General features: G+C 54.1%; 50 protein-coding genes, 3 tRNA genes and 3 rRNA genes (1 of these 56 only partly in view). 27 read left to right on the forward strand and 29 right to left on the reverse strand.

The genetic code is table 11. The features are described from left to right. The 6 genes from ilvA to ilvL all read right to left on the reverse strand — a co-directional run. Positions 1 to 354, reverse strand: partial view of a threonine ammonia-lyase, biosynthetic gene (gene ilvA / locus HVX72_RS21800; protein ID WP_181823311.1) — the 5' portion only. The gene continues 1191 nt to the left of window position 1, outside the view; only the first 354 of its 1545 coding nucleotides appear in the window; its start codon is at positions 352 to 354; the stop codon falls past the left edge of the window. A gap of 2 nt (positions 355 to 356) precedes the next feature. Further along, positions 357 to 2207 carry a dihydroxy-acid dehydratase gene (ilvD, locus tag HVX72_RS21805; RefSeq protein ID WP_042292842.1) on the reverse strand — a complete coding sequence of 617 codons (1851 nt, stop codon included), beginning with the start codon at positions 2205 to 2207 and terminating at the stop codon, positions 357 to 359. 62 nt (positions 2208 to 2269) lie between these two features. Then, the gene (ilvE, locus tag HVX72_RS21810; protein ID WP_042292843.1) at positions 2270 to 3199 is read right to left on the reverse strand and encodes a branched-chain-amino-acid transaminase; all 930 of its coding nucleotides are present in this window, start codon (positions 3197 to 3199) and stop codon (positions 2270 to 2272) included. Positions 3200 to 3218: 19 nt separating this feature from the next. Beyond that, the gene (ilvM, locus tag HVX72_RS21815; protein ID WP_042292846.1) at positions 3219 to 3482 is read right to left on the reverse strand and encodes an acetolactate synthase 2 small subunit; all 264 of its coding nucleotides are present in this window, start codon (positions 3480 to 3482) and stop codon (positions 3219 to 3221) included. Beyond that, a complete protein-coding gene (gene ilvG / locus HVX72_RS21820; RefSeq protein WP_181822275.1) occupies positions 3479 to 5125 on the reverse strand; it encodes an acetolactate synthase 2 catalytic subunit in 1647 nt (548 codons plus the stop codon). Before ilvG ends, ilvM begins: the two co-directional genes overlap by 4 nt. 139 nt (positions 5126 to 5264) lie before the next feature. Then, positions 5265 to 5363 (reverse strand): ilv operon leader peptide, encoded by a 99-nt coding sequence (gene ilvL / locus HVX72_RS21825; protein WP_001311244.1) that lies wholly within the window; start codon positions 5361 to 5363, stop codon positions 5265 to 5267. A 351-nt stretch (positions 5364 to 5714) separates the two neighbouring features. On the opposite strand from ilvL, the gene HVX72_RS21830 reads away from it, so the two are divergent. Next, a complete protein-coding gene (locus tag HVX72_RS21830; protein ID WP_181822276.1) occupies positions 5715 to 7235 on the forward strand; it encodes a YifB family Mg chelatase-like AAA ATPase in 1521 nt (506 codons plus the stop codon). A 25-nt stretch (positions 7236 to 7260) separates the two neighbouring features. Here HVX72_RS21830 and maoP read toward each other — a convergent pair whose 3' ends face one another. Continuing rightward, positions 7261 to 7599 (reverse strand): macrodomain Ori organization protein MaoP, encoded by a 339-nt coding sequence (gene maoP, locus HVX72_RS21835; RefSeq protein WP_042292859.1) that lies wholly within the window; start codon positions 7597 to 7599, stop codon positions 7261 to 7263. A gap of 118 nt (positions 7600 to 7717) precedes the next feature. Here maoP and hdfR point away from each other — a divergent pair, with 118 nt between their 5' ends. Beyond that, a complete protein-coding gene (gene hdfR / locus HVX72_RS21840; RefSeq protein WP_060569256.1) occupies positions 7718 to 8551 on the forward strand; it encodes an HTH-type transcriptional regulator HdfR in 834 nt (277 codons plus the stop codon). 95 nt (positions 8552 to 8646) lie between these two features. Here hdfR and HVX72_RS21845 read toward each other — a convergent pair. The 6 genes from HVX72_RS21845 to HVX72_RS21870 all read right to left on the reverse strand — a co-directional run bounded on the left by HVX72_RS21845 (position 8647) and on the right by HVX72_RS21870 (position 13896). Beyond that, a tRNA-Trp gene (locus tag HVX72_RS21845) sits at positions 8647 to 8722 on the reverse strand. An 8-nt stretch (positions 8723 to 8730) separates the two neighbouring features. Further along, positions 8731 to 8807: transfer RNA gene (locus HVX72_RS21850), tRNA-Asp, on the reverse strand. Positions 8808 to 8861: 54 nt separating this feature from the next. Next, positions 8862 to 8977: ribosomal RNA gene (rrf, locus tag HVX72_RS21855) — 5S ribosomal RNA — on the reverse strand. A gap of 128 nt (positions 8978 to 9105) precedes the next feature. After that, positions 9106 to 12010: ribosomal RNA gene (locus HVX72_RS21860) — 23S ribosomal RNA — on the reverse strand. Between the two features lie 184 nt (positions 12011 to 12194). After that, positions 12195 to 12270 (reverse strand) — tRNA-Glu (locus HVX72_RS21865). A gap of 84 nt (positions 12271 to 12354) precedes the next feature. Beyond that, a 16S ribosomal RNA gene (locus tag HVX72_RS21870) occupies positions 12355 to 13896 on the reverse strand. Together the 16S, 23S and 5S rRNA genes with 3 tRNA genes alongside form the textbook arrangement of a ribosomal RNA operon. A 480-nt stretch (positions 13897 to 14376) precedes the next feature. Between HVX72_RS21870 and HVX72_RS21875 the strand changes: the two genes are divergently transcribed. Next, complete coding sequence (locus tag HVX72_RS21875) at positions 14377 to 15081, forward strand: FadR/GntR family transcriptional regulator (RefSeq protein ID WP_060569948.1); 705 nt, start codon at positions 14377 to 14379, stop codon at positions 15079 to 15081. Between the two features lie 11 nt (positions 15082 to 15092). Then, positions 15093 to 16520: a multidrug transporter subunit MdtD gene (mdtD, locus tag HVX72_RS21880; RefSeq protein ID WP_181822277.1), complete on the forward strand. Its 1428-nt coding sequence runs from the start codon at positions 15093 to 15095 to the stop codon at positions 16518 to 16520. On the opposite strand, the gene rbsR is transcribed toward mdtD, so the two are convergent. The 7 genes from rbsR to kup all read right to left on the reverse strand — a co-directional run bounded on the left by rbsR (position 16486) and on the right by kup (position 24413). After that, on the reverse strand, positions 16486 to 17484 hold the full coding sequence (rbsR, locus tag HVX72_RS21885; protein WP_181822278.1) for a ribose operon transcriptional repressor RbsR: 999 nt from the start codon (positions 17482 to 17484) through the stop codon (positions 16486 to 16488). The genes mdtD and rbsR overlap by 35 nt on opposite strands. 3 nt (positions 17485 to 17487) lie before the next feature. Further along, the gene (gene rbsK, locus HVX72_RS21890; protein WP_181823312.1) at positions 17488 to 18417 is read right to left on the reverse strand and encodes a ribokinase; all 930 of its coding nucleotides are present in this window, start codon (positions 18415 to 18417) and stop codon (positions 17488 to 17490) included. A 112-nt stretch (positions 18418 to 18529) separates the two neighbouring features. Then, positions 18530 to 19420: a ribose ABC transporter substrate-binding protein RbsB gene (gene rbsB / locus HVX72_RS21895; RefSeq protein WP_042287369.1), complete on the reverse strand. Its 891-nt coding sequence runs from the start codon at positions 19418 to 19420 to the stop codon at positions 18530 to 18532. A gap of 24 nt (positions 19421 to 19444) precedes the next feature. Then, positions 19445 to 20410, reverse strand: a complete 966-nt coding sequence (gene rbsC / locus HVX72_RS21900) for a ribose ABC transporter permease (protein WP_042287366.1) — start codon at positions 20408 to 20410, stop codon at positions 19445 to 19447. Between the two features lie 5 nt (positions 20411 to 20415). After that, the gene (rbsA, locus tag HVX72_RS21905) at positions 20416 to 21921 is read right to left on the reverse strand and encodes a ribose ABC transporter ATP-binding protein RbsA (RefSeq protein ID WP_042287363.1); all 1506 of its coding nucleotides are present in this window, start codon (positions 21919 to 21921) and stop codon (positions 20416 to 20418) included. 7 nt (positions 21922 to 21928) lie between these two features. Continuing rightward, a complete protein-coding gene (gene rbsD / locus HVX72_RS21910; protein ID WP_042287361.1) occupies positions 21929 to 22348 on the reverse strand; it encodes a D-ribose pyranase in 420 nt (139 codons plus the stop codon). 196 nt (positions 22349 to 22544) lie between these two features. Then, positions 22545 to 24413: a low affinity potassium transporter Kup gene (kup, locus tag HVX72_RS21915; protein ID WP_042287358.1), complete on the reverse strand. Its 1869-nt coding sequence runs from the start codon at positions 24411 to 24413 to the stop codon at positions 22545 to 22547. A 221-nt stretch (positions 24414 to 24634) separates the two neighbouring features. Here kup and ravA point away from each other — a divergent pair, with 221 nt between their 5' ends. After that, entirely contained in the window at positions 24635 to 26131 is a 1497-nt protein-coding gene (gene ravA, locus HVX72_RS21920; RefSeq protein WP_060569950.1) for an ATPase RavA, read from the forward strand. Further along, positions 26125 to 27576, forward strand: a complete 1452-nt coding sequence (gene viaA, locus HVX72_RS21925) for an ATPase RavA stimulator ViaA (protein ID WP_181822279.1) — start codon at positions 26125 to 26127, stop codon at positions 27574 to 27576. The genes ravA and viaA overlap by 7 nt, the downstream gene beginning before the upstream one ends. Before the next feature lie 4 nt (positions 27577 to 27580). Here viaA and asnA read toward each other — a convergent pair whose 3' ends face one another. Beyond that, entirely contained in the window at positions 27581 to 28573 is a 993-nt protein-coding gene (gene asnA / locus HVX72_RS21930) for an aspartate--ammonia ligase (protein ID WP_060569952.1), read from the reverse strand. Positions 28574 to 28724: 151 nt separating this feature from the next. On the opposite strand from asnA, the gene asnC reads away from it, so the two are divergent. From asnC to phoU, 20 genes are all read left to right on the forward strand, one after another. Beyond that, positions 28725 to 29183 (forward strand): transcriptional regulator AsnC, encoded by a 459-nt coding sequence (gene asnC, locus HVX72_RS21935; RefSeq protein ID WP_000433016.1) that lies wholly within the window; start codon positions 28725 to 28727, stop codon positions 29181 to 29183. A 90-nt stretch (positions 29184 to 29273) separates the two neighbouring features. After that, complete coding sequence (gene mioC, locus HVX72_RS21940; protein WP_042287345.1) at positions 29274 to 29717, forward strand: FMN-binding protein MioC; 444 nt, start codon at positions 29274 to 29276, stop codon at positions 29715 to 29717. A 378-nt stretch (positions 29718 to 30095) separates the two neighbouring features. After that, entirely contained in the window at positions 30096 to 31985 is a 1890-nt protein-coding gene (gene mnmG, locus HVX72_RS21945; protein ID WP_181822280.1) for a tRNA uridine-5-carboxymethylaminomethyl(34) synthesis enzyme MnmG, read from the forward strand. A 106-nt stretch (positions 31986 to 32091) separates the two neighbouring features. Continuing rightward, positions 32092 to 32715: a 16S rRNA (guanine(527)-N(7))-methyltransferase RsmG gene (gene rsmG, locus HVX72_RS21950; RefSeq protein ID WP_181822281.1), complete on the forward strand. Its 624-nt coding sequence runs from the start codon at positions 32092 to 32094 to the stop codon at positions 32713 to 32715. Positions 32716 to 33331: 616 nt separating this feature from the next. Further along, positions 33332 to 33712, forward strand: a complete 381-nt coding sequence (gene atpI, locus HVX72_RS21955) for a F0F1 ATP synthase subunit I (protein ID WP_042287337.1) — start codon at positions 33332 to 33334, stop codon at positions 33710 to 33712. An 8-nt stretch (positions 33713 to 33720) separates the two neighbouring features. Continuing rightward, positions 33721 to 34536: a F0F1 ATP synthase subunit A gene (atpB, locus tag HVX72_RS21960; RefSeq protein ID WP_042287334.1), complete on the forward strand. Its 816-nt coding sequence runs from the start codon at positions 33721 to 33723 to the stop codon at positions 34534 to 34536. A 46-nt stretch (positions 34537 to 34582) separates the two neighbouring features. Beyond that, a complete protein-coding gene (gene atpE, locus HVX72_RS21965) occupies positions 34583 to 34822 on the forward strand; it encodes a F0F1 ATP synthase subunit C (RefSeq protein ID WP_000429386.1) in 240 nt (79 codons plus the stop codon). 59 nt (positions 34823 to 34881) lie between these two features. Next, positions 34882 to 35352, forward strand: coding sequence for a F0F1 ATP synthase subunit B (atpF, locus tag HVX72_RS21970; RefSeq protein WP_003023796.1), 471 nt, complete (start codon positions 34882 to 34884; stop codon positions 35350 to 35352). Between the two features lie 14 nt (positions 35353 to 35366). Further along, entirely contained in the window at positions 35367 to 35900 is a 534-nt protein-coding gene (atpH, locus tag HVX72_RS21975; RefSeq protein WP_060569954.1) for a F0F1 ATP synthase subunit delta, read from the forward strand. A gap of 12 nt (positions 35901 to 35912) precedes the next feature. Further along, positions 35913 to 37454: a F0F1 ATP synthase subunit alpha gene (gene atpA, locus HVX72_RS21980; protein ID WP_042287327.1), complete on the forward strand. Its 1542-nt coding sequence runs from the start codon at positions 35913 to 35915 to the stop codon at positions 37452 to 37454. A 50-nt stretch (positions 37455 to 37504) separates the two neighbouring features. Then, on the forward strand, positions 37505 to 38368 hold the full coding sequence (atpG, locus tag HVX72_RS21985) for a F0F1 ATP synthase subunit gamma (RefSeq protein WP_042287324.1): 864 nt from the start codon (positions 37505 to 37507) through the stop codon (positions 38366 to 38368). 26 nt (positions 38369 to 38394) lie between these two features. Beyond that, the gene (atpD, locus tag HVX72_RS21990; RefSeq protein WP_042287321.1) at positions 38395 to 39777 is read left to right on the forward strand and encodes a F0F1 ATP synthase subunit beta; all 1383 of its coding nucleotides are present in this window, start codon (positions 38395 to 38397) and stop codon (positions 39775 to 39777) included. 20 nt (positions 39778 to 39797) lie between these two features. Beyond that, positions 39798 to 40217 carry a F0F1 ATP synthase subunit epsilon gene (locus HVX72_RS21995; protein ID WP_001251971.1) on the forward strand — a complete coding sequence of 140 codons (420 nt, stop codon included), beginning with the start codon at positions 39798 to 39800 and terminating at the stop codon, positions 40215 to 40217. 311 nt (positions 40218 to 40528) lie between these two features. Beyond that, the gene (gene glmU, locus HVX72_RS22000) at positions 40529 to 41899 is read left to right on the forward strand and encodes a bifunctional UDP-N-acetylglucosamine diphosphorylase/glucosamine-1-phosphate N-acetyltransferase GlmU (RefSeq protein WP_181822282.1); all 1371 of its coding nucleotides are present in this window, start codon (positions 40529 to 40531) and stop codon (positions 41897 to 41899) included. Positions 41900 to 42217: 318 nt separating this feature from the next. Beyond that, entirely contained in the window at positions 42218 to 44047 is a 1830-nt protein-coding gene (gene glmS, locus HVX72_RS22005) for a glutamine--fructose-6-phosphate transaminase (isomerizing) (RefSeq protein WP_181822283.1), read from the forward strand. A 317-nt stretch (positions 44048 to 44364) separates the two neighbouring features. After that, positions 44365 to 45405, forward strand: coding sequence for a phosphate ABC transporter substrate-binding protein PstS (pstS, locus tag HVX72_RS22010; protein ID WP_042287304.1), 1041 nt, complete (start codon positions 44365 to 44367; stop codon positions 45403 to 45405). A 124-nt stretch (positions 45406 to 45529) separates the two neighbouring features. Continuing rightward, positions 45530 to 46489, forward strand: coding sequence for a phosphate ABC transporter permease PstC (gene pstC, locus HVX72_RS22015; RefSeq protein ID WP_060569956.1), 960 nt, complete (start codon positions 45530 to 45532; stop codon positions 46487 to 46489). Further along, a complete protein-coding gene (gene pstA / locus HVX72_RS22020; RefSeq protein WP_042287297.1) occupies positions 46489 to 47379 on the forward strand; it encodes a phosphate ABC transporter permease PstA in 891 nt (296 codons plus the stop codon). The genes pstC and pstA overlap by 1 nt, the downstream gene beginning before the upstream one ends. Positions 47380 to 47426: 47 nt before the next feature. Beyond that, positions 47427 to 48200 carry a phosphate ABC transporter ATP-binding protein PstB gene (gene pstB / locus HVX72_RS22025; RefSeq protein ID WP_015961095.1) on the forward strand — a complete coding sequence of 258 codons (774 nt, stop codon included), beginning with the start codon at positions 47427 to 47429 and terminating at the stop codon, positions 48198 to 48200. A gap of 26 nt (positions 48201 to 48226) precedes the next feature. Then, positions 48227 to 48952: a phosphate signaling complex protein PhoU gene (gene phoU / locus HVX72_RS22030; RefSeq protein ID WP_012907987.1), complete on the forward strand. Its 726-nt coding sequence runs from the start codon at positions 48227 to 48229 to the stop codon at positions 48950 to 48952. A gap of 45 nt (positions 48953 to 48997) precedes the next feature. On the opposite strand, the gene yieH is transcribed toward phoU, so the two are convergent. Next, on the reverse strand, positions 48998 to 49663 hold the full coding sequence (yieH, locus tag HVX72_RS22035) for a 6-phosphogluconate phosphatase (protein WP_181822284.1): 666 nt from the start codon (positions 49661 to 49663) through the stop codon (positions 48998 to 49000). Positions 49664 to 49829: 166 nt separating this feature from the next. On the opposite strand from yieH, the gene adeP reads away from it, so the two are divergent. Next, on the forward strand, positions 49830 to 51167 hold the full coding sequence (adeP, locus tag HVX72_RS22040; protein ID WP_042287290.1) for an adenine permease AdeP: 1338 nt from the start codon (positions 49830 to 49832) through the stop codon (positions 51165 to 51167). A 61-nt stretch (positions 51168 to 51228) separates the two neighbouring features. Here the strand turns inward: adeP and HVX72_RS22045 are convergent, their stop codons facing one another. The 7 genes from HVX72_RS22045 to rpmH all read right to left on the reverse strand — a co-directional run bounded on the left by HVX72_RS22045 (position 51229) and on the right by rpmH (position 56611). Next, a complete protein-coding gene (locus HVX72_RS22045) occupies positions 51229 to 51795 on the reverse strand; it encodes an NADPH-dependent FMN reductase (protein WP_042287287.1) in 567 nt (188 codons plus the stop codon). Between the two features lie 10 nt (positions 51796 to 51805). After that, a complete protein-coding gene (locus HVX72_RS22050) occupies positions 51806 to 52555 on the reverse strand; it encodes a 4'-phosphopantetheinyl transferase superfamily protein (protein ID WP_181822285.1) in 750 nt (249 codons plus the stop codon). A 201-nt stretch (positions 52556 to 52756) separates the two neighbouring features. Beyond that, positions 52757 to 54121 carry a tRNA uridine-5-carboxymethylaminomethyl(34) synthesis GTPase MnmE gene (gene mnmE / locus HVX72_RS22055; RefSeq protein WP_060569960.1) on the reverse strand — a complete coding sequence of 455 codons (1365 nt, stop codon included), beginning with the start codon at positions 54119 to 54121 and terminating at the stop codon, positions 52757 to 52759. Between the two features lie 106 nt (positions 54122 to 54227). Beyond that, on the reverse strand, positions 54228 to 55871 hold the full coding sequence (gene yidC / locus HVX72_RS22060) for a membrane protein insertase YidC (protein WP_181822286.1): 1644 nt from the start codon (positions 55869 to 55871) through the stop codon (positions 54228 to 54230). Positions 55872 to 55873: 2 nt separating this feature from the next. Further along, positions 55874 to 56131 (reverse strand): membrane protein insertion efficiency factor YidD, encoded by a 258-nt coding sequence (gene yidD / locus HVX72_RS22065; protein WP_001307474.1) that lies wholly within the window; start codon positions 56129 to 56131, stop codon positions 55874 to 55876. Beyond that, positions 56095 to 56454: a ribonuclease P protein component gene (gene rnpA / locus HVX72_RS22070; protein ID WP_042287256.1), complete on the reverse strand. Its 360-nt coding sequence runs from the start codon at positions 56452 to 56454 to the stop codon at positions 56095 to 56097. The genes yidD and rnpA overlap by 37 nt, the downstream gene beginning before the upstream one ends. Before the next feature lie 16 nt (positions 56455 to 56470). Beyond that, positions 56471 to 56611 (reverse strand): 50S ribosomal protein L34, encoded by a 141-nt coding sequence (gene rpmH, locus HVX72_RS22075; RefSeq protein WP_000831330.1) that lies wholly within the window; start codon positions 56609 to 56611, stop codon positions 56471 to 56473. Positions 56612 to 57216: the final 605 nt, after the last annotated feature.

Consider the following 57216-nt stretch of genomic DNA (forward strand, 5'->3'; position numbering starts at 1 on the left):
CACTTTGATATCAGCAGTCGCAACCGGCATGACAATCAGCGCCTTCACGCCCAGACGCGCAGAGGAAAACGCCACGCCCTGCGCATGATTGCCCGCCGACGCGGTGATCACACCGCGCGCTTTTTGTTCCTCGGTTAAGCCCGCCATCATCGCGTAAGCGCCGCGCAGCTTAAAGCTGTGCACCGGCTGGCGGTCTTCGCGCTTCACCAGGATGACGTTGTCGAGGCGCGAGGAGAGTTTTTCCATTTTTTGCAGAGGCGTGACCTGCGCCGCTTCATAAACCGGCGCGCGCAGCACCGCCCGGAGATATTCCGCCCCCTCGGGGGCGGCGGATAAGGGTTGTGACTCGGCCATCATTAGCCCCCAAGTTTGGATTTATCGCGCACCGCGCCTTTGTCTGCGCTGGTCGCGAGGCTGGCGTAGGCGCGCAGGGCAAACGACACCTGACGCTGACGGTTTTTCGGCGTCCAGGCTTTGTCACCGCGCGCTTCCTGCGCTTCACGGCGCGCCGCCAGTTCAGCGTCGCTCACCTGCAACTGAATGCCACGGTTAGGAATATCAATGGCGATCAGATCGCCATCTTCAATCAGGCCAATATTGCCGCCGCTTGCCGCTTCAGGGGAAACGTGGCCGATGGAGAGACCAGAGGTCCCGCCAGAGAAACGACCATCAGTGATCAGCGCACAGGCTTTGCCGAGGCCCATGGATTTCAGGAAGCTGGTTGGGTAGAGCATTTCCTGCATTCCGGGACCGCCTTTCGGCCCTTCGTAGCGGATCACCACAACGTCGCCTTCCACCACTTTGCCGCCGAGAATGGCTTCTACCGCGTCGTCCTGACTTTCGTAGACTTTCGCCGGGCCGGTGAAAGTCAGGATGCTGTCATCCACGCCTGCGGTTTTTACGATGCAGCCGTTTTCCGCGAAGTTACCGTACAGTACCGCCAGACCGCCGTCTTTGCTGTAGGCATGTTCCAGCGAGCGGATACATCCTCCCGCGCGATCGTCGTCCAGTGTCTCCCAACGACAGTCCTGCGAGAACGCTTTGGTGGTGCGAATGCCAGCCGGACCGGCACGGAACATCTGCTTCACGGCCTCATCCTGCGTCACCATCACGTCGTACTGCTCAAGCGTTTGCGGCAGCGTCAGCCCCAGTACGTTTTTCACGTCACGGTTCAGCAACCCCGCACGATCCAGTTCGCCGAGGATCCCCAGCACGCCCCCCGCACGGTGGACATCTTCCATGTGGTATTTTTGGGTGCTTGGCGCCACCTTGCACAATTGCGGCACTTTGCGGGACAGCTTGTCGATATCGCTCATGGTGAAGTCAATCTCCGCTTCCTGCGCGGCGGCCAGCAGGTGCAGAACGGTATTGGTTGAACCGCCCATGGCGATATCCAGCGTCATGGCGTTTTCGAATGCTGCCTTGCTGGCGATGTTGCGCGGCAGCGCGCTGGCGTCGTCCTGCTCGTAGTAGCGTTTCGTCAGCTCAACGATGCGTTTGCCGGCGTTAAGGAACAGCTGTTTACGGTCAGCGTGGGTCGCCAACAGCGAACCGTTGCCCGGCTGGGAAAGGCCCAGCGCTTCGGTCAGGCAGTTCATGGAGTTGGCGGTGAACATTCCGGAACAGGAACCACAGGTCGGGCAGGCAGAGCGTTCAACCTGATTGCTTTGGTCGTCAGAGACTTTCGGGTCTGCGCCCTGGATCATCGCGTCGACCAGATCGAGTTTGATGATCTGATCGGACAGTTTGGTTTTCCCGGCTTCCATCGGACCGCCGGAAACAAAGATCACCGGAATGTTCAGGCGCAATGAGGCCATCAGCATTCCCGGGGTGATTTTGTCGCAGTTGGAGATACAAACCATCGCATCAGCGCAGTGGGCGTTCACCATGTACTCGACTGAATCGGCGATCAATTCGCGGGACGGCAGCGAATAAAGCATCCCTCCGTGGCCCATGGCGATACCATCATCCACGGCGATGGTGTTGAATTCTTTCGCCACGCCACCTGCGGCTTCTATCTGTTCGGCAACCAGTTTACCGAGATCGCGCAGGTGCACGTGCCCCGGCACGAACTGGGTAAACGAGTTCACGACCGCAATGATCGGCTTACCAAAATCGTCATCGGTCATTCCAGTGGCGCGCCACAGCGCGCGGGCTCCCGCCATATTGCGGCCATGAGTGGTGGTGGCGGAACGGTACTTAGGCATACTTTTTACTCCCAGTGTCTGTCTGTGAAATGGGACGGTGCGTGCCGTCCCATTTTTTATTCTTAGTGATTAACCTGATCCAACCAGCCGTATTTATCTTCCGTTTCACCGGTGAAGAGACCGAAGAAGGCTTGCTGAATACGCTTCGTGACCGGACCGCAGCGGCCTTCACCTACCTGGATTCCGTCAACGCTGCGCACCGGGGTGATTTCCGCCGCGGTACCTGACATAAACACTTCGTCAGCCAGATACAGGGATTCGCGGGACAGGACCTGCTCGCGCACTTCGATACCGAGGTCTTTCGCCAGTTTGATGATCGCGTCGCGGGTGATACCCGGCAGCGCGGAAGAGGTAAACGGCGGCGTGAACAGCACGCCATCTTTCACTTCAAACAGGTTTTCGCCTGCGCCTTCGGAGATATAGCCATTCACGTCCAGAGCGATACCTTCCTGATACCCATGGCGGCGGGCTTCGCTGCCCACCAGCAGAGAGGAAAGATAGTTGCCGCCCGCTTTCGCCGCCGTCGGAATGGTGTTTGGCGCTGCGCGATTCCAGGACGACACCATCGCATCGATCCCCTGTTCCAGGGCTTCGGCGCCCAGGTATGCGCCCCATGGGAACGCTGCGATGATCACGTCGGTGTTGTATCCCGGAGGTGGGTTCACGCCCATGCCAACATCACCGACAAACACCAGCGGACGTATGTAGGCGCTGGTCAGGTTGTTTTTACGGATCACGTCGCGACAGGCTTCCATCAATTCGTCCACGCTTTGCGAAACCGGGAAACGATAAATTTTGGCTGAGTCATGCAAACGCTGCATGTGTTCACGATGACGGAACACCACCGGTCCTTTGTGAGAGTCGTAGCAACGGATACCTTCAAACACGGACGTACCGTAATGCAGCGCGTGGGACATCACGTGGACTTTCGCGTCCTCCCAACGAACCATCTCCCCATTGAACCAAATGTAATCAGCTTTTTTCGTCGTCATTTTTTTCTTCCTGTCGCGCTCAAGCACGGATTTGTTGTGATGTGGTTGTGCTCTGGCAGATGGCAACATGTGCAACGTCTACCAGTTTTGTTAACTGACTAAACAGTAAGTCGACCGACCGAGGACTGGCAACGGTTAATTCGATATTGATGTTTTGCGCATCGCTGGCGGCTTCCATATTCATGGCGCATACCTGAAATCCGCGATGACGGACCACGCGCAATACGCGTTCTAACGTTTCGGGATTAAAGCGCGCTTCAACGGCGACCTGATGTTGCATCATAATGTTTTCTCCAGCATTTCAGAGTTGCTGGCGCCAGGCGGCACCAGAGGCCAGACATTCTCAAGTTCATTGATTGAGACATGAAGCAGGTATGGCCCCTCGCTGTTCAGCAGGGTGTCGAGTGCCGCTTCAACCTGGTCTTTACGGGTGATGTGTTGGCCAGGGATGCCGAAAGCGCTGGCTAACATAAGGAAATCGGGGTTATCAGTCAGAGTGGTTTCGCTATATCGTTCTGCAAAAAACAGTTGTTGCCATTGTCGAACCATCCCTAACCGTTGGTTATCCAGTAATACCATCTTCAACGGTAACTGCTTGCGTTTTACGGTGCCTAACTCCTGAACGTTCATCATGAAGGAGCCATCACCGGAGATACAGATTACGGTATCGTTGGGCCGCGCAACCTGTGCGCCCACCGCAGCCGGTAAGCCAAACCCCATGGTGCCTAATCCGCTGGAGGTGATGAAATTCTCCGGACGGGTATAAGTCATGTGTTGCGCTGACCACATCTGGTGCTGGCCGACATCGGTTGTCACCACGCAGTTTGCCGGTTTACGTTCGGACAACTGCTTCAACAGCAGCGGCGCGTAAATGGCATCGCCCGGATGGTCGTAGCGCCAGCCGTGTTCCGCTCGCAGTTCCGCGTTACGCTGGCGCCACGCATCGATATTTACTGGTTGCTGTAATGCAGGCAGAAGGGCATTTAAATCACCCTGCAGCGCAACGTGGGCCTGGCGCAGTTTATTCAGCTCAGCCGGGTCGATATCCATATGAATCACACTGGCGTGCGGCGCGAAAGTGTTTAATTTGCCAGTCACCCGGTCATCAAAACGTGCGCCGATCGCAATCAGTAAGTCGCACTCCTGTACCGCGAAATTTGCCGCTTTGGTGCCATGCATACCAAGCATCCCCAGATAGTACGGATAGTCAGCCTCCACGGCGCCCAAACCTTTCAGCGTACAGGTAACGGGCATTTGTGTTGTCGCCAGAAACTCACGCAGCGCCGGTACCGCCTGCGCCATTCCTACGCCGCCGCCGACATACAACATAGGTTTTTGCGCCTGCGCCAACATAGCGCGAGCCTGTTCAACTTCTGCATGCGGGAAAGCCGCTTCGCTTTCAACGGTGGTGAAATATGGTTCCAGCGCACCGCTGGCTAACTGGATATCTTTCGGGATATCGACCAGTACAGGACCGGGACGGCCGGAACGGGCAATGTCAAACGCCTCTGCCATGATGCGTGGCAATTCTTCCAGCGACTGCACCAGGAAACTGTGTTTGGTGCAGGCCAGCGAAAGACCTAATACATCCACTTCCTGAAATGCATCAGTACCGATGAACGGCGCAGAAACCTGCCCCGTGATAGCCACTACCGGAACGGAATCCAGCAGCGCATCCGCCAGGCCGGTGATCAGGTTAGTCGCCCCCGGACCGGAAGTGGCGATACAGACTCCGGTTTTACCTGTAGCGCGGGCGTAGCCAATAGCAGCCATCGCAGCACCCTGCTCATGGCGGCACAACAGGTGCTCCACGCCACCGTCATACAACGCATCGTAGACCGGCATAATTGCGCCACCGGGATAGCCGAAAACGGTCTCGACACCCTGCGCACGCAACGCATGTACCACCCACTGTGCTCCATTCATAGTTAGTTCCCCGCCGTAAATCCTGAGAAACAGAATTTTATGCTGTTATTCATTGTCTGCTCCTCGATGGTAGTTTTAAGGTCAAAAAAAACCCCCGGACCTTTCGGTGCGGGGGTCTTAGTTCGTTAAGGCTTGATTTCTAAGCCTTTCCTCGTCCAAGTGCAGCCCCGCACGGTGGGATAATAATCACCACCACGCTAATCACGACCAGGCTAATCACTCGTAGAAGGGCTGTCATTTTTGTCGATTCTTGCATCTTGTTCGAAGGAATGCCTAAAGAGTTACCATAGATTTTGCCGATTGCACAAGATTTTTTTGGTTTGTTTTTTCCGTCGCTGCTGATGCTTTAACGTAACGCCGTTGTTTTTTATACAAAAAGTGATATTTGAAAAAAATTCACCTTGCACGGGTAACTCGCTGTTTCCGTTGTGCAACATACCTGTCTGATCGCCTTTTGCGAGCAGTCTTCCGGAATACGGTTTCATGCTTTCAAATTCAGTAAAAATACCGGAATCATCCTCGAAAAAACGCAAAATTACACAACATTCACCCTAACGCGTACGCCATAATCATGGCCTCTGGAGGGGCTATGTCACTGTCAATTGTTCATACGCGAGCTGCGCTCGGCGTTAACGCGCCGGCTATCACAATCGAAGTCCATATCAGTAACGGACTCCCAGGCCTGACGCTGGTGGGGCTACCGGAAACCACCGTAAAGGAGGCCCGGGATCGGGTTCGTAGCGCTATTATCAATAGCGGGTATGAATTCCCGGCTAAGAAAATCACGATTAATCTTGCCCCTGCCGATCTCCCCAAGGAGGGAGGGCGATATGATTTACCTATCGCCGTTGCGCTTCTGGTGGCTTCTGAGCAGCTTAAGACCCATAGGCTTGATCAATATGAGTTAGTGGGCGAATTAGCGCTTACAGGCGCGCTACGTGGCGTTCCTGGCGCCATCTCCAGCGCAACCGAAGCGATACGCGCAGGAAGAAGTATCATCGTTGCAAAAGAGAATGAAGACGAAGTAGGACTGATTGACGGCGATGGCTGTCTGATAGCCGACCATCTGCAGGCAGTCTGCGCATTTCTGGAAGGCAAGCAGCCGCTCGATCCCCCTTCCCCGGGCGTATGGGGTTCTTCGCCCAATCACGACGATCTCAACGATATTATTGGCCAGGAGCAAGGTAAGCGCAGCCTGGAGATTACGGCGGCAGGTGGACACAACCTGCTTCTTATTGGCCCTCCGGGCACCGGTAAAACAATGCTTGCCAGTCGGCTTAATGGATTACTACCACCTCTAAGTAACAAAGAGGCGCTGGAAAGCGCGGCAATCCTTAGCCTGGTTAATTCGACCAGTGTGCAAAAGCAGTGGAAACAGCGCCCCTTTCGATCGCCACATCACAGCGCATCCCTGGCGGCAATGGTCGGTGGCGGCTCCATTCCCGGACCCGGTGAAATTTCTCTGGCGCATAACGGCATACTTTTTCTCGATGAACTCCCCGAATTCGAACGACGCACATTAGATGCGTTACGTGAGCCGATAGAGTCCGGGCAAATTCACCTTTCGCGCACGCGGGCTAAGATCGCCTATCCGGCGCGTTTTCAATTGGTTGCGGCAATGAACCCCAGCCCTACCGGACATTATCAGGGAAAACACAATCGATGTACGCCAGAACAAACACTGCGCTATCTTGGCCGGCTGTCCGGACCGTTTCTCGACCGCTTCGATCTTTCGTTGGAGATCCCGTTGCTACCTGCAGGTATGCTCAGTCAGACCGAAGTCAAAGGTGAAAGTAGCGCTACGGTTAAGCAGCGGGTCATCGCTGCGCAGGAACGGCAGTACAGGCGCCAGGGTAAACTCAACGCACATTTGCAAAATAAAGAAATTCGTCAGCATTGCCCATTGAACAACGAGGATTCGCAGTGGCTGGAAGAAACGCTCATCCATCTGGGGTTGTCTATCAGGGCGTGGCAACGTTTGTTGAAGGTTTCCCGGACCATTGCCGATCTCGAACAGGCGGAAGGGATCACTCGCCAGCATTTACAGGAAGCAGTGAGCTACCGGGCCATAGACAGGTTACTTGCTCATCTGCAGAAACTCCTGACGTAAAAAAAGGGCTTACGCCCTTTTTTCGTTAGTCATCAGACTCAGTGTAGTCTTCAGCCCCTTCCATCTGCGGTTTACCGCCTGACAGGGTGTGGAAACGTTTTGGACGCTTGATGCGCGACATGTATTTAGACCATACACGTTCCGCTTCGGTCACCGGCTCGCGTTCACCACGGCATACCGCCACAAAGAGTTTCTCTTCCTCGGTAACCGGCTCACGCTTGCCAAGATCCAGCTCGTTGAAGGCATAACCATGACGCTCAAGCAGTTGTGCCTCTTTGATGGTGAAATCACCATGACGAGAGAACCCGCGTGGATAATATTTGTTGTCGAAATATCGATTAGTCGTCGTAAAGCTTTCCGCCATCCTGCACGCTCCTAATTCTTTGGCCGAGCTATTTATGGCGCGGAGTATTAGTTACGCTTGACAGAGTGTAAAACAAAACATTTAAATCATAACGACAAATAATTTTGCGGAGAGCACTGTGGATACGGAATTGCTAAAAACTTTCCTGGAAGTGAGCCGGACACGCCACTTTGGCCGGGCTGCGGAAGCACTCTATCTGACACAGTCGGCGGTGAGCTTTCGCATCAGACAGCTGGAAAACCAGCTGGGCGTGAACCTTTTCACACGCCACAGAAACAATATCCGCTTAACAGCAGCGGGGGAGAAGCTTTTACCCTATGCCGAAACGCTGATGAATACGTGGCAGGCAGCCCGTAAAGAAGTCGCCCATACCTCAAGGCATAATGAGTTCTCTATCGGTGCCAGCGCTTCTTTGTGGGAGTGTATGCTCAATGACTGGCTGGGTCGGCTATACCAGACACAAGAGCCGCAAACCAGCCTGCAATTCGAAGCGCGTATTGCCCAGCGCCAGTCTCTGGTCAAGCAGTTACATGAGCGTCAGCTTGATCTGCTGATCACGACCGAAGCGCCGAAGATGGATGAATTCAGTAGTCAGTTACTTGGGCATTTCACCCTGGCGTTATACTGCGCGCGCCCTTCTACGCTAAAGGATGCGTTGAATTATCTGCGGCTGGAGTGGGGTCCGGACTTTCAGCAGCATGAAGTGGGTCTGATCGCCTCGGATGAAATACCCGTGCTAACCACCAGTTCCGCCGAACTGGCCAGACAGCAACTGTCGGCGTTGAATGGTTGCACCTGGTTACCCACAGCATGGGCTAAGGAAAAAGGCGGTTTGCATACCGTTGCCGACAGTGCAACGTTATCGCGTCCGTTATACGCCATATGGCTGCAGAATAGCGATAAACATGCGCTGATCAGAGATCTTTTAAAAACCGGCGTACTGGAAGAATAAAACAATCAGGAGGCAAGGATGCCGATAAGAAGGGATGGTGAATTTACTGTTTTACAAACAAAAAAAATCCTTAGCAAATGCTAAGGATTATTTTATGGCAGGGGCGGAGAGACTCGAACTCCCAACACCCGGTTTTGGAGACCGGTGCTCTACCAATTGAACTACGCCCCTAATTAGGGTGGCGGAACGGACGGGACTCGAACCCGCGACCCCCTGCGTGACAGGCAGGTATTCTAACCAACTGAACTACCGCTCCACCGAATTTTTCTACAACCACTGATTTTTACATCAGTTTACTGCTTAATTTGATGCCTGGCAGTTCCCTACTCTCGCATGGGGAGACCCCACACTACCATCGGCGCTACGGCGTTTCACTTCTGAGTTCGGCATGGGGTCAGGTGGGACCACCGCGCTACGGCCGCCAGGCAAATTCTTTGTGCTCTGTACGCAATACTTTATCGCATCAGCAGCGCTGGCTGCGCAAACTATTGCGTACTTAACTCTGAATCAATGCTGAAAATCTCTCAATTCCGCCAAAACATCTTCGGCGTTGTAAGGTTAAGCCTCACGGTTCATTAGTACCGGTTAGCTCAACGCATCGCTGCGCTTACACACCCGGCCTATCAACGTCGTCGTCTTCAACGTTCCTTCAGGAGACTTATAGTCTCAGGGAGAACTCATCTCGGGGCAAGTTTCGTGCTTAGATGCTTTCAGCACTTATCTCTTCCGCATTTAGCTACCGGGCAGTGCCATTGGCATGACAACCCGAACACCAGTGATGCGTCCACTCCGGTCCTCTCGTACTAGGAGCAGCCCCCCTCAGTTCTCCAGCGCCCACGGCAGATAGGGACCGAACTGTCTCACGACGTTCTAAACCCAGCTCGCGTACCACTTTAAATGGCGAACAGCCATACCCTTGGGACCTACTTCAGCCCCAGGATGTGATGAGCCGACATCGAGGTGCCAAACACCGCCGTCGATATGAACTCTTGGGCGGTATCAGCCTGTTATCCCCGGAGTACCTTTTATCCGTTGAGCGATGGCCCTTCCATTCAGAACCACCGGATCACTATGACCTGCTTTCGCACCTGCTCGCGCCGTCACGCTCGCAGTCAAGCTGGCTTATGCCATTGCACTAACCTCCTGATGTCCGACCAGGATTAGCCAACCTTCGTGCTCCTCCGTTACTCTTTAGGAGGAGACCGCCCCAGTCAAACTACCCACCAGACACTGTCCGCAACCCGGATTACGGGCCCACGTTAGAACACCAGCCATTAAAGGGTGGTATTTCAAGGGCGGCTCCACGCAGACTGGCGTCCACGCTTCAAAGCCTCCCACCTATCCTACACATCAAGGACCAGTGTTCAGTGTCAAGCTATAGTAAAGGTTCACGGGGTCTTTCCGTCTTGCCGCGGGTACACTGCATCTTCACAGCGAGTTCAATTTCACTGAGTCTCGGGTGGAGACAGCCTGGCCATCATTACGCCATTCGTGCAGGTCGGAACTTACCCGACAAGGAATTTCGCTACCTTAGGACCGTTATAGTTACGGCCGCCGTTTACCGGGGCTTCGATCAAGAGCTTCTCCTTACGGATAACCCCATCAATTAACCTTCCGGCACCGGGCAGGCGTCACACCGTATACGTCCACTTTCGTGTTTGCACAGTGCTGTGTTTTTAATAAACAGTTGCAGCCAGCTGGTATCTTCGACTGATTTCAGCTCCATGAGTAAATCACTTCACCTACATATCAGCGTGCCTTCTCCCGAAGTTACGGCACCATTTTGCCTAGTTCCTTCACCCGAGTTCTCTCAAGCGCCTTGGTATTCTCTACCTGACCACCTGTGTCGGTTTGGGGTACGATTTCGTGTTACCTGATGCTTAGAGGCTTTTCCTGGAAGCAGGGCATTTGTCACTTCAGCACCGTAGTGCCTCGTCATCACGCCTCAGTGTTAAAGTGAACCGGATTTACCTGGAACACACACCTACACGCTTAAACCGGGACAACCGTCGCCCGGCCGACATAGCCTTCTCCGTCCCCCCTTCGCAGTAACACCAAGTACAGGAATATTAACCTGTTTCCCATCGACTACGCCTTTCGGCCTCGCCTTAGGGGTCGACTCACCCTGCCCCGATTAACGTTGGACAGGAACCCTTGGTCTTCCGGCGAGCGGGCTTTTCACCCGCTTTATCGTTACTTATGTCAGCATTCGCACTTCTGATACCTCCAGCATGCCTCACGACACACCTTCAACGGCTTACAGAACGCTCCCCTACCCAACAACACATAGTGTCGCTGCCGCAGCTTCGGTGCATGGTTTAGCCCCGTTACATCTTCCGCGCAGGCCGACTCGACCAGTGAGCTATTACGCTTTCTTTAAATGATGGCTGCTTCTAAGCCAACATCCTGGCTGTCTGAGCCTTCCCACATCGTTTCCCACTTAACCATGACTTTGGGACCTTAGCTGGCGGTCTGGGTTGTTTCCCTCTTCACGACGGACGTTAGCACCCGCCGTGTGTCTCCCGTGATAACATTCTCCGGTATTCGCAGTTTGCATCGGGTTGGTAAGCCGGGATGGCCCCCTAGCCGAAACAGTGCTCTACCCCCGGAGATGAGTTCACGAGGCGCTACCTAAATAGCTTTCGGGGAGAACCAGCTATCTCCCGGTTTGATTGGCCTTTCACCCCCAGCCACAGGTCATCCGCTAATTTTTCAACATTAGTCGGTTCGGTCCTCCAGTTAGTGTTACCCAACCTTCAACCTGCCCATGGCTAGATCACCGGGTTTCGGGTCTATACCCTGCAACTTAACGCCCAGTTAAGACTCGGTTTCCCTGCGGCTCCCCTATTCGGTTAACCTTGCTACAGAATATAAGTCGCTGACCCATTATACAAAAGGTACGCAGTCACCCCATAAAGAGGCTCCCACTGCTTGTACGTACACGGTTTCAGGTTCTTTTTCACTCCCCTCGCCGGGGTTCTTTTCGCCTTTCCCTCACGGTACTGGTTCACTATCGGTCAGTCAGGAGTATTTAGCCTTGGAGGATGGTCCCCCCATATTCAGACAGGATACCACGTGTCCCGCCCTACTCATCGAGCTCACAACCGGTGTGGTTTTGTGTACGGGGCTGTCACCCTGTATCGCGTGCCTTTCCAGACACTTCCACTACCACACTGGCTGATTCAGGCTCTGGGCTGCTCCCCGTTCGCTCGCCGCTACTGGGGGAATCTCGGTTGATTTCTTTTCCTCGGGGTACTTAGATGTTTCAGTTCCCCCGGTTCGCCTCGTTAACCTATGTATTCAGTTAACGATAGTGTGACGAATCACACTGGGTTTCCCCATTCGGACATCGCCGGGTCAAAGGTTCATATCACCTCGCCGACGCTTTTCGCAGATTAGCACGTCCTTCATCGCCTCTGACTGCCAGGGCATCCACCGTGTACGCTTGGTCGCTTAACCTCACAACCCGAAGATGTTTCACTTCTGATTGCGATAATTGAGAGACTCACGAACAACTTTCGTTGTTCTGTGTTTCAATTTTCAGCTTGATCCAGATTTTTAAAGAGCAAATATCTCAAACATGACTCGTAAGTCAGTTTTGAGATATAACGGCCGGCGACTTTCACTCACACAAACCAGCAAGTGGCGTCCCCTAGGGGATTCGAACCCCTGTTACCGCCGTGAAAGGGCGGTGTCCTGGGCCTCTAGACGAAGGGGACACAAAGTCTCAATCGCAAGACGCCTTGCTTCTCTACATCTATCAGACAATCTGTGTGGACACTACAAAGGCAGGTTCTTTAAGGTAAGGAGGTGATCCAACCGCAGGTTCCCCTACGGTTACCTTGTTACGACTTCACCCCAGTCATGAATCACAAAGTGGTAAGCGCCCTCCCGAAGGTTAAGCTACCTACTTCTTTTGCAACCCACTCCCATGGTGTGACGGGCGGTGTGTACAAGGCCCGGGAACGTATTCACCGTGGCATTCTGATCCACGATTACTAGCGATTCCGACTTCATGGAGTCGAGTTGCAGACTCCAATCCGGACTACGACATACTTTATGAGGTCCGCTTGCTCTCGCGAGGTCGCTTCTCTTTGTATATGCCATTGTAGCACGTGTGTAGCCCTGGTCGTAAGGGCCATGATGACTTGACGTCATCCCCACCTTCCTCCAGTTTATCACTGGCAGTCTCCTTTGAGTTCCCGGCCGGACCGCTGGCAACAAAGGATAAGGGTTGCGCTCGTTGCGGGACTTAACCCAACATTTCACAACACGAGCTGACGACAGCCATGCAGCACCTGTCTCACGGTTCCCGAAGGCACAACCGCATCTCTGCAGTCTTCCGTGGATGTCAAGACCAGGTAAGGTTCTTCGCGTTGCATCGAATTAAACCACATGCTCCACCGCTTGTGCGGGCCCCCGTCAATTCATTTGAGTTTTAACCTTGCGGCCGTACTCCCCAGGCGGTCTACTTAACGCGTTAGCTCCGGAAGCCACGCCTCAAGGGCACAGCCTCCAAGTAGACATCGTTTACGGCGTGGACTACCAGGGTATCTAATCCTGTTTGCTCCCCACGCTTTCGCACCTGAGCGTCAGTCTTCGTCCAGGGGGCCGCCTTCGCCACCGGTATTCCTCCAGATCTCTACGCATTTCACCGCTACACCTGGAATTCTACCCCCCTCTACGAGACTCAAGCCTGCCAGTTTCGAATGCAGTTCCCAGGTTGAGCCCGGGGATTTCACATCCGACTTGACAGACCGCCTGCGTGCGCTTTACGCCCAGTAATTCCGATTAACGCTTGCACCCTCCGTATTACCGCGGCTGCTGGCACGGAGTTAGCCGGTGCTTCTTCTGCGGGTAACGTCAATGACTGCGGTTATTAACCACAATCCCTTCCTCCCCGCTGAAAGTACTTTACAACCCGAAGGCCTTCTTCATACACGCGGCATGGCTGCATCAGGCTTGCGCCCATTGTGCAATATTCCCCACTGCTGCCTCCCGTAGGAGTCTGGACCGTGTCTCAGTTCCAGTGTGGCTGGTCATCCTCTCAGACCAGCTAGGGATCGTCGCCTTGGTGAGCCGTTACCTCACCAACAAGCTAATCCCATCTGGGCACATCCGGTGGCAAGAGGCCCGAAGGTCCCCCTCTTTGGTCTTGCGACGTTATGCGGTATTAGCTACCGTTTCCAGTAGTTATCCCCCTCCACCGGGCAGTTTCCCAGACATTACTCACCCGTCCGCCACTCGTCAGCAAAGCAGCAAGCTGCTTCCTGTTACCGTTCGACTTGCATGTGTTAGGCCTGCCGCCAGCGTTCAATCTGAGCCATGATCAAACTCTTCAATTTAAGTTTGATGCTCGTGAATTAAACTTCGTAATGAATTACGTGTTCACTCAGAGACTTGGTATTCATTTTTCGTCTTGCGACGTTAAGAATCCATGTCACTTTGAGTGCCCACACAGATTGTCTGATAAATTGTTAAAGAGCAGTTGCGACGCGCTTCAGCGCTCTGTCGCGAGGTCACGTATATTACGTTTTCCTCATTCAGAGTCAAGCGATTATTTTCGCTTTTCTCTGCCGGCGTTCATCTCTGAACCCCGCTGACCCGGCGGCTTGCGTGCCGTTGTTCCGTGTCAGTGGTGGCGCATTATAGGGAGTTATTTCGGGCTGACAAGAGGAAATTTAAAATAATTTCGCAACTGTTCCTTTTTTCACCAAAACAGGCGTTAACGTGCCATAAAATAAGCGATTTGCTGTTTTTGCAGCCGCAATCACACTTCCTGATGGCATACTAATGAATAAGAAAAAGAGAAAGGACAATCAGTCATGCCTTTAAGCGCACAACAATTGGCTGCACAGAAAAACATTTCCTGGGTACTGGCTGAAAAGCTGGCGCAGCGGATCTTAAAAGGGGATTACGCACCCGGCGACATTCTTCCCGGTGAAATTGAACTGGGCGATCAGTTTGGTGTTAGCCGCACCGCAGTAAGAGAAGCCGTCAAAACGTTAACCGCCAAAGGTATGGTATTACCGCGCCCACGTATCGGAACACGGGTCATGCCACAGGCTAACTGGAATTTTCTCGACCAGGAGTTACTGAACTGGTGGATGACAGAGGAAAACTTCCAGCAGGTGATCGATCATTTTCTAGTGATGCGGATAAGCCTTGAGCCACAGGCTTGCGCGTTGGCGGCAACGGTGGGTACGGCAGAACAAAAAGCGCATCTGAACACCTTAATGGAAGAAATGGTCGCGCTAAAAAAGAACTTTAAACGTGAGCGCTGGATTGAAGTGGATATGGCCTGGCATGAGCATATTTATGAGATGAGCGCGAACCCGTTCCTCACCTCTTTTGCCTCACTGTTTCACTCTGTCTATCACACCTATTTCAATGCCATTACCTATAACACCGTTGTGAAACTGGATTTGCACCAGACGATAGTAGATGCCATTGCGCAAAGCGACGCTGACGGCGCGTTTAAAGCCTGCCAGGCTTTACTGATGGCGCCTAACGAGCGTCCGGGAAACTAACGGGATACAGAATGATCAGAAAAAAAGCGCGCAGTATGGCTGGATTGCCGTGGATAGCGGCAATGGCCTTTTTTATGCAGGCGCTGGACGCCACCATTCTGAACACCGCTTTACCTGCCATTGCGCAGAGTCTCAACCGTTCACCGCTGGCCATGCAGTCCGCCATTATCAGTTATACCCTGACGGTGGCGATGCTGATACCGGTAAGCGGATGGCTGGCCGACCGCTTCGGCACCCGTCGTGTGTTTATGCTGGCGGTGAGCCTGTTTACGCTCGGTTCACTTGCCTGCGCGCTTTCCAGCTCGCTTCCGGAACTGGTTATCTTTCGCGTTGTTCAGGGCATTGGCGGGGCGATGATGATGCCGGTTGCTCGTCTGGCGCTGTTGCGCGCCTATCCACGTAGCGAGCTGCTGCCCGTTCTGAACTTCGTCACCATGCCGGGGCTGGTAGGACCAATTCTGGGTCCGGTGCTGGGCGGCGTACTGGTCACCTGGGCCAGCTGGCATTGGATCTTCCTGATAAACATTCCGATTGGCGTCGCCGGTATTCTTTACGCGCGCAAATATATGCCGAATTTCACCACACCGCGCCGCAAATTTGATATGTCTGGCTTCTTTCTGTTTGGCCTCAGCCTGGTGCTCTTTTCCAGCGGAATGGAGCTGTTCGGTGAAAAGATAGTCGCCACCTGGATTGCGCTGAGCATTATCCTGCTCAGCATTGTGCTGTTGCTGGCTTATGTACGCCACGCTCGCCGCCATCCCACACCGCTCATTTCTCTGTCGTTATTTAAGACACGGACCTTTTCCGTCGGAATTACCGGCAACCTTGCGACACGGCTGGGGACCGGGTGCGTGCCTTTTTTGATGCCGCTGATGCTCCAGGTGGGATTTGGTTTTCCGGCGTTAATCGCGGGTTGCATGATGGCCCCCACCGCGCTGGGCTCAATTCTGGCTAAATCAATGGTGACCCAGGTGCTGCGCCGTCTGGGTTATCGCACCACGCTGGTGGGGATAACCGTATTTATCGGCCTGATGATTGCGCAATTCTCGTTGCAATCGCCCGCAATGCCAGTCTGGATGCTGATCCTGCCGCTGTTTGTGCTCGGCATGGCGATGTCGACGCAGTTCACAGCGATGAATACCATCACACTTGCCGACCTGACCGATGACAATGCCAGCAGCGGCAACAGCGTGCTGGCCGTAACGCAGCAACTTTCGATTAGCTTAGGTGTGGCGATAAGCGCCGCCGTGCTGCGCATTTATGAAGGCGTAGAGGGAACCAGTACGGTTGAACAGTTCCACTACACCTTTATTACGATGGGCGCGATCACGATCGTGTCTGCGCTGATGTTCATGCTGCTGAAAGCGAAAGATGGTCGCAACCTGATCAAAGACCGTCACGCGCCTAAACCGACCCCCGCTCCATCAGAACAGGAGTGAGCTGCAAACGCTGTTGCTGCAAATCGGGCTGCGCCATGCGATGTATTAGCACATCGATGGCCAGCTCACCCAGTTCATCTTTGGGCTGATGAATGGTAGTCAGCGGCGGCGTCATGTAGCGCGCCAGTTCGATATCGTCATAGCCAATCACCGCCATATCCTGCGGGATCCGCAATCCAGCCTGATACAACGCCTGATACGCGCCGACAGCCATCGCATCATTCCCGGCAAACACGGCCTGGGGTCGCTGTGGATGCGCGAGCAGTTCCTGCATAGCCGCAAACCCGCCGCCAAACTCAAAATTGCCCATGATTTCATAGCCCTCAGGAACGGTAAGCCCTGCGCGCTGCATCGCGGCGCGATACCCCTCAACACGCAGCCGGGCCGGCGTTTTATCCAAAGGCCCGGTGATACAGGCGATACGGGTAAAGCCTTTAGCAATAAGATGCTGCGTGGCTAAGTCGCCGCCGAGCAATGAGTTATCCTGAATGAGATCGCTGTCGCCCTCACCGTCAAAGGGCGACCAGTCCATCATTACGGTGGGGATCGACGGGTAACGCTGCATGATTTCGCGCGACGGCTGGTGCGTTTCGGTACAAAGCAACAGTAAACCATCTACCCGTTTTTGCATCAGCGTTTCCAGATTGCGGTTCATACGTTGCTCATCGCCTTCGGTATTGCATAATACCAGGCTGTAGCCGCGCTCGAAGCAACTGCGTTCTACGCCGCGCACCAGTTCAGAGTAAAAGGGATTGGTACTCGCGGTGATAAGCATACCGATGGTGCGCGTTTGATTCAGCTTCAGGCTGCGCGCCAGGGCTGAAGGGGCGTAATTCAACGTTTTGATCGCCGCTTCGACTTTGTCAGTAATCGCTTCACTGACAAAGCGATCCTTATTAATGACGTGCGAAACGGTAGAAGTGGAAACGCCCGCCAGGCGGGCAACATCCTTCATTGTAGCCAAGCGTTACCTCTGCTGACCTAAAAACGCCTCAATTTCTTCACGCCACGGTACGGAAGGCTGAGCGCCTTTACGGGTAACGGCAATCGCTGCGGCGGCGTGCGCGAAACGAATCGCATCAGACAGCGCCTTGTCTTCCAGTAACGCCGCAATTAGCGCGCCGTTAAAGGTATCGCCCGCGGCAATGGTGTCAACAGCCTCGACCTTAAAGCCCGGCACGCGCTGACCTTCACCTTTCACGCTGGCCCAGACACCGCGGCTGCCTAATGTAATCAGCACCGTATCGATACCTTTTTTATGCAGAACCAGCGCGGCTTTTGCCGCATCTTCATCATTTTCGACACGGATACCGGTTAGCTTTTCCGCTTCAGTTTCGTTCGGAGTGATGATATCCACCAGCGCCAGCAGTTCGTCTGATAATACGCGGGCTGGCGCAGGATTCAGTACGACAGTGGTATGATTTTCGTGCGCGATGTTGGCGGCTGCCAGTACACTGTCGATCGGCGATTCCAGTTGCATCAGCAATGCGGAAGCCTCAGCGATGCGCTCACGCTGCGCCTCAACCCGCGCAGGCGACAGCGCCGCGTTAGCCCCGGCATGAATACCGATCACGTTTTCACCTTCGCCGTTGACGAAAATCAGCGCTACGCCTGTGGGTTCGCCGTCAATTACGCTGACGGGGTCGACGTTGATATTGTCGCTCGCCAGCTGCTGACGAATGCTACTTCCGATATCGTCATCACCGGTACAGGCAATAAACGCAATGTTTGCCCCGCTGCGTCCCGCAGCCACTGCCTGATTCGCGCCTTTACCACCAAAAGCGACCTGATAGTGATTTCCGGTGACCGTCTCACCAGGTGCAGGAAATGTCTCAAGATTAAGAATATGGTCGGCATTAATGCTGCCGAGAACGACAAGTTTGCCTGCGGTTTTCATGTTCGGGGTGTCCATCAGAGAGCGCCACCGGTGTGACCCGGTGGCGTATGCCACACTTTACTTTTCTTTATTTGATGTCCCTCAGACGACGCGAGGTCGTCTGAATCGCCTACTACTGCTTAATGACCAGCTTCAGGTCAACCGGGTATTTGGCCTGAACTTTCTCGCCTTTCAGTACTTTGTCTGCCGTTTCTACGCCTTTCGCGCCGATCTGGTCAGGTAACTGAGCGATAGTCGCCGCCAGTTTGCCATCATTTACCGCTTTCTCGCCATCTGGTGTGCCGTCAAATCCGACGACCATCACATCAGATTTACCGGCGGTTTGCAGCGCACGCAGTGCGCCCAGCGCCATCTCATCATTCTGAGCGAATACCGCCTGCACGTCCGGATGCGCGGTCAGCAGGTTCTGCATCACGTTCAGACCTTTAGTGCGGTCGAAGTCAGCTGGCTGGCTGGCCAGTACATTAAATTTGTGTGCGGCGACCGCCTGCTGGAAACCTTCGCCACGTTCACGCGCCGCAGATGTACCGGCTATGCCCTGCAATTCAATGACTTTCGCGCCTTCGCCAGCTTTCTTCGCAATGTAGTCGCCCGCGATTTTGCCGCCCAACACGTTGTCAGACGCGATGTGGCTGACAACATCGCCTTTCGTCGCCTGGCGGTCAAGGGTGATGACCGGGATCTTCGCCTGGTTTGCCATCTTCACGGCATTACCTACCGCGTCGGAATCAGTTGGGTTAATCAGCAGGATTTTAGTGCCACGAACGGTTAAGTCCTGAACGTTCGCCAACTCTTTCGCCGGGTTATTCTGGGAATCCAGCACCACCAGGTTGTAGCCCAATTTATCGGCTTCTTTCTGCGCCCCATCTTTCAGGGAAACAAAGAACGGGTTGTTCAGCGTGGAGACCACCAGCGCAATGGTATCTTTCGCCATCGCATTCGCGCTTACGGTGGCGCTTAGCGCAACAGCTGAAACCAGGGTAGCCAGTTTTTTCATGTTCATATTTAAGATGTCCTGTAGTCGTTGTTACTGCTTTTTGTTGTCTACCAGTACCGCCAGCAATATCACCACCGCTTTGACGATCATCTGGTAATAGGAGGAAACACCTAACAAATTCAAACCATTATTCAGGAAACCAAGAATCAATGCGCCGATCAAGGTCCCAACAATGCGCCCTTTACCTCCCGCCAGACTGGTCCCGCCAAGCACAACAGCCGCAATGGCGTCGAGTTCATAGCCCGTCCCGGCTGTAGGCTGCGCGGAGGAAAGTCGCGCCACTTCAATGATGCCCGCCAGCGACGCCAGCAGGCCGCAGAGCGAATAAACGATAATTTTGATTTTACTGACGCTGATACCGGACAAGCGGGTTGCCGCTTCGTTACCGCCCAGCGCGTAAATATAGCGGCCCAGCCGGGTATGGTGCAGCATGTACCACGCCGCCAGGAAGACAATCCCCATGATCCACACCGGCGTCGGAACACCCAGCGGACGGCCAATACCGAACCAACCAAACAGATCGGCGTTTTCGGTAAAGCCGGTATTCACCGGGCTTCCGTTGGTGTAAACCATCGTCACGCCACGTAACAGCAGCATCATTACCAGCGTGGCGATAAACGCCTGTACTCGCCCTTTCGCCACGATAACGCCAGTCACCGCGCCCACGGCGGCACCTAATGCCAGCGCGGCGGCAACGGCCACCAGCGCGTTCACCTCCAGTCCAACAATGGAAGCGGCAACGGCGCCGGTGAGTGCCAGCAGGGAACCGACGGACAGATCGATACCCGACGTCAAAATCACCAGCGTCATCCCGACCGCCATAATGGCGTTTACGGAGGTCTGCTGAAGAATGTTGAACAGGTTATTAACGGTAAAAAAGTTAGGGCTTAAGGTCGATACAATCGCGATCAGCACCAACAGCGCAATGAGCGACTTCTGCTCCATCAACCACGCTTTGGTGAAATAACGGCGACCAGAAACAGCCTGGGTAGTCATTTTTTTTACTCCTGATTCACGCGATTAAGCTTGCCCACAGCGGCAGCCATCAGAACTTCCTGGGTGGCCTGCTCGCGAGTGAATTCACCGCCGAGATGCCCTTCATGCATGACGATAATGCGATCGCTCATGCCTAATACTTCTGGCATCTCAGAGGAGACCAGAATGATGCTCAGGCCATCGGCCTTAAACTGGTTGATCAGCTGATAAATTTCTTTCTTTGCGCCAACGTCGACGCCGCGGGTAGGCTCATCAAGAATCAACACTTTAGGGCGGGTCATCAGCCCGCGGGCAATCGCCACTTTCTGCTGATTCCCGCCGGACAACAGGCCAATCGCCTGCTCCATCGACGGGGTTTTGACGTTAAAGAGACGGATAAAATCGCTCACCGCCTGTTGCTCATCTTTATGCTTCAGGCTGCCGCCGGCACGGCTGAAATAGCGCAGCGCGGTCAGTGACATGTTCTCTTTCACTGACATCCCCAACACTAAGCCGTCGCGTTTGCGGTCTTCGGAGATATAGACAATGCCATTCGCCAGTCCGTCCTGTGGCGCGCGGGTGATCACCTCGTGCCCGTCGAGCGTCACGTTACCGCTGGTGCGCGGCAGTGCCCCGTACAGCACTTTCATCAGCTCGGTGCGGCCTGCCCCCATCAATCCGGACACGCCGAGGATCTCCCCTTTGCGTAAGGTAAACGAGACATTGTTCACGCCGGGGCCGCACAGGCTGTCGACTTTCAGACGCACGTCGCCCGGCGCTTTATCCAGCCGCGGATACTGATCTTCCAGCTTGCGCCCCACCATCATTTCGATCAGTGAATCTTCGGTCAGCGAGGCCACTTCCCGTTCGGCAATAAACTGCCCGTCACGGAAAACGGTGACGTCGTCGCAGATCTCGAAAATCTCTTTCATGCGGTGGGAAATATAGACAATGCCGCGCCCCTGCGATTTCAGCTCGCGGATAACGCGGAAAAGAGATTCGGTTTCGGTATCGGTCAAAGCGTCGGTCGGTTCATCCATGATGATGACTCTGGACTCAAAGCTCAGCACTTTGGCGATCTCGACCATCTGCTGATCGCCAATCGACAGCTCCCCTACCAGCCGATCGCTCTTAAAGCGCAGGTTGAGCTTCGCTAACAGTTGATCCGCTTCGGCATACATTTTTTTCCAGTCGATTTTGCCAAAACGGTTAACAAATTCGCGACCAAGAAAGATGTTCTCCGCAATGGTGAGCTGCGGGATCAGGTTCAGTTCCTGGTGGATGATGCCGATCCCGGCTTCTTGCGAAGATTTCGGTCCGTTAAAAGTGGTCTCTTTCCCCAGCCATACCAATGACCCCGCATCGCGGGTATAGATACCGGTCAGCACTTTCATCATGGTGGATTTGCCCGCACCGTTCTCGCCCACCAGCGCCATCACGCGGCCCGGGTAGACGTTGAGTGCGGCGCCGGAAAGCGCCTTCACGCCCGGGAACGACTTATCGATCCCTTTGAGTTGCAGTAATGCGTCCATGGTGGCCTCAGAAAGTGACGCCGGCACAGAGAATGATATTCGCATACGGGGAACACTCCCCGCTGCGAATTACCGCCTGACTGTCTGCGGTTTGTTGTTTAAAGTGTTCATGCGTGGTGTAACGAATTTCAATAGTGTTTCCCTGGTGTTGCTGCAGCTGCTCAAGAGAATTGAGCAACGCTTCGTGGAGTTGCGGATTATGTTGTTTTATTTCCGTCGCGAGAATGGCCGACTCAACCTGCATCTCACGGGTGACAACCTCCAGTACCTGCATGAACGAAGGTACGCCCTGGGTTAATGCCATATCGATACGCGTTGTACTGTTTGGGATGGGTAAACCTGCGTCACACACTACCAGCGTATCGGTATGTCCCAGACGGGAAATCACCGATGAAATCTCAGAGTTAAGTACTGCGCCTTTCTTCATTTTTCTTGCTCCACTAGCGAAACGTTTCGCTGACATCAGTTTTATCTTAACGGTGTTCAGAAAACCATCATGACGTAACAGATTTGTGATCGGCGTCGAAACGTTTCGCTACGTGAAACAGAGCGTCATATGGGCGGGAAGATAAAGCGGGGAGTATGCCGGGTAAGCGAAGCGCCACCCGGCATTTCAAGCAAACTTAAATCTCGACCTGGGTGCCTAACTCAATGACGCGGTTAGGCGGGATCTCAAACTGGTCAGGCGCACGCAGGGCGTTACGTTGCAAAATAAGATACAGCTTGCCCCGCAGGCGCAAGTACCAGGGGCGCTTGCCGATAATTAACGACTCGTGCGACATAAAGAACGACGTCTCCATCATCCGGCAGCTCAGCCCTTCCAGACCGCAACGGTGGAACACTTCCTCTACATTTGGCGTTTCGCGCCAGCCGTAGCTGGCCACCACGCGCCAGAAGGTCGGCGACAGCTGCTCAATCTGTACGCGGCGGACGTTATGCACATACGGCGCATCTTCGGTTCGCAACGTCAGCAGGATCACCCGTTCGTGCAGCACCTTGTTATGCTTCAGGTTATGCATTAACGCAAAGGGGATCACATTCAGCGCACGGGACATATACACCGCCGTCCCCGGCACACGCACCGGCGGCGATTTTTCCAGCGAAGCGATCATCGCTTCCAGCGAGTTTCCGTGCTCATGCATACGGCGCAGCAGACGGAAGCGTTCGCTTTTCCAGGTGGTCATGATAGTGAACATCACCAGCCCCAGAGAAAGCGGCAGCCAGCCGCCGGACAGAAGTTTATCGAGGTTGGCGGAAAACAACGGAATATCGATGCACAGGAACGCCACCAGAATCAGCGCCACAAAGTACTTATTCCAGTGCCAGTTTTTACGCGCCACGGTGGTGGACAGAATAGATGTCAGTACCATCGTACCGGTAACGGCAATACCGTATGCCGCCGCCAGGTTGCTGGAATGCTCGAAGCTGACAATAACGATCACCACCGCGATGTAGAGCATCCAGTTCACAAACGGAATGTAGATCTGCCCGGACTCCATTTCGGATGTGTGAATAATGCGCATCGGTGACAGATATCCCAGACGAACCGCCTGCCGAGTGAGCGAGAAAACGCCGGAAATGACCGCCTGCGAGGCGATAACGGTCGCCAGCGCGGCAAGGATCAGCAGCGGGATCAGCGCCCAGTCAGGCGCCAGCAGGAAGAACGGGTTTTTAATCGCTTCCGGTTGCTTCAACAACAACGCCCCCTGACCAAAGTAGTTCAGTACCAGCGAAGGCAGCACCACCGAAAACCACGCCAGGCGAATCGGAAACTTACCAAAGTGCCCCATATCGGCATACAGAGCTTCCACACCGGTGATCGACAGCACTACCGCGCCCAGCGCAATAAAGGAGACGGTTTTATATTCAAGGAAGAAATGTACCGCCCACATCGGGTTTAATGCGTGCAGGACTTCCGGATTACCGATAATACTGCGCACGCCCAGCACCGCCAGAACCAGGAACCAGGTCAGCATAATCGGCGCGAACAATTTGCCTACCATACCGGTACCGTGCTTCTGAATCATAAACAGCAGCGTCAGGACGACAATCGACAGCGGCACAATCCAGGTATCCAACTGCGGCGCGACAATTTCCAGACCTTCAATGGCCGACATCACCGAGATGGCAGGGGTGATCACGACCTCGCCATAGAAAAAGCTGCCGCCGATCAGCCCCATGATCACCAACAGGGAGGTCGTTCGCGCAGAGGTATTCCGCCCGGCGAGCGACATCAGCGTCAGGATCCCCCCTTCACCGGCGTTATCCGCGCGCATGACGAAGGTCAGATACTTGATGGAAACAACAAAGATCAGCAGCCAGAAAATTAGCGACAGGAAGCCAAACACGGCATCGCGTTCAACGCCAAAACCAAACTGACCGGACAAACATTCACGAAGTGTATAAAGTGGGCTGGTACCAATATCACCGTAGACAACCCCAATGGCCGCGAGCGTAATCGCAGACAATGATTGCTTTTTATCAGTGCTCATAGACTAGTCTTTCGTTATAAAAGAAATGTGTACCTGGTCCCTTGGCCCACAAAAAAGCGCACAGTATGCACGATTAATCGCAAAATCGTACCCCTAAATGAGTCCAGATTAACCTGGCTCAAAAAAAATAAATCCACCTCCCGGACCCGTTCAGCCCACGGAGCGAAACGTCTATACTCGCTGTTAACGCAGTACTTTTTACAGAAGGACGCCACTCTATTATGGCTCACCCACATCTCTTAGCAGAAAGAATTTCACGTCTGAGCAGTGCGCTGGAAAAAGGATTGTTTGAGCGCAGCCACGCCATTCGACTTTGTCTGCTGGCGGCCCTGAGCGGCGAGAGCGTTTTCCTGCTCGGCCCGCCAGGAATAGCTAAAAGCCTAATCGCGCGCCGGCTGAAATTCGCGTTCCAGAATGCGCGCGCGTTCGAATATCTGATGACCCGTTTTTCCACGCCGGAAGAGGTTTTTGGACCTCTTTCCATTCAGGCGCTAAAAGATGAAGGCCGCTACGAACGCTTAACCGCCGGGTATCTGCCCGAAGCTGAAATCGTTTTTCTAGATGAGATCTGGAAAGCGGGTCCGGCCATTCTGAACACGCTGTTAACCGCCATCAATGAACGCCATTTTCGTAACGGCGCGCATGAAGAAAAAATTCCTATGCGCCTGCTGGTGGCGGCGTCCAACGAACTGCCGGAGGCGGACAGCAGTCTGGAAGCACTGTATGACCGTATGCTGATCCGCCTGTGGCTGGATAAAGTCCAGGACAAAACCAACTTCCGCGCCATGCTGACCAGCCAGCAGGACGAAAATGAAAACCCCGTCGCCGCGTCGCTCCAGATTAGCGATGATGAGTATCATCAGTGGCAAAAGGAGATTGGCGCGGTTTTGCTGCCCGATCATGTATTTGAGTTGGTTTTTACCCTGCGCCAGCAGTTGGAAAATGTCCCCAACGCGCCCTATGTTTCTGACCGACGCTGGAAGAAAGCCATACGCCTGTTGCAGGCCAGCGCCTTCTTCAGCGGACGCGACGCGGTGGCGCCAATCGATCTTATTCTGCTGAAAGATTGTCTGTGGTACGACGCCCAGAGCCTGAATTTGATGCAACAACAGCTCGAAATATTGATGACCGGGCACGCCTGGCAGCAGCAGGCAATGCTGACACGCCTTGCCGGTATCGTCCAGCGGCGCATTCAGCTTCAACAGCAACAAAGCGATAAAACCGCTTTTACCGTCATTCGCCAGGGCGGCATGTTCAGCCGCCGTCCACATTACGACTTGCCTCCTGACATCACCGCCTCATCCCTGACCCTACTGCTACAACAGCCGCTGAAGCTGCACGATATGGAAGTGATCCACATCGCTTTTGAACGTAGCGCGCTGGAGCAGTGGCTGGCGAAAGGTGGAGAGATCCGCGGTAAACTCAACGGGATAGGATTTGCCCAGACGCTGAACATGGAGGTGGATAGCGCTCAGCATCTGGTCGTGCGCGATGTCAGCTTACAGGGCACACGTCTGGCGCTCCCCGGTTCCTCTGAAGAAGCCATGCCCGGCGAAATCAAACAACAGCTGGAAGAACTGGCTAACGACTGGCATCTGCAACATACCCGCTTTAGCGAGCAGCAAAAATGCCTGTTCATTCATAGCGACTGGCTGGGACGCATTGAAGCCAGCCTGCAGGACGTTGGTGAGCAGATCCGTCAGGCGCAACAATGCTGACGCTGGATACGCTGAATGTGATGTTAGCCGTCAGCGAAGAGGGGATGATCGAAGAGATGATCCTCGCACTACTGGCCTCGCCGCAGTTGGCTGTGTTCTTTGAAAAATTTCCCCGCCTGAAAACAGCGATAACGAACGATCTCCCGCGCTGGCGTGAAGCGTTACGTAGTCGGCTAAAAGATACGAGGGTGCCGCCGGCGCTCACGGAGGAGGTGATGTGCTACCAGCAGAGCCAGCTTCTCTCCAGCGCTCAGTTCGTCGTGCAGCTTCCGCGCATTCTCGCGCTGCTGCACCGATTACATTCTCCCTGGGCCGCGCAGGCGCAGCAGCTGGTGGACAACAATGCGGTGTTTACCCCTGCCCTGCATACGCTTTTTCTCCAGCGCTGGCGCTTAAGCCTGGTCGTGCAAGCCACCACGTTAAACCAGCAGTTGCTGGAAGAAGAACGCGAGCAGTTACTCAGTGAGGTTCAGGAAAGAATGACCCTCAGCGGCCAGTTGGATCCCGTGCTGGCGGAAAACGATACCGCGGCAGGTCGCCTGTGGGACATGAGCGCCGGACAGCTCAGGCGCGGCGATTATCAATTGATCGTCAAATACGGCGACTTCCTGGCCGATCAGCCAGAGCTTCAGCGGCTGGCGGAACAGTTAGGGCGCTCCAGAGAGGCGAATTCCGTCCCGCGTAAGGACGCGCCAATGGAGACTTTCCGCACGCTGGTGCGCGAACCCGCGACGGTGCCTGAGCAGGTTGATGGCATTCAACAGAGTGATGACATTCTGCGTCTGCTGCCACCGGAACTGGCGACGCTCGGCATTACAGAGCTGGAATATGAGTTTTATCGGCGGCTCCTGGAAAAGCAACTGCTCACTTACCGTCTGCAGGGCGAGGCCTGGCGCGAAAAAGTCACCGAGCGGCCGGTGGTTCACCAGGCTGTCGACGAGCAGCCGCGCGGACCGTTTATCGTCTGTGTGGACACGTCTGGTTCCATGGGCGGCTTCAACGAACAGTGCGCAAAGGCGTTTTGCCTGGCGTTGATGCGCATTGCCCTCGCCGATAACCGTCGCTGCGTTATTATGTTGTTTTCTACTGAAGTGGTGCGTTATGAGCTTTCCGGGCCGGAAGGTATCGAACAGGCGATTCGCTTTTTAAGCCAGCGCTTTCGCGGCGGTACGGATATCGCCAGCTGTTTTCGCGCCATCATTGAACGGATGGATGGACGGGAGTGGTCTGATGCCGACGCGGTGGTGATTTCGGACTTTATTGCCCAGCGCCTGCCGGATGACGTGATAAGTCAGGTAGGGGAACTCCAGCGCGTTCATCAACATCGGTTTCATGCGGTAGCGATGTCCGCGCATGGCAAACCCGGCATCATGCGTATTTTCGATCATATCTGGCGCTTTGACACCGGGATGCGAAGCCGCCTGCTGAGACGCTGGCGGCGCTAGAGAATTACAGCAGAGACGAGACGCTTTCACGCACCTGCGCTGGCCACACGCCGCACTGAACCTGACCAATGTGCGGCAGTTGCAGTAACAACATGGTCAGACGGGACTGGCCGATACCACCGCCGATAGTTTGCGGCATTTCACCGCGCAACAGCGCCTGGTGCCACTCCAGGCTCAGACGATCTTCATCGCCGGTCAGTTTAAGCTGGCGTTTCAGCGCATCGGCATCAACGCGGATCCCCATTGAAGACAGCTCAAAAGCGTCTTCAAGAACCGGGTTCCACACCAGAATATCGCCGTTCAGACCGGCATAGCCCAGATCGGAATCGGAACTCCAGTCGTCGTAATCCGGGGCGCGAACGTCGTGACGATGACCGTCGCTCAGTTTCCCGCCAATGCCGACCAGAAATACTGCGCCCAGTTCTTTGGCGATCGCCCGCTCGCGGCCTTTGGCATCGAGATCCGGGTAACGCGCCAGCAATTCCTGGCTGTGAATAAACTGGATCTGATCCGGCAGGAACGGCGCCAGACCAAACTCTTTGCTTACGGCGGCTTCGGTCGTCTTAATCCCTGCCCAGATCGCCTCTACCGTGCTTTTCAGGGTGGAGAATTGACGCTCGCCGTCACCCATGACGCGCTCCCAGTCCCACTGATCGACATAGACCGAGTGAAGCGGGGAAAGTCGGTCTTCATCCGGGCGCAGCGCTTTCATGTGCGTGTACAGCCCTTCGCCCGCGCTGAAGTCGTGTTGTCCCAGTGTCTGACGTTTCCACTTGGCCAGTGAATGCACCACTTCGAACTGGGCTTCAGGCAACGCCTTCACTTTAACCTGTACCGCTTTTTCACAGCCTGACAAGTTATCCTGCGTGCCATCACCAACCCGGCTGAGAATCGGCGCCTGGACTTCAATCAGACCCAGACGCTCTTCCAACTGGCGAGAGAAGTGCGATTTCACGAAGCTAATTTGACGTTGTTTGGCGATATAAGCGGTTTTCATTGTATTTACTCCTGCGTCCTGTTGCCTCTGATTAAGCAACAGAATGCGGTCATTATTCAATAATCCACAAACAAAAAGCCGTTGTCGATTTTAATTCGATAAAAATCAGGTCTAAAATAGAGTGAATCATTAATCAACATAAGAAAAACCTATGGAAAATTATCAGATCGACAATCTGGACCGCGGCATCCTCGACGCTTTAATGGAAAACGCTCGCACCGCCTACGCCGAACTGGCAAAACAGTTTGGCGTAAGTCCCGGGACCATTCACGTACGTGTAGAAAAGATGAAGCAGGCAGGGATCATCACCGGCGCACGCATCGATGTCAGTCCTAAGCAGTTGGGTTATGACGTTGGCTGCTTCATCGGCATTATCCTTAAAAGCGCGAAAGACTATCCCTCTGCGCTGGCCAGGCTGGAAAGTCTTGATGAGGTCACTGAAGCGTATTACACCACCGGGCACTACAGCATCTTTATAAAGGTCATGTGCAAATCGATCGACGCGCTCCAGCATGTACTTATCAACAAGATCCAAACAATTGATGAAATTCAGTCCACCGAAACGCTGATCGTCTTGCAGAACCCGATTATGCGCACCATCAAGCCATGAACGGCTTTTTTAATCCCACATTTTTCCACAGGTAGATCCCAGCTCGCTCACAGCGTACAATACCCGCCTCTTTAGATGAGCGAGCGATCCATGGCAGATATTACCCTTATCAGCGGCAGCACCCTTGGCGGTGCGGAATACGTAGCGGAACACCTGGCAGAAAAGCTGGAAGACGCCGGTTTTTCAACCGAAACCCTGCACGGCCCGCTGTTAGAGGATCTCTCGCTCTCCGGGATCTGGCTGATAATCAGTTCCACACATGGCGCAGGGGACATTCCGGACAACCTGGTGCCTTTCTATGACGATCTTCAGGCGCAGACCCCCGATCTCTCACAGGTTCGTTTTGGCGCAGTGGGCATCGGTAGCCGCGAATATGACACTTTCTGTGGCGCAATCGAAAAGATAGAAACAGAAATGAAGGGCGCAGGAGCAAAACAGCTTGGCGAAACGCTGAAGATCAACATTCTCGATCACGACATACCGGAAGATCCAGCGGAAGCCTGGCTGGGATCGTGGATTAATTTACTCAAATAAGTGTAAAGATCATGCGATCGAGTGTGGATAACTCTGTCAGGAAGCTTGGATCAACCGGTAGTTATCCAAAGAATAACCGTTGTTCAGTTTTTGAGTTGTGCATAACCCTTCATTCTGATCCCAGCTTATACGGACCAGGATCACCGATCATTCACAGCTAATGATCCTTACCAGGCCATTGATCTTACTGGCGGGATCCGGCTTATCCACAGCCTGGCGCGATCCTAATAAGAGATCACAATAGAACAGATCTCTAAATAAAAAGATCTTCTTTTTAATACCCAGGATCCCGGGACTTTCTCCATCGGCTAAAGTTGAGTAGAATCCACCGCCCGGGCTTCAATCCATTTTCATACCGCGTTATGCGAGGCAATTACCATGTTTTATCCGGATCCTTTTGACGTCATTATCATTGGCGGGGGTCATGCAGGCACTGAGGCCGCGATGGCCGCAGCGCGTATGGGTCAACAAACCCTGCTTTTGACACACAATATCGACACGCTGGGGCAGATGAGCTGCAACCCGGCGATTGGCGGTATTGGAAAGGGACACCTGGTAAAAGAAGTGGATGCGCTCGGGGGGTTGATGGCAAAAGCGATCGACCAGGCGGGTATTCAGTTTAGGATACTAAACGCCAGCAAAGGGCCCGCGGTTCGCGCCACGCGCGCCCAGGCGGATCGCGTGCTGTATCGGCAGGCGGTGCGAACGGCGCTGGAGAACCAACCGAACCTGATGATCTTCCAGCAAGCGGTTGAAGATCTGATTGTCGAAAACGATCGTGTGGTTGGCGCAGTAACCCAAATGGGGCTTAAATTCCGTGCGAAAGCGGTCGTTCTCACCGTCGGAACGTTCCTTGACGGCAAAATACATATTGGTCTGGATAACTACAGCGGTGGCCGTGCGGGCGATCCGCCGTCTATCCCCCTTTCCCGCCGCCTGCGGGAACTGCCGCTGCGCGTGAGCCGTCTCAAAACCGGCACACCGCCACGTATTGATGCGCGCACCATTGATTTCAGCGTGCTGGCGCAGCAGCATGGCGACAACCCGATGCCAGTCTTCTCGTTTATGGGCAATGCGGCGCAACATCCGCAGCAGGTGCCGTGCTACATCACCCACACCAACGAGAAAACCCATGATGTGATCCGTAATAACCTCGATCGTAGCCCAATGTACGCTGGCGTGATCGAAGGGATCGGCCCGCGTTACTGCCCGTCGATCGAAGACAAGGTTATGCGCTTCGCCGATCGTAATCAGCATCAGATCTTCCTCGAACCTGAAGGACTGACCTCCAACGAGATTTACCCGAACGGCATCTCCACCAGCCTGCCGTTTGATGTGCAGATGCAAATTGTTCGCTCAATGCAGGGCATGGAAAATGCCAAAATCGTCCGTCCGGGTTACGCCATTGAATATGACTTCTTCGATCCGCGTGACCTGAAACCGACGCTGGAAAGTAAATTCATCCAGGGGCTGTTTTTTGCGGGCCAAATCAACGGTACCACCGGCTACGAAGAAGCGGCTGCGCAAGGTTTGCTTGCAGGTCTTAACGCGGCTCGTATGTCTGCTGACAAAGAGGGCTGGGCGCCTGCGCGTTCTCAGGCCTACCTCGGCGTGCTGGTGGACGATCTGTGTACGCTGGGTACCAAAGAGCCGTACCGCATGTTTACTTCTCGTGCGGAATACCGCCTGATGCTGCGTGAAGACAACGCCGACCTGCGCCTGACCGAAATGGGCCGTGAGCTGGGGCTGGTGGATGATGAACGCTGGTCGCGTTTTAACGAGAAGCTGGAAAATATTGAGCGTGAACGCCAGCGCCTGAAATCCGCCTGGGTAACGCCGACAGCGGAAACCGCAGACGAAGTCAACGCTCACCTGACCGCGCCGCTCTCCCGTGAAGCCAGTGGTGAAGACCTGCTGCGCCGCCCGGAAATGACCTACCAACAGCTTACCGCGCTGACGCCGTTTGCGCCTGCGCTTGACGATGTTCAGGCCGCTGAGCAGGTTGAAATTCAGGTGAAATATGAAGGGTATATCGCCCGTCAGCAGGATGAGATCGAAAAACAACTGCGCAACGAGAACACGCTGCTGCCTGCGACGCTGGATTACCGTCAGGTCTCCGGGCTGTCGAACGAAGTGATCGCCAAGCTTAACGATCACAAACCGGTCTCTATCGGTCAGGCTTCGCGCATTTCTGGCGTGACGCCGGCGGCGATCTCCATCCTGTTGGTATGGCTGAAAAAACAGGGAATGCTGCGCCGCAGCGCATAACGTTTTGAAAAACGCCCGGTGGTGCTACGCTTACCGGGCCTACAAACCCGTAGGGCGGGTTAGCCAGGTGCCACCCGCCACGTAAGCATCTCAACAGGTAATCACCGTGCTCAATAAACTCTCTCGCCTGCTGGCTGACGCTGGCATTTCGCTTACCGATCACCAGAAAAATCAGCTGATTGCGTATGTCGATATGCTGCATAAATGGAACAAAGCCTACAACCTGACCTCTGTGCGCGATCCTAACGAGATGCTGGTCCGTCATATTCTCGACAGCATTGTGGTTGCGCCGCATTTGCAGGGCGAGCGTTTTATCGATGTGGGGACAGGCCCTGGGCTGCCGGGTATTCCGTTGTCCATCGTCCGTCCTGAATCACATTTCACCCTGCTCGACAGCCTGGGGAAGCGGGTCCGTTTCCTGCGCCAGGTACAGCATGAGCTTGCGCTCAAAAATATCTCCCCGGTCCAGAGCCGCGTTGAAGATTTCCCCGCTGAACCGCCGTTTGACGGGGTGATCAGTCGCGCGTTCGCCTCACTCAATGACATGGTGAGCTGGTGTCGCCATTTGCCTGGCGAGAATGGCCGTTTCTATGCGTTGAAGGGGCTCCTGCCAGAGGATGAAATCGCCGCGTTGCCTGCGCCGTTCCAGGTTGATTCCATTGTCAAACTGGCGGTGCCGCAGCTGGAAGGCGAGCGTCATCTGGTGGTGATTAAGCCAAATAAAATTTAATTTTTATCAAAAAAATTAAAGAAAAATGGCCCTGTTGCGTGTTAACAGGCGGCGTCATTTGGAGCGCGAAAACGGAGTATGCTTAACGCCATCTTCACTGACTGTTAGCACTTGGGTAACGTGGCTTTTTTTGGTAAAGACAAAATTAGTCAACATGGAAAATATCAGCCTGCTAAAAATCGAGGCTACCAATTAAAATGGCATGTTAAGTTTTTATTAAAAATGTCAATGGTAGGTTTTCGAGGTGTAAGCTGCCGTTTTTAAAACAGTGAGTAAATTTAGGCTTAAATATCAGAAAGTTGAAATGGCATCATTTGCCAAGTAAATATATGGCGTCGGGGCGAATATGCTCAATATGTGATCTGAAGCACGCTTTATCGCCAGTGTTTACGCGGCATTTGCAGTTTTGCTTGAACGTTCACAGTTTGGCAAAAAGTAATAAATGTGGCCTGTCGAAAAATATTTAAACATTTATTCACCTTTTAGCTACTTATTGTTTGAAATCACGAGGGCGCACCGTATAATTTGTCCGCTTTTTGATGCTTGACTCTAAGCCTTAAAGAACGTTTTATACGACACGCGGCATACCTCGTAGGGAGCAGGAGTTAAAAACGTGATGTCTGTGTCGCTCTTGAGTCGAAACGTTGCTCGTAAGCTTCTGTTCATTCAGTTTCTGGCGGTAGTGGCAAGTGGATTGCTGTTCAGCCTCAAAGACCCCTTCTGGGGCACTTCCGCATTTTGCGGAGGTATGGCAGTCTTTCTGCCTAACGTGTTGTTTATGATATTTGCCTGGCGTCACCAGGCGCATACACCTGCTAAGGGCCGAGTGGCCTGGACGTTCGCCTTCGGTGAAGCCTTCAAGGTGTTAGCGATGTTGATATTGCTGGTGGTGGCGCTGGCGGTTTTGAAGGCGGTTTTTTTGCCGCTGATCGTTACGTGGGTTTTGGTGCTGGTGGTTCAGATACTGGCGCCGGCTGTAATTAACAACAAAGGGTAAAAGGCATCATGGCTTCAGAAAATATGACGCCGCAGGATTACATAGGACACCACCTGAACAACCTTCAGCTGGACCTGCGTACATTCTCGCTGGTGGATCCGCATAACCCCCCAGCCACCTTCTGGACGCTCAATATTGACTCCATGTTTTTCTCGGTGGTGCTGGGTCTGTTGTTCCTGCTTATGTTCCGTAGCGTGGCCAAGAAGGCAACCAGCGGCGTACCAGGCAAGTTTCAGACCGCGATTGAGCTGGTGATCGGCTTTGTGCATGGTAGCGTGAAAGACATGTACCATGGCAAAAGCAAGCTGATTGCGCCGCTGGCCCTGACGATCTTCGTCTGGGTATTCCTGATGAACCTGATGGACTTACTGCCTATCGACCTGCTGCCGTACATCGCGGAGCACTGGCTCGGTCTGCCGGCACTGCGTGTGGTCCCGTCTGCTGACGTGAACATCACCCTGTCTATGGCGCTCGGCGTATTTATCCTCATTCTGTTCTACAGCATCAAAATGAAAGGCATCGGCGGCTTCACGAAAGAGTTGACGCTGCAGCCGTTCAATCACTGGGCGTTCATCCCTGTCAACTTAATCCTTGAAGGGGTAAGTCTGCTGTCCAAACCGGTTTCTCTCGGTCTGCGACTGTTCGGCAACATGTATGCCGGTGAGCTGATTTTCATTCTGATTGCTGGTCTGTTGCCGTGGTGGTCACAGTGGATCCTGAATGTGCCGTGGGCCATTTTCCACATCCTGATTATTACGCTGCAAGCCTTCATCTTCATGGTTCTGACGATCGTCTATCTGTCGATGGCGTCTGAAGAGCATTAATTTACCAACACTACTACGTTTTAACTGAAACAAACTGGAGACTGTCATGGAAAACCTGAATATGGATCTGCTGTACATGGCTGCCGCTGTGATGATGGGTCTGGCGGCAATCGGTGCTGCGATCGGTATCGGCATCCTCGGGGGTAAATTCCTGGAAGGCGCAGCGCGTCAACCTGATCTGATTCCTCTGCTGCGTACTCAGTTCTTTATCGTTATGGGTCTGGTGGATGCTATCCCGATGATCGCTGTAGGTCTGGGTCTGTACGTGATGTTCGCTGTCGCGTAGTAAGCGTTGCTTGAATTAAGAGCAATATCAGAACGTTAACTAGATAGAGGCATTGTGCTGTGAATCTTAACGCAACAATCCTCGGCCAGGCCATCGCGTTTGTCCTGTTCGTTCTGTTCTGCATGAAGTACGTATGGCCGCCGTTAATGGCTGCCATCGAGAAGCGTCAAAAAGAAATTGCTGACGGCCTTGCTTCTGCAGAACGAGCACATAAGGATCTTGACCTTGCAAAGGCCAGCGCGACCGACCAGCTGAAAAAAGCGAAGGCGGAAGCTCAGGTAATCATCGAGCAGGCGAACAAACGCCGCGCTCAGATCCTGGACGAAGCCAAAACGGAAGCAGAGCAGGAACGTACTAAAATCGTGGCCCAGGCGCAGGCGGAAATTGAAGCCGAGCGTAAACGTGCCCGTGAAGAGCTGCGTAAGCAAGTTGCTATCCTGGCTGTTGCTGGCGCCGAGAAGATCATCGAACGTTCCGTGGATGAAGCTGCTAACAGCGACATCGTGGATAAACTTGTCGCTGAACTGTAAGGAGGGAGGGGCTGATGTCTGAATTTGTTACGGTAGCTCGCCCCTACGCCAAAGCAGCTTTTGACTTTGCCGTCGAACACCAAAGTGTAGAGCGCTGGCAGGACATGCTGGCGTTTGCCGCCGAGGTAACGAAAAACGAACAAATGGCTGAGCTTCTCTCTGGCGCGCTGGCGCCGGAAACGCTCGCTGAGTCGTTTATCGCAGTATGCGGTGAGCAACTGGACGAAAACGGTCAGAACCTGATTCGGGTCATGGCTGAGAATAACCGTCTGAACGCGCTCCCGGATGTTCTTGAGCAGTTCATTCACCTGCGCGCCGCGAGTGAGTCTATCTCTGAGGTAGAAGTCACGTCCGCGACCGCACTGAGTGAAGAACAGCTTGCGAAGATTAGCGCTGCGATGGAAAAACGTCTGTCACGCAAAGTTAAGCTGAATTGCAAAATCGATAAGTCTGTAATGGCAGGCGTAATCATCCGCTCGGGTGATATGGTCATAGATGGCAGCGTACGCGGCCGTCTTGAGCGCCTTGCAGACGTCTTGCAGTCTTAAGGGGACTGGAGCATGCAACTGAATTCCACCGAAATCAGCGAACTGATCAAGCAGCGCATTGCTCAGTTCAATGTTGTGAGTGAAGCTCACAACGAAGGTACTATTGTTTCTGTAAGTGACGGTGTTATCCGTATTCACGGCCTGGCCGATTGTATGCAGGGTGAAATGATCTCCCTGCCGGGTAACCGTTACGCTATCGCATTGAACCTGGAGCGCGACTCCGTGGGTGCGGTGGTGATGGGTCCGTACGCTGACCTCGCTGAAGGCATGAAGGTGAAATGTACGGGTCGTATCCTGGAAGTTCCGGTAGGCCGTGGCCTGCTGGGCCGTGTGGTTAACACCCTGGGTGCGCCAATCGACGGTAAAGGTCCGGTTGAGCACGACGGCTTCTCTGCTGTTGAAGCTATCGCGCCGGGCGTTATCGAACGTCAGTCCGTCGATCAGCCGGTACAGACCGGTTATAAATCCGTTGACGCCATGATCCCAATCGGTCGTGGTCAGCGTGAATTGATCATCGGCGACCGTCAGACCGGTAAAACCGCGCTGGCAATCGACGCCATCATCAACCAGCGTGATTCCGGCATCAAGTGTGTTTACGTCGCTATCGGCCAGAAAGCCTCCACCATCTCTAACGTGGTGCGCAAACTGGAAGAACACGGCGCGCTGTCCAACACCATCGTGGTGGTCGCGACCGCGTCTGAATCTGCCGCACTGCAATACCTGGCGCCGTATGCCGGTTGCGCAATGGGCGAATACTTCCGTGACCGCGGCGAAGATGCGCTGATCATCTATGATGACCTGTCCAAACAGGCTGTTGCTTATCGTCAGATCTCCCTGCTGCTCCGTCGTCCGCCTGGACGTGAAGCATTCCCGGGCGACGTATTCTACCTCCACTCCCGTCTGCTGGAACGTGCTGCGCGTGTTAACGCCGAATACGTTGAAGCCTTCACCAAAGGTGAAGTGAAAGGGAAAACCGGTTCTCTGACCGCGCTGCCGATTATCGAAACGCAGGCAGGTGACGTTTCCGCGTTCGTTCCGACCAACGTAATCTCCATTACCGATGGTCAGATCTTCCTGGAAACCAACCTGTTTAACGCCGGTATTCGTCCTGCGGTTAACCCCGGTATCTCCGTATCCCGTGTAGGTGGCGCAGCGCAGACCAAGATCATGAAGAAACTGTCCGGTGGTATCCGTACCGCGCTGGCGCAGTATCGTGAACTGGCAGCATTCTCCCAGTTCGCCTCTGACCTTGACGATGCAACCCGTAAACAGCTTGACCACGGTCAGAAAGTGACCGAACTGCTGAAACAGAAACAGTATGCGCCGATGTCCGTTGCGCAGCAGTCTCTGGTTCTGTTCGCGGCAGAACGTGGTTATCTGGCGGATGTAGAACTGGCGAAAATCGGTAGCTTCGAAGCCGCTCTGCTGGCTTACGTCGACCGTGATCACGCTCCGTTGATGCAAGAGATCAACCAGTCCGGTGGCTATAACGACGAAATCGAAGGCAAGCTGAAAGGCATCCTCGATTCCTTCAAAGCAACCCAATCCTGGTAACGTCTGGTGGCCTGCCTTAAGGCGGGCCGCAAGGCATTGAGGAGAAGCTCATGGCCGGCGCAAAAGAGATACGTAGTAAGATCGCAAGCGTCCAGAACACGCAAAAGATCACTAAAGCGATGGAAATGGTCGCCGCTTCCAAAATGCGTAAATCGCAGGATCGCATGGCGGCCAGCCGTCCTTATGCAGATACCATGCGCAAAGTGATTGGTCACCTTGCGAACGGTAATCTGGAATATAAGCACCCCTATCTGGAAGAACGCGACGTTAAGCGCGTGGGCTACCTGGTGGTGTCGACCGACCGTGGTCTGTGCGGCGGCTTGAACATTAACCTGTTCAAAAAACTGCTGGCGGATATGAAAGCATGGTCCGATAAAGGCGTTCAGTGCGACCTCGCAATGATCGGCTCAAAAGGCGTGTCTTTCTTTAACTCCGTTGGCGGCAACGTTGTCGCCCAGGTAACGGGCATGGGGGATAACCCTTCCCTGTCCGAACTGATCGGCCCGGTTAAAGTGATGTTGCAGGCCTACGACGAAGGCCGTCTGGACAAGCTGTACATTGTCAGCAACAAATTTATTAACACCATGTCTCAGGTTCCAACCATCACTCAGATGCTGCCGTTACCGGCTTCAGAAGATGATGAACTGAAACGTAAAGCCTGGGATTACCTGTACGAACCAGACCCGAAAGCGCTGCTGGATACCCTCCTGCGTCGTTATGTGGAATCTCAGGTTTATCAGGGCGTGGTAGAAAACCTGGCCAGCGAGCAGGCCGCCCGTATGGTGGCGATGAAAGCCGCGACCGACAATGGCGGCAGCCTGATTAAAGAGCTGCAGTTGGTATACAACAAAGCTCGTCAGGCCAGCATTACTCAGGAACTCACCGAGATCGTCTCGGGGGCCGCCGCGGTTTAACCAGGTTATTTCGTAGAGGATTCAAGATGGCTACTGGAAAAATTGTCCAGGTAATCGGCGCCGTAGTTGACGTCGAGTTCCCTCAGGATGCCGTACCGCGCGTGTACGACGCCCTTGAGGTACAGAATGGTAATGAGCGTCTGGTGCTGGAAGTTCAGCAGCAGCTCGGTGGCGGTATTGTACGTACCATCGCCATGGGTTCTTCCGACGGTCTGCGTCGTGGTCTGGAAGTAAAAGACCTTGAGCACCCGATCGAAGTCCCGGTAGGTAAAGCAACGCTGGGTCGTATCATGAACGTACTGGGCGAACCAGTAGACATGAAAGGCGATATCGGTGAAGAAGAGCGTTGGGCTATCCACCGTGCCGCGCCGTCCTATGAAGAGTTGTCTAACTCTCAGGAACTGCTGGAAACCGGCATCAAAGTTATCGACCTGATGTGTCCGTTCGCGAAGGGCGGTAAAGTCGGTCTGTTCGGTGGTGCGGGCGTAGGTAAAACCGTAAACATGATGGAGCTGATCCGTAACATCGCGATCGAGCACTCCGGTTACTCTGTGTTTGCGGGCGTGGGTGAACGTACTCGTGAGGGTAACGACTTCTACCACGAAATGACCGACTCCAACGTTATTGACAAAGTATCCCTGGTGTACGGCCAGATGAACGAGCCGCCGGGAAACCGTCTGCGCGTCGCACTGACCGGTCTGACCATGGCTGAGAAGTTCCGTGACGAAGGTCGTGACGTTCTGCTGTTCGTCGATAACATCTATCGTTACACCCTGGCCGGTACGGAAGTATCCGCACTGCTGGGTCGTATGCCTTCAGCGGTAGGTTATCAGCCGACTCTGGCGGAAGAGATGGGTGTTCTGCAGGAACGTATCACCTCAACCAAAACCGGTTCTATCACCTCCGTTCAGGCGGTATACGTACCGGCGGATGACTTGACTGACCCATCACCAGCCACCACCTTTGCGCACTTAGATGCAACCGTGGTACTGAGCCGTCAGATCGCGTCTCTGGGTATCTACCCGGCCGTTGACCCGCTGGACTCCACCAGCCGTCAGCTGGACCCGCTGGTGGTTGGTCAGGAGCACTACGACACCGCGCGCGGCGTCCAGTCTATCCTGCAACGTTACCAGGAACTGAAAGACATCATCGCCATCCTGGGTATGGATGAACTGTCTGAAGAAGACAAACTGGTGGTAGCTCGCGCACGTAAGATCCAGCGCTTCCTGTCCCAGCCGTTCTTCGTGGCGGAAGTATTCACCGGTTCTCCGGGTAAATACGTTTCTCTGAAAGACACCATCCGTGGCTTTAAAGGCATCATGGAAGGCGAATACGATCACCTGCCGGAGCAGGCGTTCTACATGGTCGGTTCCATCGACGAAGCCGTGGAAAAAGCCAAAAAACTTTAACGCCTTAATCGGAGGGTGATATGGCAATGACTTACCACCTGGACGTCGTCAGCGCAGAGCAACAAATGTTCTCTGGTCTGGTCGAGAAAATCCAGGTAACGGGTAGTGAAGGTGAACTGGGTATTTACCCGGGTCACGCCCCGCTGCTCACCGCCATTAAGCCTGGTATGATTCGCATCGTTAAACAGCACGGTCATGAAGAGTTTATCTATCTGTCCGGCGGCATTCTTGAAGTGCAACCGGGTAGCGTGACCGTTCTGGCTGATACCGCGATTCGCGGCCAGGATCTCGACGAAGCGCGAGCTCTGGAAGCGAAGCGTAAGGCTGAGGAGCACATTAAGAGCTCTCATGGTGACGTGGATTACGCTCAGGCGTCTGCGGAACTGGCCAAAGCGATCGCTAAACTGCGCGTTATCGAGTTGACCAAAAAAGCGATGTAACACCGGCTTGAAAGCATAAAAACCAGTCTCTTTGCAGGCTGGTTTTTTTTTGCCTGGGAAACAGGCGTCAGGCGCGATCTTTCTTTATGTCTCAAAAAAATAGCAAAAACATCGTGCTAACGCTTTAATCAAGGTTCGACGCGACTTTTCACAAGACAAAAACCGCGTCAATGGTCGAAAATGTCGCTCTCGCCGTCGGAGAAAGTCCGATAATGAGCGTTTTATCTTCTTCCCATTTCACGCTGAAAAAAATGTAGTATTTTCAAAGTGAAACGGTATAAATTCGTTCTCAAATTACAGTCAGGACGCGTATGTTGAACAAAGCTATGAGCGTAGTGATCCTTGCCGCAGGCAAAGGCACACGTATGTATTCCGATCTTCCTAAAGTGCTGCATACCCTTGCCGGTAAAGCGATGGTCCAGCATGTCATTGATGCGGCGAATGAATTAGGCGCTTCTCAGGTTCACCTGGTCTATGGACACGGTGGCGATCTGCTTAAAAAGACGCTGAAAAATGACAATCTTAACTGGGTACTCCAGGCTGAACAGCTGGGAACCGGCCATGCGATGCAACAGGCCGCGCCCTTCTTTAGTGATGACGAAGACATTTTAATGCTCTACGGCGACGTGCCGCTGATCTCCGTTGAAACGCTGACCCGACTGCGCGACGCCAAACCGCAGGGCGGCATTGGCCTGCTCACGGTTAAACTGGATGACCCAAGCGGTTACGGGCGCATTACGCGTGAGAACGGTCAGGTTACCGGCATTGTTGAACATAAAGACGCCACCGATGAACAGCGTCAGATCCAGGAAATCAATACCGGTATCCTGATTGCTAACGGCGCGGACATGAAGCGCTGGCTGGCGAAACTGAACAATAACAATGCGCAGGGTGAGTACTACATCACCGATATTATTGCGATGGCGTACCAGGAAGGGCGTGAAATCGCCGCCGTGCACCCGGCTCGCATCAGTGAAACCGACGGTGTGAACAACCGTCTGCAGCTTTCCCGACTTGAGCGTATTTACCAGTCCGAGCAGGCGGAAAAGCTGCTGCTGGCAGGCGTGATGTTACGTGACCCGGCGCGTTTCGATCTGCGCGGCGCCCTTAATCATGGGCGCGATGTTGAAATTGATACTAACGTTATCATCGAAGGGAATGTGACGTTAGGTCATCGCGTGAAGATTGGCGCGGGCTGTGTGATTAAAAACAGCGTTATTGGCGATGACTGCGAAATCAGTCCCTACAGCGTGGTGGAAGATGCGCATCTGGAAGCGGCCTGCACCATTGGCCCCTTCGCACGTCTGCGTCCAGGAGCGGAGCTGCTGGAAGGCGCGCATGTGGGTAACTTTGTTGAAATGAAAAAAGCGCGTCTGGGCAAAGGCTCTAAAGCGGGTCATTTGACCTATCTGGGCGATGCGGAAATTGGCGACAATGTGAATATCGGCGCGGGGACGATTACCTGCAACTACGATGGCGCGAACAAATTTAAAACTATCATTGGCGACGATGTCTTTGTCGGTTCTGACACGCAGCTGGTGGCGCCGGTGAGCGTAGGCAAAGGAGCGACCATCGCCGCAGGAACGACCGTGACGCGTGATATCGCGGATAACGAGCTGGTGCTGAGCCGCGTGCCGCAGGTTCATAAGCAAGGCTGGCAGCGTCCGGTGAAGAAAAAGTGATTTTGTCGGCCAGATAAGCGTTAGCGATATCCGGCAGACACGGGATGAGGCGATAAAAATATATCGCCCGCCAACATGCAGTACCCATAAAAATAACCCCACTCTCTACAAGGCTCGGGGCGCCCGGAAAGACGGGTTTTATCTTAAGGATTTCGCATTGTGGCAAAGCGGCAAGCGAATGAGTCAATGGGAGCTTATCTGAGTAAGTGACCATGGCGAAAGCGTGCGGCCAGCACAGCCACGGCGTGAAAGACGAAGGATAAATACAGGTCGAAAGACAACGAGAGGCATAATGCCTGGATTCGGAATCAAAAAAATATGTGTGGAATTGTTGGCGCAATCGCGCAGCGTGATGTAGCTGAAATCCTTCTCGAAGGTTTACGTCGTCTGGAATACCGTGGTTATGATTCTGCGGGTCTGGCGGTAGTGGATGCGGAAGGTCATATGACCCGTCTGCGTCGTCTGGGTAAAGTGCAAATGCTGGCGCAGGCTGCGGAAGAACACCCGCTGCATGGCGGTACCGGCATCGCTCACACCCGTTGGGCAACGCACGGCGAACCTTCAGAAGCAAACGCGCATCCGCATGTTTCTGAACACATTGTGGTGGTGCATAACGGCATCATTGAAAACCATGAACCGCTGCGCGAAACGCTGAAAGCGCGCGGCTACACCTTCGTTTCTGAAACCGACACCGAAGTGATTGCTCACTTAGTGCACTGGGAGCTGGAACAGGGCGGTACGCTGCGGGAAGCGGTCCTGCGGGCGATCCCGCAACTGCGCGGCGCATACGGCACAGTAATCATGGATACCCGCCAGCCGGATACGCTGCTGGCGGCACGCTCGGGTAGCCCGCTGGTGATCGGACTGGGAATGGGCGAAAACTTCATCGCCTCTGATCAGCTGGCGCTGCTGCCCGTGACTCGCCGCTTTATCTTCCTTGAAGAAGGCGATATCGCGGAAGTGACGCGTCGTAGCGTCGCTATTTTTGATAAAACCGGTGCGGATGTGCAGCGCCAGGATATCGAATCCAGTCTGCAATATGACGCGGGTGATAAAGGTATCTACCGCCATTACATGCAGAAAGAGATCTACGAACAGCCGAATGCGATCAAGAACACCCTTACCGGACGTATCAGTCACGGTGAAGTGGATCTGAGCGAGCTGGGACCGAAAGCCAACGAACTGCTGGCGCAGGTTGAGCACATTCAGATCATCGCCTGCGGCACATCTTACAACTCCGGGATGGTTTCTCGTTACTGGTTTGAATCGCTGGCAGGCATTCCTTGCGATGTCGAAATTGCCTCAGAGTTCCGCTATCGCAAATCCGCCGTACGTCGCAACAGCCTGATGATCACCCTGTCGCAGTCGGGCGAAACGGCGGACACGCTGGCTGGCCTGCGCCTGTCGAAAGAGCTGGGCTATCTGGGCTCGCTCGCTATCTGTAACGTGCCGGGGTCATCGCTGGTACGTGAATCGGATCTGGCGATGATGACCAATGCCGGTACTGAAATTGGCGTGGCGTCGACCAAAGCGTTTACCACGCAGTTGACCGTTCTGCTGATGCTGGTGGCGAAACTGGCGCGTCTGAAGGGACTGGATGCCGCTATTGAGCATAACATCGTGCACGGCCTGCAGGCGCTGCCGAGCCGCATTGAGCAGATGTTGTCGCAGGACAAACGCATTGAAGCGCTGGCAGAAGACTTCTCTGACAAGCATCACGCGTTATTCCTGGGGCGCGGCGATCAGTATCCGATTGCGCTGGAAGGCGCGCTGAAGCTGAAAGAGATCTCTTATATCCATGCGGAAGCGTACGCGGCAGGCGAACTGAAGCACGGTCCGCTGGCGCTGATTGACGCGGACATGCCGGTTATTGTGGTGGCTCCGAACAACGAACTGCTGGAAAAACTGAAATCCAACATCGAAGAAGTCCGGGCGCGTGGCGGCCAATTGTATGTTTTCGCCGATCAGGATGCGGGCTTTGTCAGCAGCGACAACATGCACATTATCGAGATGCCGCATGTCGAAGAGGTGATCGCCCCTATCTTCTACACCGTTCCGCTGCAACTGCTGGCATATCACGTGGCGCTGATTAAAGGCACCGACGTGGACCAGCCGCGTAACCTGGCAAAATCGGTTACCGTAGAGTAAAACCAGAAGGCCTCGCGAAAGCGGGGCTTTTTTTCTTCATTGTTCTGTTTTTCATCAATTCTCCTGCCGTTTAACTGTGACAAATCGTCATCTTCAGCTATTTTTTTCAGTGTCACAGAAAGAAATTTTTTCTGAAAACAGACTGTCATGTTAATGGCTAACTTACTGAAATATATTGGTTAAATTAACTGGCTTTATGTGAAATTTTCATTGTCATAAAACTGTCATATTTCGTACATTTAACTGTCACCTGTTTGTCCTATTTTGCTCATCGTAGCCACTTAACAATGATTTACGAAAATCTTGCAGGAGACATTATGAAAGTTATGCGTACCACTGTCGCAACTGTTGTCGCCGCGACCTTATCCATGAGCGCTTTCTCTGTATTCGCAGCAGCAAGCCTGACAGGCGCAGGTGCAACTTTTCCTGCGCCGGTGTATGCCAAATGGGCCGATACTTATCAGAAAGAGACCGGTAGTAAGGTTAACTACCAGGGTATCGGCTCCTCCGGTGGTGTTAAACAAATCACAGCAAATACCGTTGATTTCGGTGCTTCTGATGCGCCGTTGTCTGACGAAAAACTGAACCAGGAAGGTCTGTTCCAGTTCCCGACCGTGATCGGCGGCGTGGTGCTGGCGGTAAACATTCCGGGTCTGAAATCGGGTGAACTGGTACTGGATGGTAAAACCCTGGGCGATATCTACCTGGGTAAAATCAAGAAGTGGGATGACGAAGCCATCACCAAACTGAACCCGGGTCTGAAACTGCCTTCGCAGAATATCGCCGTGGTTCGTCGTGCTGACGGTTCCGGTACTTCCTTCGTCTTTACCAGCTACCTGGCGAAAGTGAACGAAGAGTGGAAAACCAAAGTGGGTTCTGGCTCTACCGTGAACTGGCCGACCGGTCTGGGCGGTAAAGGTAACGACGGTATCGCCGCATTTGTACAGCGTCTGCCGGGCTCTATTGGTTACGTTGAGTACGCTTACGCGAAGCAAAACAACCTGGCATACACCAAGCTGATTTCTGCCGATGGCAAACCGGTTAGCCCGACGGAAGAGAGCTTCTCCAACGCGGCCAAAGGCGCAGACTGGAGCAAATCTTTCGCTCAGGATCTGACGAACCAGAAAGGTGACGATGCGTGGCCAATCACGTCCACCACCTTCATCCTGGTCCATAAAGAGCAGAAGAAACCTGAGCAGGGCGCAGAAGTGTTGAAGTTCTTCGACTGGGCTTACAAAAATGGCGGCAAACAGGCGAACGACCTGGACTACGCCAGCCTGCCAGACAGCGTGGTTGAGCAGATTCGTGCTGCATGGAAGACCAACGTGAAGGACAGCAGCGGTAAAGCGCTGTACTAAATACCCGCATATTGTGAGCCGCAGCGGTATTGGCTGCAGCTCGAATTATTTAGGGTATGGCATTACGTTAGCCAGGAAGCACGATAAAATACGCGCTTCCTGGCCCAAACTTAAAGAGTGATTTATGGCTGCAACCAAGCCTGCTTTTAACCCACCGGGTAAAAAGGGTGACATGATCTTCAGCGCGCTGGTAAAACTGGCTGCGCTGATTGTGCTATTGATGTTGGGTGGCATTATTGTCTCTCTGATCATCTCCTCCTGGCCGAGCATTGAGAAGTTTGGTTTCTCGTTCCTGTGGACCAAAGAATGGGATGCGCCAAACGATATCTACGGCGCGCTGGTGCCGATCTACGGTACGCTGGTGACCTCTTTTATCGCACTGCTGATCGCCGTTCCGGTGAGCTTCGGTATTGCGCTGTTTCTGACGGAACTGGCACCCGGCTGGCTGCGTCGTCCGCTGGGTATCGCCATTGAACTGCTGGCGGCAATCCCCAGTATCGTTTACGGCATGTGGGGGCTGTTTATCTTTGCGCCGCTGTTCGCCACTTACTTCCAGGAGCCGGTCGGCAATATTCTTTCCAACATTCCGTTTGTTGGCGCGCTGTTCTCCGGCCCGGCGTTTGGTATCGGTATCCTCGCGGCAGGCGTGATCCTCGCCATCATGATCATTCCGTACATTGCGGCGGTGATGCGTGACGTATTTGAACAAACCCCGGTGATGATGAAAGAGTCAGCCTACGGCATCGGCTGCACCACCTGGGAAGTTATCTGGCGTATCGTCCTTCCGTTCACCAAAAATGGGGTGATTGGCGGCATTATGCTGGGATTAGGCCGCGCGCTGGGTGAAACCATGGCGGTGACCTTTATTATCGGTAACACGTACCAGCTCGACAGCGCGTCGCTGTACATGCCTGGCAACAGCATTACCTCTGCGCTGGCGAACGAATTTGCGGAAGCTGAATCCGGTCTGCACGTTGCGGCGCTGATGGAACTGGGCCTGATCCTGTTCGTGATTACCTTTATCGTACTGGCCGCGTCTAAGTTTATGATTATGCGCCTTGCGAAGAACGAGGGGGCACGCTAATGGCTACGCTTGAAATGCAAAATACCGCTGCGCTGGCAGAGTCCCGTCGCAAAATGCAGGCGCGTCGCCGCGTGAAAAACCGTATCGCCCTGACGCTTTCTATGGCAACGATGGCGTTTGGTTTGTTCTGGTTAATCTGGATCCTGATGTCCACCATTACGCGTGGTATCGACGGGATGTCGCTGGCGCTGTTCACCGAAATGACGCCGCCGCCGAATACCGCGGGCGGGGGGCTTGCGAACGCCCTGGCGGGTAGCGGTCTGCTGATTCTGTGGGCGACTGTATTCGGCACGCCGTTGGGCATTATGGCGGGGATTTATCTGGCTGAGTATGGTCGTAAGTCCTGGCTGGCTGAAGTGATTCGCTTTATTAACGACATTCTGCTTTCCGCTCCGTCTATTGTGGTCGGTCTGTTTGTCTACACCATCGTGGTGGCGCAGATGGAGCACTTCTCCGGCTGGGCTGGCGTAATCGCGCTGGCGCTGCTGCAGGTGCCAATCGTGATCCGTACGACCGAAAACATGCTGAAGCTGGTGCCGGACAGCCTGCGAGAAGCCGCTTACGCGCTGGGCACGCCGAAATGGAAGATGATTTCGGCGATCACCCTGAAGGCGTCTGTTTCCGGGATCATTACTGGCGTGCTGCTGGCTGTTGCGCGTATTGCCGGTGAAACCGCGCCGCTGCTGTTTACCGCGCTCTCCAACCAGTTCTGGAGCACGGACATGATGCAGCCGATCGCCAACCTGCCGGTGACGATCTTTAAATTTGCGATGAGCCCATTCGCGGAATGGCAGCAACTGGCCTGGGCCGGGGTGCTGATCATCACCCTTTGCGTACTGTTGCTGAACATTCTGGCGCGCGTCATTTTCGCGAAGCAGAAACACGGTTAAATTTTTACGGCGCGGCACATCGCGGCGCCGAATGAGGAAATGAGTCAATGAGTATGGTTGATACTGCCCCGGGTAAGATTCAGGTTCGTGATTTGAACTTCTACTACGGCAAATTCCATGCCCTGAAGAATATCAACCTGGATATCGCGAAGAACCAGGTGACGGCATTCATCGGTCCGTCTGGCTGTGGTAAATCCACGCTGCTGCGTACCTTTAACAAGATGTATTCGCTCTATCCGGAGCAGCGTGCGGAAGGTGAAATTTTGCTGGATGGCGACAACATCCTGACCAATACCCAGGATATCGCCCTGCTGCGTGCGAAAGTGGGGATGGTGTTCCAGAAACCAACGCCGTTCCCGATGTCGATTTATGACAACATCGCCTTTGGCGTGCGTCTGTTTGAGAAACTCTCCCGTGCGGATATGGACGAGCGCGTGCAGTGGGCATTGACCAAGGCCGCATTATGGAACGAAACCAAAGATAAACTTCACCAGAGCGGGTACTCTCTCTCCGGTGGTCAGCAGCAGCGTCTGTGCATTGCGCGCGGTATCGCCATTCGCCCGGAAGTGTTGCTGCTGGATGAGCCGTGTTCAGCGCTGGACCCGATCTCAACCGGGCGTATCGAAGAGCTGATCACCGAGCTGAAGCAGGATTACACCGTAGTGATCGTTACTCACAACATGCAGCAGGCTGCGCGTTGTTCTGACCACACGGCGTTTATGTACCTGGGCGAGTTGATTGAGTTCAGTAACACGGACGATCTGTTCACTAAGCCCGCGAAGAAACAAACCGAAGATTATATTACTGGCCGCTACGGTTGATTTGCCTTAGTGCATGTGGAGAAACCATGGACAATCTCAATCTTAATAAACACATTTCCGGCCAGTTCAACGCAGAGCTGGAAAGCATTCGCACCCAGGTGATGACCATGGGCGGCATGGTCGAGCAGCAGCTTTCTGATGCGATCACCGCAATGCATAACCAGGACAGCGAACTGGCGAAACGTGTTATCGACGGCGATAAACACGTTAACATGATGGAAGTGGCGATCGACGAGGCCTGCGTGCGCATTATTGCCAAGCGCCAGCCGACGGCGAGCGACCTGCGTCTGGTGATGGCGATCATCAAAACCATCGCCGAGCTGGAGCGTATTGGCGACGTGGCGGACAAAATCTGCCGTACCGCGCTGGAGAAGTTCTCTCAGCAGCACCAGCCTCTGCTGGTGAGTCTGGAGTCACTGGGCCGCCATACCGTGCAGATGCTGCACGACGTGCTGGATGCGTTTGCGCGCATGGACCTTGACGAAGCGGTCCGTATCTACCGTGAAGACAAAAAGGTCGATCAGGAATACGAAGGCATTGTGCGCCAACTAATGACCTACATGATGGAAGATTCACGTACCATTCCGAGCGTCCTGACGGCGCTGTTCTGTGCGCGATCCATTGAGCGTATCGGCGACCGTTGCCAGAATATCTGCGAATACATTTTCTACTTCGTGAAGGGACAGGATTTTCGTCACGTTGGCGGTGACGAACTGGACAAGCTGCTGGCGGGTAAAGATCCGAAAGAGTAAGGTTTAAGGCGGGTGGCGCTTAGCGCTTACCCGCCCTGTTTTCATTTAACGCGTAATATTCCACCCACGCGCTTTCCACAAAGCGGGCAGCTGCGCCAGATCGGTAAAGGTCGTCACTTTGGGATGTTTGATCGGCTTGTTGTGCGGATCGGCGCAAAAATAGAAAACTTCCATTCCCGCATCAATCCCCGACTGGGCGCCAGCGGATGAATCATCCACCAGAATACAGTTTTCAACGTTAACGTTCATCGCTTTAGCGGCATGTAACATCAAGGCCGGATCGGGCTTCCAGCGTTGAATATCGTAGCCGCTGAACAGTTTTTCCGGGAAATGATGCAACATACCGAGCTTGCCCAGCGAGTGCTGCATTTTGCTTACTGGCCCGTTAGAGACCACGCAGATCGGCACCGTCATCGCATCCAGCAGCGCGTTTGCACCGGCAATAACCTCCAGTTCGGCGTCGAAAAGGCGTGCGACCTCGGCGCGATAAACGGGTTCTAAGTCGGCTATTGCCAGCGAAACGCCCTGTTCCTCATTAATGATATCAATGATTTCGTAGAGCTTGACGCCTTTAAAGCGCTTAAACACTTCGTCGAGATCGAGGGTGATACCGAATTCCTGGAACATCGCCACATACGCGCGGGAACAGATAACTTCACTGTCAACCAGCGTACCGTCACAGTCGAAAAATACCGCTTCAATTCCGGACATGCCTTTCCCTTTTTACGAGTTTAACGTTTACGTACTGCGCGATCGTGAGACGCAATCGTTGCCGTATAAGCAAATTCAATGAAAAAAACATCACACAACCGCCCCCTATTGTCGCATTTTGGTATAGGATAGCGACGAATTTTCCCTCCTTGTTCGGAAATTGATAATGAGTCAACAACACACAACCCAGACTTCTGGTCAGGGGATGCTGGAACGCGTGTTTAAACTGCGCGAACATGGCACGACGGCACGCACCGAAGTGATCGCCGGTTTCACCACCTTCCTGACGATGGTTTACATCGTTTTTGTGAACCCGCAAATTCTCGGCGTCGCTGGCATGGACACCAGCGCCGTCTTTGTTACTACCTGTCTGATTGCCGCGTTTGGCAGCATCCTGATGGGGCTGTTCGCTAACCTGCCCGTGGCGCTGGCGCCCGCGATGGGCCTGAACGCCTTCTTTGCGTTCGTTGTGGTTGGCGCGATGGGGCTGCCGTGGCAGGTTGGTATGGGCGCGATTTTCTGGGGGGCGGTTGGTTTGCTGCTGCTGACCATCTTCCGCGTGCGTTACTGGATGATTGCTAACATCCCCGTCAGCCTGCGCGTGGGGATCACCAGTGGTATCGGCCTGTTTATTGGGATGATGGGGCTGAAAAACGCCGGTGTTATCGTCGCGAACCCGGAAACCCTGGTGAGCATTGGTAACCTGACCTCCCACAGCGTGCTGCTGGGCGTACTCGGCTTCTTTATCATCGCGATCCTCGCGTCGCGCAACATTCATGCCGCGGTGCTGGTGTCTATTATCGTTACCACCCTGTTGGGCTGGCTGCTGGGCGATGTGCATTACAATGGTATCGTCTCCGCTCCGCCGAGCATTTCTACCGTGGTTGGCCATGTCGATCTGGCGGGTTCGTTTAATCTCGGTCTGGCGGGGGTTATCTTCTCCTTCATGCTGGTCAACCTGTTCGACTCCTCCGGTACGCTGATCGGCGTTACTGATAAAGCGGGTCTGGCCGATGAGAAAGGTAAATTCCCGCGCATGAAACAGGCGCTGTTTGTCGACAGCGTCTCTTCCGTAACGGGGTCGTTTATCGGGACCTCTTCCGTGACCGCCTACATTGAGTCGTCTTCCGGCGTGTCCGTTGGCGGGCGCACCGGTCTGACGGCCGTGGTTGTCGGTCTGCTGTTCCTGCTGGTGATCTTCCTGTCGCCGCTGGCGGGGATGGTGCCGGGTTACGCAGCGGCTGGCGCGCTGATCTACGTCGGCGTGCTAATGACCTCCAGCCTGGCGCGCGTGAAATGGGAAGATTTAACCGAGTCTGTTCCGGCTTTTATTACCGCGGTGATGATGCCGTTCAGCTTCTCGATTACCGAAGGGATTGCGCTGGGCTTTATCTCTTACTGCGTGATGAAATTGGGTACCGGACGACTGCGCGATCTCAGCCCATGTGTGGTGGTGGTTGCTCTGCTGTTCGTGCTGAAGATTGTGTTTATCGACGCGCACTAATATTGCGATGTTGCCGGATGGCGCAACGGCGTCTCCGGCAAATGTCTAAGAAGATTGGCGCTTACGCTTTTACGCGCTGGATGTAGTCGCCAAATGCCGTTAACTGCCCGGTCAGGTGGTCCAGCGTGCTTTGATCAATCACTTCTCCGCTTTGCGGATCCACTTTGTTCTGAATAACACCGCCCATAAATTCCGGCTTGTTCATCACCATTGCATCCAGGAACACCAGAATCTGACGCAGATGATACTGGCAGCGCGCGCCGCCAATCGCGCCCATTGAGCTGGTCTGAATCAGCACCGGCTTGCCAGCCAGCGGCTGATCGGGAAGGCGGGACAGCCAGTCGATGGCATTCTTCAGACCGCCGGGTACCGAATAGTTGTATTCCGGCGTAACGATGACGACGCCGTCGGCATGGCGGATCTGTTCGGCCAGCGCTTCGACGCTCGCCGGGAAACCCTCCTCCTGCTGCAGGTCTGCGTCGTAAAGCGGAATATCAGCGATAGACGGGAGTGGACTTACCTCCATTCCTGCCGGAGCGATCTTCGGCAGCGTACGGGCGACCATTCCATTAAACGACCCTTTGCGCAGACTTCCCAGTAACGTGACAACCTTTAACGTTTCAGACATGGTGACTCCATCAGTTATGCGTATAAGACTTCGCCGCGGATAATTGCGCGAATCGCATCAGACGACCCGTTTCCGCATTAGCGCGGGTCTGGATATCAGGCAGGTTTTTCCAGCCCTGCTTACCATCAAACTCCCAAACCTGTAATTTATCAATGCCTGGCGTAACCGCCACTGACCACACCAGCAGATCTTCCGCATCGCAGATCGCTTCCAACGGTGCGACATGCGCGCACTTCAGGCGCCCCGCGCCCGGCAGCAGTTGAAGCTCGCGGGGATCGTCATTGCGAACATCGCCAGTGAGTTTCAGGATGCTCTGACGCAAGGTGATCATCTGCGCGCGCGCCTCGTTGGGATCGTTTTGCTTGCTGATCCACAGACGTTCATTACTGGAGAAGACAGGGGGGGGCGAACAGTGAGGCGGGACAAAGCTGCGGGTGGCGCGCTGAAGTTCCATATCCAGCCCGCATTCGCCTTCGGTCGCCAGTGCCACACCAACGACATTTCCTGCGTAGGCGATAGAAAAACTGGGGAGATTTTGCTCACGAAACGCGGGTTTGCCTTTCGCTTTTATGATGATTTCCGGTAACTCAAGCGTGCCATACAGCATGAACATCAGCTCGGCGAGAAGGCCTCTGGACGCCAGGAAACGTGTCTGTCGATGCGCCGGAAGGTTTCGCGCGTCAAGGTGGCAGGAGGTGGGTAAACGCACTGAAATCAAATGCCCCTCCGTGAGTATCCCTCTGGCAAAATGTATCCCCATTTTTCGCTCCATGATTAATGGTCCTTAATAATGACGAGAGTAACATTTACGTGATTTATGGACATAGGAAATCACAAAAAAGTGCGACCGAAACCGCATCTCTTACGTGCTTTTACATTTCAGGGAAAAGATGCCAAAGAAGTGGCGTCAGAAAGAAGCTGACCGGATGTTGGCATCTGCCGCCATCCGGCGCTATTTGGGTTACTTACCAATACAGAAGCTGGAGAAAATCCGTCCCAGCAGATCGTCCGAGGTAAACTCGCCGGTGATCTCACTCAGCGCCTGCTGCGCCAGACGCAGTTCCTCCGCCAGCAGTTCGCCCGCCCAGGCGCCCAGCAGCTGGTTTTTGCCCTGCTGGAGATGTTCTGCGGCTTCAGCCAGCGCCTGAAGATGACGGCGACGGGCCAGGAAGCCGCCTTCCATATTGGTGTCAAAGCCCATGCTCTGCTTGAGATGGTTACGCAGTACATCTACACCTTCGCCGGTTCGCGCAGAGAGGCGAACCAGTGAGTGACCATTCACCTCGCTGATGCCCAGCGTCTCTCCGGTAATGTCCGCTTTATTACGTACGACAGTTATCGGCAATTTAGCCGGCAGACGGGCGATAAAGTCCGGCCAGATCTCCGCCGGGTCGACGGCGTCGGTCGTGGTGCCGTCCACCATAAACAGCACGCGGTCGGCCTGCTCGATCTCCTGCCAGGCGCGCTCGATACCGATACGCTCAACCTCGTCGCTGGCATCGCGCAGACCGGCGGTGTCGATGATGTGCAGCGGCATGCCGTCGATATGGATATGCTCGCGCAGCACGTCGCGGGTGGTGCCAGCAATGTCGGTCACAATCGCTGCTTCACGTCCCGCCAGCGCGTTCAGGAGGCTCGATTTCCCGGCGTTAGGGCGTCCGGCAATGACCACCTTCATCCCTTCGCGCAGCAGGCTGCCCTGACGCGCTTCGGCGCGCACCGCGTCGAGGTCGGCAATAACGTCATTCAGCTGCGCTTCGATTTTGCCATCCGACAGGAAATCGATCTCTTCATCCGGGAAGTCAATGGCCGCTTCTACGTAGATACGCAGGTGAGTGAGCGCTTCCACTAGATGATTAACGCGGGTAGAAAACGCCCCCTGAAGAGAGTTCAGCGCAGAGCGTGCCGCCTGTTCGGAACTGGCGTCAATCAGATCGGCAATGGCTTCTGCCTGTGCCAGATCGAGCTTATCGTTAAGAAACGCACGTTCGGAAAACTCGCCGGGACGGGCGATACGCAGACCAGGAAGGGTCAGAATGCGTTTTAACAACAGGTCGAGAATGACCGGGCCACCGTGTCCTTGTAGCTCCAGCACGTCTTCGCCCGTGAAAGAGTTCGGGCCGGGGAACCACAGGGCGATCCCTTGATCCAGCGCCGAGCCGTCGGCGTCTTTAAACGGCAGATAGTCGGCATAGCGCGGCTTGGGCAGTTTACCCAGAACGGCTTCGGCAACCTCGCGCGCTTTCAGGCCGGAGATGCGCAGAATACCGACGCCCCCGCGTCCCGGTGGGGTTGCCTGGGCGACGATAGTGTCGTTATGGCTCATGATAAATCTCGTTATTTCGCAATAAAAAAGGCGGTCATCAGACCGCCCTTCAGGTTATGTTCCGTGTGCCGGATGGCGGCTTCGCCTTACCCGGCCTGACGCCGAATTAAGACTTCTTCTCGCGGCTATGCAGGCCACGCTTCTCCAGACCACGGTAGATCAACTGCTGCTGGATGATGGTCACCAGGTTGCTGACGATATAGTACAGCACCAGACCTGACGGGAACCACAGGAAGAACACGGTGAAGATGACCGGCATAAAGGTCATGATCTTCTGCTGCATCGGGTCGGTCACGGTGGTCGGCGACATCTTCTGGATGAAGAACATCGTCACGCCCATCAGGATCGGCAGGATGTAGTACGGGTCCTGTGCGGACAGGTCATGGATCCACAGCGCGAACGGCGCGTGACGCAGCTCCACGGAACCCATCAACATGTAGTACAACGCCAGGAAGATAGGCATCTGGATCAGCAGCGGGAAGCAGCCGCCCAGCGGGTTAACCTTCTCTGCTTTGTACAGCGCCATCATCTCCTGGCTCTGACGCTGTTTGTCGTCGCCCAAACGCTCACGCATGGCCTGAATCTTCGGCTGCAGCATACGCATCTTCGCCATGGAGGTGTACTGCGCTTTGGTCAGCGGGTACATGATGCCACGAACGATAAAGGTGATGATGATGATCGAGAAGCCCCAGTTACCCACGAAGCTGTGGATCCACTTCAGCAGTTTGAACAGCGGTTGAGAGATGAACCACAACCAACCGTAATCCACGGTCAGATCCAGGTGCGGTGCAACAGCCGCCATTTTGTCCTGAATTTCCGGGCCAACCCACAGGGTGCTGGTCATCGCGCCAGTCTGACCAGGCTGTACCAGTACCGGCTGAGATTTATAGCCGATAGCCGCTACGCCGTTGCCCAGATTCGCGGTATAGAAGTTGTTGGTGCCGTCGTTACGCGGAACCCATGCCGTTGCGAAATACTGTTGCAACATTGCGACCCAACCGTCTTTAGCGTTGACGTTCAGGTTTTCGTTTTCAGCAATGGTGTCGAATTTGTATTTCTCATACTTCTCATCCGGCGTGGAGTACGCCGCGCCACGGAAAGTATGCAGCGCAAAGTTGCTGCTTCCGGTGTCACGATGAGACGGCAGATTGATGGATTGCTTCAACTGACCAAAGGTGGAGATCTCCAGCGGTTTCTCGCCGGCGTTCTGCACGCTGTAGTTGACGTTGACCGCATAGTCGCCACGTTTCAGGACGAACGTTTTCGTAAACGTGTTGCCTGCGGCGTCGGTATAGGTCATCGGGATCTGCAATTCGTTTTGACCGTCGGCCAGTACAAACGCGTCTTTTTCAACGTTGTACAGCGGACGCGGACCGTTAGCCGGGTTATCCGGGCCGTCGCGACCGGTCAAACCACTCTGGGCCTGATAGATAAACTGTGGGGTAGTTTCCAGCAGTTGGAATGGTTCGCTGGAACCGAGCTCTTTCGGGTAAGCGGGCAGCAGGGCCTGTTCCACATCACCACCACGGGTGTTAATGGTCAGATCAAGCACGTCAGTCTTAACCGTAATCAGTTTCCCCTGGCCACTGGCCGGTACGCCCTGGTCGGCGGCGCTACCCGCTGCGGTGGTCGTTGTCTGCGTGGTCTGTTGGGTCTGGGGTTGCGGATTTTTATCCTGCTCCCAGGCTTGCCAGATCATGAAAGACACGAACAGCAAAGCGATGATAAGAAGATTGCGTTGCGAATCCATCGTTAGTGTTCTCTGGTATCAAATGGTCCGGGCGGGACGGGATCGTCACCACCAGGGTGTAAAGGGTGGCATTTTAATACGCGTTTCACCGTCAACCAACTGCCTTTTATCACTCCAAACCTGCGCAATGCCTCAATTCCGTAGCTTGAACAGGTTGGCGTGAAACGACAGTGCGGCCCAAGCAGCGGACTGATCAGGCGTTGATAGACCCGAATAAGGGCTATCAGGACCCGCGAGCCAGGCGACAGTGGCGGCGCCATAATTTTTCCAACGCTTCCGAGAGAGCACGGTTATCGAGGTCGGCAACCCCCTTTTTCGCCACCACCACGAAGTCCATTGCAGGAAGTTCGTGCTGACGCAGACGAAAGCTTTCACGCGTCAGACGTTTAATCCGATTGCGTTCATGGGCGCGTCGAACGTTTTTCTTGGCGACGGTAAGACCGATACGGGGATGCCCCAGCGAATTCAGGCGGCCGAGGATGGTGATTTGCGGCGTGCCAGCCCGTTGTGGCTGCTGGAAGACGAATGTGAAATGATTGGGAGTTAACAAACGTAACTCCCTGGGAAATGCGAGCTTAACCACTCAGGGGTTAGCTTTATTACTTGGAAACGGTCAGACGAGCGCGGCCTTTAGCACGACGACGTGCCAGAACCTGACGACCATTTTTAGTAGCCATACGAGCACGGAAGCCGTGAGAACGGTTGCGCTTCAGTACAGACGGTTGAAAAGTGCGTTTCATGGCGATTTCTACCTAAACTTGAATAAATTCACTGACTTTTGCGTATACCCGAACGAGTTTCGAACGACTTACGCCACAGTGTGGGTGATTAAAGAGGCCGGATTGTAATAATTGTACACTCCGGAGTCAATTCTCTTTCCTTAAATCCCTGCCTTTTTCCGCACCTTTTCGCACGAAAAACAGACAGCGTTGACGCCGTTTCACAGGCATCGCGCGACGGGTGGAGAATTATACGGACTGGTGGGTAAAGCGCAAGGATCGCCCGGGATCTTTATTAGATCGTTTAAGGCGTAAACCGTCTTTACTCATTAAATTTTCCGATATGGGCGCGAAATCGCCCTGATCCTCTCCAGGATCGTTTACACTTACCCCGTCTTGTGAAGACCTGTGGATAAATCGGGAAGAATCTGTGAGAAACAGAAGATCTCTTTCTCAGTTTACGCTATGATCCGCGGTCCCGATCGTTTCCAGAGATCCTGATCGGGTAAAATTGCAGATAGCAATTCGCACGTCACCCTTTGCATAGGGTCTTGTCGATGTGCGTCAACAATCATGAATGTTTCAGCCTTTGTCATTTATCGACTTTTGTTCGAGTGGAGTCCGCC

Origin of the sequence: Citrobacter sp. RHB21-C05 (genome assembly GCF_013889015.1) — a bacterium.
GTDB classification, from domain to species: Bacteria; Pseudomonadota; Gammaproteobacteria; order Enterobacterales; family Enterobacteriaceae; genus Citrobacter_A; species Citrobacter_A sedlakii.

Excerpts from the sequence above, each read along its gene's own strand:
- ilvD (WP_042292842.1), bottom strand. The coding sequence starts at position 2,207 with ATGCCTAAGTACCGTTCCGCCACCACCACTCATGGCCGCAATATGGCG.
- ilvE (WP_042292843.1), bottom strand. The coding sequence starts at position 3,199 with ATGACGACGAAAAAAGCTGATTACATTTGGTTCAATGGGGAGATGGTT.
- ilvM (WP_042292846.1), bottom strand. The coding sequence starts at position 3,482 with ATGATGCAACATCAGGTCGCCGTTGAAGCGCGCTTTAATCCCGAAACG.
- ilvG (WP_181822275.1), bottom strand. The coding sequence starts at position 5,125 with ATGAATGGAGCACAGTGGGTGGTACATGCGTTGCGTGCGCAGGGTGTC.
- ilvL (WP_001311244.1), bottom strand. The coding sequence starts at position 5,363 with ATGACAGCCCTTCTACGAGTGATTAGCCTGGTCGTGATTAGCGTGGTG.
- HVX72_RS21830 (WP_181822276.1), top strand. The coding sequence starts at position 5,715 with ATGTCACTGTCAATTGTTCATACGCGAGCTGCGCTCGGCGTTAACGCG.
- maoP (WP_042292859.1), bottom strand. The coding sequence starts at position 7,599 with ATGGCGGAAAGCTTTACGACGACTAATCGATATTTCGACAACAAATAT.
- HVX72_RS21875 (WP_060569948.1), top strand. The coding sequence starts at position 14,377 with ATGCCTTTAAGCGCACAACAATTGGCTGCACAGAAAAACATTTCCTGG.
- mdtD (WP_181822277.1), top strand. The coding sequence starts at position 15,093 with ATGATCAGAAAAAAAGCGCGCAGTATGGCTGGATTGCCGTGGATAGCG.
- rbsK (WP_181823312.1), bottom strand. The coding sequence starts at position 18,417 with ATGAAAACCGCAGGCAAACTTGTCGTTCTCGGCAGCATTAATGCCGAC.
- rbsB (WP_042287369.1), bottom strand. The coding sequence starts at position 19,420 with ATGAACATGAAAAAACTGGCTACCCTGGTTTCAGCTGTTGCGCTAAGC.
- rbsC (WP_042287366.1), bottom strand. The coding sequence starts at position 20,410 with ATGACTACCCAGGCTGTTTCTGGTCGCCGTTATTTCACCAAAGCGTGG.
- rbsA (WP_042287363.1), bottom strand. The coding sequence starts at position 21,921 with ATGGACGCATTACTGCAACTCAAAGGGATCGATAAGTCGTTCCCGGGC.
- rbsD (WP_042287361.1), bottom strand. The coding sequence starts at position 22,348 with ATGAAGAAAGGCGCAGTACTTAACTCTGAGATTTCATCGGTGATTTCC.
- kup (WP_042287358.1), bottom strand. The coding sequence starts at position 24,413 with ATGAGCACTGATAAAAAGCAATCATTGTCTGCGATTACGCTCGCGGCC.
- ravA (WP_060569950.1), top strand. The coding sequence starts at position 24,635 with ATGGCTCACCCACATCTCTTAGCAGAAAGAATTTCACGTCTGAGCAGT.
- viaA (WP_181822279.1), top strand. The coding sequence starts at position 26,125 with ATGCTGACGCTGGATACGCTGAATGTGATGTTAGCCGTCAGCGAAGAG.
- asnA (WP_060569952.1), bottom strand. The coding sequence starts at position 28,573 with ATGAAAACCGCTTATATCGCCAAACAACGTCAAATTAGCTTCGTGAAA.
- asnC (WP_000433016.1), top strand. The coding sequence starts at position 28,725 with ATGGAAAATTATCAGATCGACAATCTGGACCGCGGCATCCTCGACGCT.
- mioC (WP_042287345.1), top strand. The coding sequence starts at position 29,274 with ATGGCAGATATTACCCTTATCAGCGGCAGCACCCTTGGCGGTGCGGAA.
- mnmG (WP_181822280.1), top strand. The coding sequence starts at position 30,096 with ATGTTTTATCCGGATCCTTTTGACGTCATTATCATTGGCGGGGGTCAT.
- atpI (WP_042287337.1), top strand. The coding sequence starts at position 33,332 with ATGTCTGTGTCGCTCTTGAGTCGAAACGTTGCTCGTAAGCTTCTGTTC.
- atpB (WP_042287334.1), top strand. The coding sequence starts at position 33,721 with ATGGCTTCAGAAAATATGACGCCGCAGGATTACATAGGACACCACCTG.
- atpE (WP_000429386.1), top strand. The coding sequence starts at position 34,583 with ATGGAAAACCTGAATATGGATCTGCTGTACATGGCTGCCGCTGTGATG.
- atpH (WP_060569954.1), top strand. The coding sequence starts at position 35,367 with ATGTCTGAATTTGTTACGGTAGCTCGCCCCTACGCCAAAGCAGCTTTT.
- atpA (WP_042287327.1), top strand. The coding sequence starts at position 35,913 with ATGCAACTGAATTCCACCGAAATCAGCGAACTGATCAAGCAGCGCATT.
- atpG (WP_042287324.1), top strand. The coding sequence starts at position 37,505 with ATGGCCGGCGCAAAAGAGATACGTAGTAAGATCGCAAGCGTCCAGAAC.
- atpD (WP_042287321.1), top strand. The coding sequence starts at position 38,395 with ATGGCTACTGGAAAAATTGTCCAGGTAATCGGCGCCGTAGTTGACGTC.
- HVX72_RS21995 (WP_001251971.1), top strand. The coding sequence starts at position 39,798 with ATGGCAATGACTTACCACCTGGACGTCGTCAGCGCAGAGCAACAAATG.
- glmU (WP_181822282.1), top strand. The coding sequence starts at position 40,529 with ATGTTGAACAAAGCTATGAGCGTAGTGATCCTTGCCGCAGGCAAAGGC.
- glmS (WP_181822283.1), top strand. The coding sequence starts at position 42,218 with ATGTGTGGAATTGTTGGCGCAATCGCGCAGCGTGATGTAGCTGAAATC.
- pstS (WP_042287304.1), top strand. The coding sequence starts at position 44,365 with ATGAAAGTTATGCGTACCACTGTCGCAACTGTTGTCGCCGCGACCTTA.
- pstC (WP_060569956.1), top strand. The coding sequence starts at position 45,530 with ATGGCTGCAACCAAGCCTGCTTTTAACCCACCGGGTAAAAAGGGTGAC.
- pstA (WP_042287297.1), top strand. The coding sequence starts at position 46,489 with ATGGCTACGCTTGAAATGCAAAATACCGCTGCGCTGGCAGAGTCCCGT.
- pstB (WP_015961095.1), top strand. The coding sequence starts at position 47,427 with ATGAGTATGGTTGATACTGCCCCGGGTAAGATTCAGGTTCGTGATTTG.
- phoU (WP_012907987.1), top strand. The coding sequence starts at position 48,227 with ATGGACAATCTCAATCTTAATAAACACATTTCCGGCCAGTTCAACGCA.
- yieH (WP_181822284.1), bottom strand. The coding sequence starts at position 49,663 with ATGTCCGGAATTGAAGCGGTATTTTTCGACTGTGACGGTACGCTGGTT.
- adeP (WP_042287290.1), top strand. The coding sequence starts at position 49,830 with ATGAGTCAACAACACACAACCCAGACTTCTGGTCAGGGGATGCTGGAA.
- HVX72_RS22045 (WP_042287287.1), bottom strand. The coding sequence starts at position 51,795 with ATGTCTGAAACGTTAAAGGTTGTCACGTTACTGGGAAGTCTGCGCAAA.
- HVX72_RS22050 (WP_181822285.1), bottom strand. The coding sequence starts at position 52,555 with ATGGGGATACATTTTGCCAGAGGGATACTCACGGAGGGGCATTTGATT.
- mnmE (WP_060569960.1), bottom strand. The coding sequence starts at position 54,121 with ATGAGCCATAACGACACTATCGTCGCCCAGGCAACCCCACCGGGACGC.
- yidC (WP_181822286.1), bottom strand. The coding sequence starts at position 55,871 with ATGGATTCGCAACGCAATCTTCTTATCATCGCTTTGCTGTTCGTGTCT.
- yidD (WP_001307474.1), bottom strand. The coding sequence starts at position 56,131 with ATGGCGCCGCCACTGTCGCCTGGCTCGCGGGTCCTGATAGCCCTTATT.
- rpmH (WP_000831330.1), bottom strand. The coding sequence starts at position 56,611 with ATGAAACGCACTTTTCAACCGTCTGTACTGAAGCGCAACCGTTCTCAC.